This window comes from Caulobacter vibrioides OR37 (assembly GCF_000372645.1).
GTDB lineage: Bacteria > Pseudomonadota > Alphaproteobacteria > Caulobacterales > Caulobacteraceae > Caulobacter > Caulobacter vibrioides_E.
Genome location: NZ_APMP01000010.1, coordinates 57,672 through 115,342 on the forward strand (window position 1 = coordinate 57,672; position 57,671 = coordinate 115,342).

General features: G+C 66.7%; 37 protein-coding genes and 1 tRNA gene (2 of these 38 cut by a window edge). 14 read left to right on the forward strand and 24 right to left on the reverse strand.

The window, feature by feature from the left end; all coding sequences use genetic code 11:
• Nucleotides 1-201 carry the end of a LytTR family DNA-binding domain-containing protein gene (locus OR37_RS10185; RefSeq protein ID WP_004619238.1) on the forward strand. Its footprint begins 540 nt before the window's first position, so the window shows 201 of its 741 coding nt (coding positions 541-741); the start codon falls outside the window, past its left edge; it ends in the stop codon at nucleotides 199-201.
• A gap of 31 nt (nucleotides 202-232) precedes the next feature.
• Here the strand turns inward: OR37_RS10185 and OR37_RS10190 are convergent, their stop codons facing one another.
• The 4 genes from OR37_RS10190 to OR37_RS10205 all read right to left on the reverse strand — a co-directional run bounded on the left by OR37_RS10190 (nucleotide 233) and on the right by OR37_RS10205 (nucleotide 6,569).
• Nucleotides 233-1,630: an efflux transporter outer membrane subunit gene (locus OR37_RS10190; protein ID WP_004619240.1), complete on the reverse strand. Its 1,398-nt coding sequence runs from the start codon at nucleotides 1,628-1,630 to the stop codon at nucleotides 233-235.
• 166 nt (nucleotides 1,631-1,796) lie between these two features.
• Nucleotides 1,797-4,973, reverse strand: coding sequence for an efflux RND transporter permease subunit (locus tag OR37_RS10195; protein WP_004619242.1), 3,177 nt, complete (start codon nucleotides 4,971-4,973; stop codon nucleotides 1,797-1,799).
• Between the two features lie 172 nt (nucleotides 4,974-5,145).
• Entirely contained in the window at nucleotides 5,146-6,327 is a 1,182-nt protein-coding gene (locus tag OR37_RS10200) for an efflux RND transporter periplasmic adaptor subunit (protein ID WP_004619244.1), read from the reverse strand.
• Between the two features lie 56 nt (nucleotides 6,328-6,383).
• Nucleotides 6,384-6,569: a hypothetical protein gene (locus OR37_RS10205; RefSeq protein ID WP_004619246.1), complete on the reverse strand. Its 186-nt coding sequence runs from the start codon at nucleotides 6,567-6,569 to the stop codon at nucleotides 6,384-6,386.
• Nucleotides 6,570-6,738: 169 nt separating this feature from the next.
• Here OR37_RS10205 and OR37_RS10210 point away from each other — a divergent pair, with 169 nt between their 5' ends.
• Nucleotides 6,739-7,383 carry a TetR/AcrR family transcriptional regulator gene (locus OR37_RS10210; protein WP_004619247.1) on the forward strand — a complete coding sequence of 215 codons (645 nt, stop codon included), beginning with the start codon at nucleotides 6,739-6,741 and terminating at the stop codon, nucleotides 7,381-7,383.
• A gap of 70 nt (nucleotides 7,384-7,453) precedes the next feature.
• Here OR37_RS10210 and modB read toward each other — a convergent pair whose 3' ends face one another.
• Together modB and modA are read right to left on the reverse strand one after the other, a co-directional pair.
• Nucleotides 7,454-8,128 carry a molybdate ABC transporter permease subunit gene (modB, locus tag OR37_RS10215; protein WP_004619249.1) on the reverse strand — a complete coding sequence of 225 codons (675 nt, stop codon included), beginning with the start codon at nucleotides 8,126-8,128 and terminating at the stop codon, nucleotides 7,454-7,456.
• Nucleotide 8,129: 1 nt separating this feature from the next.
• A complete protein-coding gene (modA, locus tag OR37_RS10220; RefSeq protein WP_004619251.1) occupies nucleotides 8,130-8,888 on the reverse strand; it encodes a molybdate ABC transporter substrate-binding protein in 759 nt (252 codons plus the stop codon).
• A gap of 70 nt (nucleotides 8,889-8,958) precedes the next feature.
• Between modA and OR37_RS10225 the strand changes: the two genes are divergently transcribed.
• From OR37_RS10225 to OR37_RS10245, 5 genes are all read left to right on the forward strand, one after another.
• Nucleotides 8,959-9,723, forward strand: coding sequence for a TOBE domain-containing protein (locus OR37_RS10225; protein ID WP_004619253.1), 765 nt, complete (start codon nucleotides 8,959-8,961; stop codon nucleotides 9,721-9,723).
• 94 nt (nucleotides 9,724-9,817) lie between these two features.
• A complete protein-coding gene (locus OR37_RS10230; protein WP_004619255.1) occupies nucleotides 9,818-10,423 on the forward strand; it encodes an RNA polymerase sigma factor in 606 nt (201 codons plus the stop codon).
• Nucleotides 10,389-11,354, forward strand: a complete 966-nt coding sequence (locus OR37_RS10235; RefSeq protein ID WP_004619257.1) for a FecR family protein — start codon at nucleotides 10,389-10,391, stop codon at nucleotides 11,352-11,354. Before OR37_RS10230 ends, OR37_RS10235 begins: the two co-directional genes overlap by 35 nt.
• Nucleotides 11,355-11,449: 95 nt before the next feature.
• Nucleotides 11,450-13,825, forward strand: a complete 2,376-nt coding sequence (locus OR37_RS10240; protein WP_106404366.1) for a TonB-dependent receptor domain-containing protein — start codon at nucleotides 11,450-11,452, stop codon at nucleotides 13,823-13,825.
• 3 nt (nucleotides 13,826-13,828) lie between these two features.
• Complete coding sequence (locus OR37_RS10245; protein ID WP_004619261.1) at nucleotides 13,829-15,070, forward strand: ComEC/Rec2 family competence protein; 1,242 nt, start codon at nucleotides 13,829-13,831, stop codon at nucleotides 15,068-15,070.
• 250 nt (nucleotides 15,071-15,320) lie between these two features.
• On the opposite strand, the gene OR37_RS10250 is transcribed toward OR37_RS10245, so the two are convergent.
• Nucleotides 15,321-18,383: a TonB-dependent receptor domain-containing protein gene (locus tag OR37_RS10250; protein ID WP_004619263.1), complete on the reverse strand. Its 3,063-nt coding sequence runs from the start codon at nucleotides 18,381-18,383 to the stop codon at nucleotides 15,321-15,323.
• A 143-nt stretch (nucleotides 18,384-18,526) separates the two neighbouring features.
• On the opposite strand from OR37_RS10250, the gene OR37_RS10255 reads away from it, so the two are divergent.
• Nucleotides 18,527-19,921 carry a glycoside hydrolase family 28 protein gene (locus OR37_RS10255; RefSeq protein WP_035017203.1) on the forward strand — a complete coding sequence of 465 codons (1,395 nt, stop codon included), beginning with the start codon at nucleotides 18,527-18,529 and terminating at the stop codon, nucleotides 19,919-19,921.
• A gap of 27 nt (nucleotides 19,922-19,948) precedes the next feature.
• On the opposite strand, the gene OR37_RS10260 is transcribed toward OR37_RS10255, so the two are convergent.
• The gene (locus OR37_RS10260; RefSeq protein WP_004619267.1) at nucleotides 19,949-21,601 is read right to left on the reverse strand and encodes a glycoside hydrolase family 43 protein; all 1,653 of its coding nucleotides are present in this window, start codon (nucleotides 21,599-21,601) and stop codon (nucleotides 19,949-19,951) included.
• A gap of 49 nt (nucleotides 21,602-21,650) precedes the next feature.
• Complete coding sequence (locus tag OR37_RS10265; RefSeq protein ID WP_106404364.1) at nucleotides 21,651-23,234, reverse strand: rhamnogalacturonidase; 1,584 nt, start codon at nucleotides 23,232-23,234, stop codon at nucleotides 21,651-21,653.
• 191 nt (nucleotides 23,235-23,425) lie between these two features.
• On the opposite strand from OR37_RS10265, the gene OR37_RS10270 reads away from it, so the two are divergent.
• The 3 genes from OR37_RS10270 (at nucleotide 23,426) to OR37_RS10280 (ending at nucleotide 28,447) form a co-directional block, all read left to right on the forward strand.
• On the forward strand, nucleotides 23,426-24,478 hold the full coding sequence (locus tag OR37_RS10270; protein WP_004619270.1) for a LacI family DNA-binding transcriptional regulator: 1,053 nt from the start codon (nucleotides 23,426-23,428) through the stop codon (nucleotides 24,476-24,478).
• A gap of 257 nt (nucleotides 24,479-24,735) precedes the next feature.
• Nucleotides 24,736-27,012, forward strand: coding sequence for a glycoside hydrolase family 88 protein (locus OR37_RS10275; RefSeq protein WP_004619272.1), 2,277 nt, complete (start codon nucleotides 24,736-24,738; stop codon nucleotides 27,010-27,012).
• A 106-nt stretch (nucleotides 27,013-27,118) separates the two neighbouring features.
• Entirely contained in the window at nucleotides 27,119-28,447 is a 1,329-nt protein-coding gene (locus tag OR37_RS10280) for a glycoside hydrolase family 28 protein (RefSeq protein ID WP_235046566.1), read from the forward strand.
• Between the two features lie 52 nt (nucleotides 28,448-28,499).
• Here the strand turns inward: OR37_RS10280 and OR37_RS10285 are convergent, their stop codons facing one another.
• The 7 genes from OR37_RS10285 to pelA all read right to left on the reverse strand — a co-directional run bounded on the left by OR37_RS10285 (nucleotide 28,500) and on the right by pelA (nucleotide 46,259).
• On the reverse strand, nucleotides 28,500-31,844 hold the full coding sequence (locus OR37_RS10285; protein ID WP_004619275.1) for a DUF4450 domain-containing protein: 3,345 nt from the start codon (nucleotides 31,842-31,844) through the stop codon (nucleotides 28,500-28,502).
• Between the two features lie 73 nt (nucleotides 31,845-31,917).
• The gene (locus OR37_RS10290; RefSeq protein ID WP_004619277.1) at nucleotides 31,918-33,270 is read right to left on the reverse strand and encodes an oligogalacturonate lyase family protein; all 1,353 of its coding nucleotides are present in this window, start codon (nucleotides 33,268-33,270) and stop codon (nucleotides 31,918-31,920) included.
• A gap of 79 nt (nucleotides 33,271-33,349) precedes the next feature.
• Entirely contained in the window at nucleotides 33,350-36,046 is a 2,697-nt protein-coding gene (locus OR37_RS10295) for a TonB-dependent receptor (RefSeq protein ID WP_004619279.1), read from the reverse strand.
• A gap of 251 nt (nucleotides 36,047-36,297) precedes the next feature.
• Complete coding sequence (locus tag OR37_RS10300; RefSeq protein ID WP_004619281.1) at nucleotides 36,298-38,541, reverse strand: hypothetical protein; 2,244 nt, start codon at nucleotides 38,539-38,541, stop codon at nucleotides 36,298-36,300.
• 165 nt (nucleotides 38,542-38,706) lie between these two features.
• Nucleotides 38,707-41,391, reverse strand: a complete 2,685-nt coding sequence (locus tag OR37_RS10305; RefSeq protein WP_035017205.1) for a glycosyl hydrolase — start codon at nucleotides 41,389-41,391, stop codon at nucleotides 38,707-38,709.
• A gap of 54 nt (nucleotides 41,392-41,445) precedes the next feature.
• The gene (locus OR37_RS10310; protein WP_035017207.1) at nucleotides 41,446-44,778 is read right to left on the reverse strand and encodes a TonB-dependent receptor; all 3,333 of its coding nucleotides are present in this window, start codon (nucleotides 44,776-44,778) and stop codon (nucleotides 41,446-41,448) included.
• A gap of 173 nt (nucleotides 44,779-44,951) precedes the next feature.
• The gene (pelA, locus tag OR37_RS10315; RefSeq protein WP_035017209.1) at nucleotides 44,952-46,259 is read right to left on the reverse strand and encodes a pectate lyase; all 1,308 of its coding nucleotides are present in this window, start codon (nucleotides 46,257-46,259) and stop codon (nucleotides 44,952-44,954) included.
• A 676-nt stretch (nucleotides 46,260-46,935) separates the two neighbouring features.
• On the opposite strand from pelA, the gene rhaT reads away from it, so the two are divergent.
• On the forward strand, nucleotides 46,936-48,006 hold the full coding sequence (gene rhaT, locus OR37_RS10320; protein ID WP_004619291.1) for an L-rhamnose/proton symporter RhaT: 1,071 nt from the start codon (nucleotides 46,936-46,938) through the stop codon (nucleotides 48,004-48,006).
• 1,341 nt (nucleotides 48,007-49,347) lie between these two features.
• On the opposite strand, the gene OR37_RS10330 is transcribed toward rhaT, so the two are convergent.
• Entirely contained in the window at nucleotides 49,348-49,572 is a 225-nt protein-coding gene (locus OR37_RS10330; RefSeq protein WP_004619292.1) for a hypothetical protein, read from the reverse strand.
• A 183-nt stretch (nucleotides 49,573-49,755) separates the two neighbouring features.
• Here OR37_RS10330 and OR37_RS10335 point away from each other — a divergent pair, with 183 nt between their 5' ends.
• The gene (locus OR37_RS10335; RefSeq protein ID WP_004619294.1) at nucleotides 49,756-50,562 is read left to right on the forward strand and encodes a hypothetical protein; all 807 of its coding nucleotides are present in this window, start codon (nucleotides 49,756-49,758) and stop codon (nucleotides 50,560-50,562) included.
• Nucleotides 50,563-51,681: 1,119 nt separating this feature from the next.
• On the opposite strand, the gene OR37_RS10340 is transcribed toward OR37_RS10335, so the two are convergent.
• Nucleotides 51,682-51,758 (reverse strand) — tRNA-Arg (locus OR37_RS10340).
• A gap of 252 nt (nucleotides 51,759-52,010) precedes the next feature.
• Between OR37_RS10340 and ggt the strand changes: the two genes are divergently transcribed.
• Nucleotides 52,011-53,762: a gamma-glutamyltransferase gene (gene ggt / locus OR37_RS10345; protein WP_004619296.1), complete on the forward strand. Its 1,752-nt coding sequence runs from the start codon at nucleotides 52,011-52,013 to the stop codon at nucleotides 53,760-53,762.
• Nucleotides 53,763-53,768: 6 nt separating this feature from the next.
• Here ggt and OR37_RS22325 read toward each other — a convergent pair whose 3' ends face one another.
• From OR37_RS22325 to OR37_RS10365, 6 genes are all read right to left on the reverse strand, one after another.
• A complete protein-coding gene (locus OR37_RS22325; RefSeq protein ID WP_268743950.1) occupies nucleotides 53,769-53,891 on the reverse strand; it encodes a hypothetical protein in 123 nt (40 codons plus the stop codon).
• 89 nt (nucleotides 53,892-53,980) lie between these two features.
• Complete coding sequence (locus tag OR37_RS22330; protein ID WP_004619298.1) at nucleotides 53,981-54,115, reverse strand: hypothetical protein; 135 nt, start codon at nucleotides 54,113-54,115, stop codon at nucleotides 53,981-53,983.
• A 13-nt stretch (nucleotides 54,116-54,128) separates the two neighbouring features.
• The gene (locus OR37_RS10350; protein WP_004619300.1) at nucleotides 54,129-55,619 is read right to left on the reverse strand and encodes a sensor histidine kinase; all 1,491 of its coding nucleotides are present in this window, start codon (nucleotides 55,617-55,619) and stop codon (nucleotides 54,129-54,131) included.
• Nucleotides 55,620-55,628: 9 nt separating this feature from the next.
• The gene (locus tag OR37_RS10355) at nucleotides 55,629-56,366 is read right to left on the reverse strand and encodes a TVP38/TMEM64 family protein (protein ID WP_004619303.1); all 738 of its coding nucleotides are present in this window, start codon (nucleotides 56,364-56,366) and stop codon (nucleotides 55,629-55,631) included.
• Entirely contained in the window at nucleotides 56,363-57,421 is a 1,059-nt protein-coding gene (locus OR37_RS10360) for a quinone-dependent dihydroorotate dehydrogenase (RefSeq protein WP_004619305.1), read from the reverse strand. The genes OR37_RS10355 and OR37_RS10360 overlap by 4 nt, the downstream gene beginning before the upstream one ends.
• Nucleotides 57,418-57,671 carry the 3' portion of a DUF952 domain-containing protein gene (locus OR37_RS10365; RefSeq protein WP_004619307.1) on the reverse strand. Its footprint extends 91 nt past the window's final position, so the window shows 254 of its 345 coding nt (coding positions 92-345); its start codon lies beyond the right edge, outside the window; it ends in the stop codon at nucleotides 57,418-57,420. Before OR37_RS10365 ends, OR37_RS10360 begins: the two co-directional genes overlap by 4 nt.

Consider the following 57,671-nt stretch of genomic DNA (forward strand, 5'->3'; position numbering starts at 1 on the left):
CTGATGCGCCTGGCGGACGCGGTGGCCGAGCTGGAGGGCATCGAGGGCGCCCAGGTCCACCGCTCCTGGTGGGTGGCCCGGGCCGCCGTCGAAGGCGCCCGGCGCGGCGACGGCCGGGCGACCCTCAAGCTCAAGGGCGAGATCGAAGCGCCGGTCAGCAGGGCTTACGCCAAGGCCCTGCGCGAGGCGGGTTGGTTCTGAACCCGGTCCTCGCCGGCGCGGACGTTCCGGCTCACGCCTTCCATCCGCCGCCCAGGGCCTTGTAGATCGCCACCACGTCTGTGTTGACGCCGGTCTCGGCGACGCTGAGGGCGTCTTCGGCGGCCAGCAGGGTGCGCTCGGCGTCGAGCAGCACCAGGAAGTCGATGCCGCCTTCCCTGTACTGGATGCGCGCCAGCTCGGCCGCGCGCCGGGAGGCGGCGGCCTGGTCGGTCAGGCTCTTCAGCTGGGCCTGCTGCTGGCGATAGGCGACCAGGGCGTTCTCCAGATCCTCCAGCGCCCGCAGGACGGTCTGGTCGTAGTTGGCCAGGGCCGCGTCATCGCGGGCACGCGCCGCGCGCAGGCGGGCGTGGGCGCTGCCGAGGTCCAGGGCCGGCCAGCTGACGGTGGGCGCCACCGACCAGGCCTTGCTGGCGCTGTCGCCGAAGCCCGCCGACGTCCCCGACAGGAAGCCGACGAAGCCGCTCACCGAGACGCGCGGGAAGAGGTCGGCCGTGGCCACGCCGACCTGGGCGGTCTGGGCCGCCAGCCGGCGTTCGGCCGCCTGCACGTCCGGACGACGGCGCAGGAGGTCGCTGGCCTCGCCGATCGGCAGGGCCGTGATCAACGGCCGCGTATCGGTCGCGCGGGCGACCAGCAGGGCGTCCAGCGCGCCGGGCCTCTGGCCAGTCAGCACGGCCAGACGATAGTTCGCGCGCTTCTCGGCCGTGATCAGGCCTGGGATCGCCGCCTCCGTGGCGTTGAGGCGCGCCTGGGCCGAGGCCACGTCGATCGGGCCGCCGGCCCCGGCGTCGAACCGCACCTTGGTCAGCCGCAGGGTCTCGCGCTGGGTCTCGAGATTGCGGTAGGCGACCTTCAGACGGGCCTGGGCGCCGCGCAGTTCGAGATAGTTTCGAGCGACCTCCGCCGCGACCGTGACCTGGGCGTCGCGCAGGTCGGCCTGGGCCGCGCCCGCCTCGGCGCCGGCCGCCTCCACGCCGCGCCGGACGCGGCCGAAGAGATCGATCTCCCAGCCGGCGTCGAAGCCGGCCTGATAGGTCTGGCTCTCGACGCGCCGGCCGTTCGAGCCGGGCTGTTGCTCGTTGCTCTTGGCGTAAGTCCCGTCGGCCACGACGTGCGGCAGGAGGTCCAGCTTCTGCTCGGTGAACAACGCCCGGGCCTCGGCGACCCGAGCGACGGCGATCTTGAGATCCAGATTGGCCGAAAGGGCCTGGCCGATCAGTTGATCCAGCACCGGATCGCCGAACGCCTTCCACCACTCCGCTTCCGGATTGGCGGCGGTGAAGACGGCCGGGTCGGCGTTCTGGAAGGCCGCCGGCGGGGTCGCCGGCGCCTTGTAGTCCGGGCCCACCGCGCAGGCGGCGGCGGTCAGGGAGACGCCGGCGATAAGGAAGAGTCTGAGAGCGTTCATGACAGACCTCGAAGGTCTCCCTTCCCCCTTGGATGGGGAAGGGTGGGGATGGGGGTGAAAGCGGGTCCGGAGGTGGCGCTGCCGAGCTGAAGCCCGCCGATGCTGTCACCCCCACCCCTGCCCCTCCCCCATCGAAGGGGGAGGGAAACGCGTGTCCCGGCGGTCATCAGTGGGCCTCGACCGCCGCCGGATTGGCCGCCTTCAGCGCGGCCCGGCGGGCCGTGTTGCGGCGGATCACGTAGTAGAAGATCGGGGTCAGGATCAGGCCGAAGACGGTCACGCCCAGCATCCCCGCGAACACCGCCACGCCCATGGCGCGGCGCATCTCGGCCCCGGCCCCGTGCGACACCACCAGGGGATAGACCCCCATGATGAAGGCGATCGAGGTCATCAGGATCGGCCGCAGGCGCAGGCGGCAGGCCTCCAGCACCGCCTGGAGCGGGCTGTCGCCATGCTCCTCGCGCTCCTTGGCGAACTCCACGATCAGGATGGCGTTCTTGCACGCCAGGCCGACCAGCACGATCAGGCCGATCTGGGTGAAGATGTTGTTGTCGCCCTTGCTGATCCACACGCCGGCCAGGGCCGACAGCAGGGTCATCGGCACGATCAGGATCACGACCAGCGGCAGGCTCCAGCTCTCGTACTGGGCGACCAGAACCAGGAAGGCCAGCAGCACGCAGAGCGGGAAGATGAAGACCGCCGTGTTGCCCGCCAGGATCTGCTGGTAGGTCAGCTCGGTCCATTCGTAGCCCATGCCGTTGGGCAGCTCCTTCTTGGCGAGGTCTTCCAGGGCCTTCTGGGCCTGGCCGGTCGAGTAGCCGGGCGCCGGGCCGCCGTTGATCTCGGCGGTCAACATGCCGTTGTAGTGGCTCTCGCGGTCGGGACCGGTGGTCTCGTGGAAATTCACGAAGGCGCCCAGCGGGATCATCTGGCCCGACCCGTTGCGGGTCTGCAGGCGCAGCATCTGCTCGGGCTGCAGGCGGAATTTCTGGTCAGCCTGCACGTTGACCTCGTAGGTCCGCCCGAAGCGGTTGAAGTCGTTGACGTACAGCGAGCCCAGATAGACCTGCATCGTCTCGAAGAGGTCGGTCAGGGACACGCCCTGGGCCCTCGCCTTCTCGCGGTCGATATCGGCCTGAATCTTCGGCACGCTGACCTGATAGCTGGAGAAGATCCCCGCCAGGGCCGGGTCCTTCCGCGCCTTGTCCATCAGGTTCTGGGTGGCTTTGTTCAGCTCTTCCGGACCCAGGCCCGCCTTGTCGACGATCTGCATCCGGAAGCCGCCGATCGTGCCCAGGCCCTGGACGGACGGCGGCGGGAAGACGGCGATCTGGGCGTCTGGGATGGCGCTGAACTTCTGGTTCAGGGCGGCCACGATGGCGCCGGCCTGCTTGTCCTTGTCGCGACGGTTCTTGAAGTCGTCGAGCGGATAGAACACCGCGCCCGAGTTGGGGCTGTTGATCAGCCCGTTCACCGACAGACCCGGAAAGGCCACCGAGTGCTTGAGACCCGGCACGGTCTTGGCGATCTCGCCCATCTGGCGGATCACCGCCTCGGTGCGGTCCAGCGACGCGGCGTCGGGCAGCTGCACGACGGCGACCACATAGGCCTTGTCCTGCTGCGGCACGAAGCCGGTCGGGGTCTTGGCGAAGGCGAAGACCGTCAGAGCCAGCAGGACCGCATAGATCACTAGGCCCGCCGTGGAGCGGCCCAGGGTCTTGGCGATACCGCCGACATAGCCGTTAGAGGCCTTGGCGAAGAAGCGGTTGAACGGATTGAACAGCCAGCCCAGGCCTGCGTCGATCAGCTTCTGGAAGCGGTCCTTGGGCGCGTCATGCGACTTCAGCAGCACCGCGGCCAGGGCCGGCGACAGGGTCAGGGAGTTGAAGGCCGAGATCACCGTCGAGATGGCGATGGTCAGGGCGAACTGGCGGTAAAACTGGCCCGACAGGCCGCTGATAAAGGCGGTGGGGATGAACACCGCGCACAGGACGAGGGCCGTGGAGACGATGGGTCCCGTCACCTCGGTCATCGCCTTGCGGGTGGCGTCGGGCGGCGCGAGGCCGAGGCTGATGTTCCGCTCGACGTTCTCGACCACCACGATGGCGTCGTCCACCACGATGCCGATGGCCAGCACCAGGCCGAACAGGGTCAGGGCGTTGAGGCCAAAGCCCAGCATCAGCATCACGGCGAACGTGCCGATCAAGGACACGGGCACGGCGATCAGCGGGATCACCGAGGCGCGCCAGCCTTGCAGGAAGATCACCACCACGATGACCACCAGGATGATGGCCTCGATCAGGGTGTGGACCACCGAGTCGATCGACTGCTGCACGAAGGCGGTCGTGTCGTAGATGATCTCGTAGTCGACGCCCTCGGGGAACTCCTTCTTGAGTTCCTTCATGGTCTTCTTGACCTCGGCCGCCATTTGCAGGGCGTTGGAGCCGGGGCGCTGGAAGATCGGCATGGCGACCGCCGACTTGTTGTCGAGCAAGGAGCGCAGGGCGTAGTTGTTGGCGCCCAGCTCGACCCGGGCCACGTCGCCCAGGCGGGTGATCTGGCCGTCGGGGCCCGAGCGGACGATGACCTGGCGGAACTGCTCCTCGTCGGTCAGGCGGCCCGGCGCGTTGACCGACAGCTGGAAGTCCGCGCCCGAGCCCGCGTTGGGCGGCGCGCCCAGCTGGCCGGCGGCGACCTGGACGTTCTGCTCGCGCAGCGCCTGGACCACGTCGCCGGTGGTCATGGAGAGCGCCGCCAGCTTCTCGGGATCCAGCCAGATCCGCATCGAATAGGCGCCCGCGCCGAAGATCTGCACGTCGCCGACGCCATTGATGCGCTTCAGCCGATCGCGAACGTTCAGCTGCGCGTAATTGCTGAGGTACAGCATGTCGTAGCGGTTGTTCGGCGAGATCATGTGCACGACCAGGGTCAGGTCGGGCGAGGCCTTGTCCGTCGTGACGCCGATCCGCTGCACTTCTTGAGGAAGCTTCGGCAGGGCCTGGGCGACGCGGTTCTGGACCTGCACCTGGGCCTTGTCGAGGTCGGTGCCCAGGGCGAAGGTCACGGTCAGCACCATGGCCCCGTCGGCGGCCGACTGGGACGACTGGTAGATCATGCCCTCGACGCCGTTGATCGCCTGCTCCAGCGGCGCGGCGACGGTCTGGCCGATGACGGACGGGTTGGCGCCGGGATAGGCCGCGCGCACGACCACGGTCGGCGGCACGACTTCCGGATACTCGCTGATCGGCAGCTGTGGCAGCGACACCAGGCCGGCGATGAAGATGATGATCGAAAGCACGGCCGCGAAACGCGGTCGGCTCACGAAGAACTTGGAAAAGGACATCGTTGTCGTCCTGGGGAGAGGAGCGCGTTTGGCGAACCCCTCACCCTTGATGGGGGAGGGGGAGGGGCAGGGGTGGGGGTGATCACCGAGGGGAAGGCGAGCGCGGCGCTAAGCTTCAGGCGCCGTGGTCACCCCCATCCCCGCCCTTCCCCCATCGAGGGGGAAGGGAGAGTTAGTTCTGGCCCGTGGACCGGCCCTCGACGATCTGGCGGCCGCCGACTTCCAGCTGTCCAAGGTCCGCCAGCTCGGTCTTGACCTTGACCGGCGCGACGGTGTCGCCCGGCTTGACCTTCTGCAGGCCGCCGACGATCACCCGGTCGCCGGGCTTCAGGCCCGAGCGGATAATGCGCAGATTGCCGGCCAGCGGACCGATCTCGACGGGGCGATACTCGGCCTTGTTGGAGCCGTTGACGACGACGACGTAGCGCTTGCCAAGGTCGGTCGCGACGGCGCGGTCGGGGGCCAGGGCCACCTCCCGCGACTCGGCGCTGACCAGGCGAATGCGCGCGAACAGGCCCGGCGTGAACTTGCCGTCGGCGTTGGCGAAGATCGCCCGGCCGTTGATCGTGCCGCTCTTGGCGTCCAGAGCGTTGTCGATGAAGGTCAGCTTGCCGACATGCGGATAACCGTCCTCGGTCATCAGGCCCATATAGACCGGGCTTTCCTTGCCGCGCTCGGCGGCGGCGTATTTCAGGAAGGTCTGCTCGTCAGCGTTGAAGGCCGCGTAGATCGGGGTGTCGGACACCACGGTCGTCAGCAGCGACGCCTGGGTGACCAGGTTGCCTCGGGTGATGATGGCCTTGGAAACCCGGCCGTCGATCGGCGAGGTCACCTTGGTCCATTGCAGATTGAGGCGCGCGGTCTGGAGCGCGGCCTGGGCGGCCGAGACATTGGCCTGGGCGGCGCGCTCTTCCGACGACAGTCGGTCGAATTCGCTCTGGGCCAGGGCGTTCTGCTCGATCAGGCGGCGACCGCGTTCGCGATTGACCACGGCCAGGTCCAGCTGGGCCTTGGCGCGGGCCACCTCGGCGGCGGCGCGGTCGGCCTCGGCCTGGTACGGACGCGGATCGATCTGGAACAGCACCTGGCCCTTGGACACCCGCGCGCCCTCGGCGAAGCGGGCGCCGTCGATATAGCCCGAGACGCGCGGACGGATCTCCACGGTGTCGATCGGCTCGAGGCGACCGGTGAAGTCATCCCATTGGCGCAGCGATTTGAACGCGACGTCGGTGACGGTGACCTGGACGGGCGGAGCGGCGGCGGTCTGTTCTTGCTTGGCCTGGGCGGAGCAGGCGGCAAGCACGGCCACCGCCGCCAGGCCGGCGAAGGAGGTGATGACGGGCTGGAGACGCATGGGGAGGAACCCTGTCGGACGGTGAAGCGGGGAGGAACGGCGGACGTGTCTGATTGTCATTCCCAAACGGGCCGGCGGGCGGCGCGTCGGGTGTTCGAAGTCCAGGTATCGCCCAGGGCCCGGACCGTGGCGCGGCCAAGCCAGCGATGGCTGGCGCGGACCTCGGGCTTGAGGAAAGCCAGAAACCCCTTGGAAGACTTGGCTTGGGGCGCGTCGGCGTGAACGTTTGTTTGCGGGGGCATTGGCGCGCGCTCCTTTTTTGGGGTTAAAGAGTGAAATGTCGCAGGGCCTGTTACTTGACCCGGGCGACCGGAAAGACGATTTAGGATGTGACGAGACCGTTCGGTATCATCGCGCCACGGCGGAGAGATACTGACCGGTAACTCTCACGTCAAGGAGAGGCCTGCCAAAATGGCGACAAGAAATTCTGGGGACGTTGTCGGGGGCGACACGGAAGCAGCGGTCGGGGCTCCCCCCGGTTCGCCCGCGTCCAAGCGTCCGGCGCGCGACCGGATCTTCGAAACCGCCCGCGAGCTGTTTTATCAGCACGGCATCCGGGCGGTCGGCGTCGAGACCATCGCCGCCGAGGCCGAAGCCACCAAGATGACGCTCTATCGGAACTTCCCGTCCAAGGACGAGCTGGTCGCCGAGGTCCTGCGCGAGCAGGAGCGAGAGTACTGGGCCTGGTGGGAAGAGGTGACGGCCTGCTGCTGCGCCGACCCGCGCGCCCAGTTAGAAGCCATCTTCGACGCCTTCGAGACCAAGGCCTGCAACAAGGACGTGCTGGGCTGCCCGCTGTCGAACGCGGCGATCGAGCTGCACGAGGAGGGCCACCCCGCCCAGGTGGTGTCGGTCAACTACAAGAAGGAGCTGTACCGCCGGCTGGTCGACCTGACCCGTCGCGCCGGCGCCAAGGACGACGACCTGGCCGACGCCTTGATGCTTCTGATGGAAGGCGCGTCCGGCGCCCGCGTGACGCTCGGCGCTGGCGGCCCGGTGCGCGCCGTGGCCCGGTCAGCCCGGGCGCTGATCAAGTACCACCTGGACGGTTGCTGAACGGTCGCGCTCCCGAGCCTCTCGAAGGGCGAGCGCCCTCGATCTTAGCAGCGGGAGCCGATCGGCCCCCTCACGATCGGGCGCGGCTGGGGCTCTTCGCGCGCCGCTCCAGCGCCAGCAACGCCAGAAGCGCCAGGAAAGCGAAGACCAGCAGCATCAGCGACAGGCGATGGGCCTCTCCCCACTCCAGCGCCTCGACCAGGCGATAGATCTCGGTCGACAGCACGGCGGTGTGGCCGGGGATATTCCCGCCCAGCATCATCACCACCCCGAACTCCCCGATCGTATGGGCGAAGACCAGGATCGCGGCGGCGACATAGCCGGGCAGCGACAGCGGCAGGGCCACGCGCCAGAACCGCGCCCAGGGCGAGGCGCCCAGGGTGGCGGCCGCCTCCAGCGCCTCGTCGCCGACGGTCAGGAAGGCGTTGCGCAACGGCTGCACCGCGAAGGGCAGCGCGTAGATCAGCGATCCGATCACGAGCCCCTCGAAGGTGAAGGCCAGGGTTCGGATCCCGAACGGATGTAGCAACGTCATCAGGGGGCTCTTCGGCCCCAGGGCGATCAGCAGATAGAACCCCAGCACCGTCGGCGGCAGCACGATCGGCAGGGCGACCAGCGCCGTCACCGGGGTTCGCAAGGCCGAACGTCCGCGCGCCAGCCACCAAGACAGCGGCGAGGCCAGGGCCAGCAGCAGCAGGGTGGTCAGCCCCGCCAGCTTGGCCGTCAGCCACAGGACATCCGTCACCTCAGCGCGCCTCGTAGCCGTAGCGTCGGATGATCGCCTTCGCCTCCGGCCCCTTCAGGAACGCGAGAAAGGCCCTGGCCGCCTCGCTTTTTTCGCCAGTCTTCAGCAGAACCGCCTGCTGATCGATCGGGGCGTGGTCGGCGGCCGGGACCAGCCAACGCGAACCGCCCGGCTCGTTGATCACCTGCGACAGGGCCACGAAGCCGAGCTCGGCCGCGCCGGTCTGGACGTACTGGAAGGCCTGGGTGATCGAGCTGCCCTGAACGATCTTGGGCTTCAGCGCATCATAGAGCTTCAGCTTGGTCAGGGTCTCGACCGCCGCCTCGCCATAGGGCGCGGTCTTGGGGTCGGCGATCGACAGCTTCTCGAACTTGCCGGTCTTGAGGACCGCCCCCTTGCCGTCCACCAGGCCCGGCGTCTTGCTGTAGAGCACCAGCCGACCCGTGGCGTAGGTGAAGCGCGATCCCGGAACCGCCAAGCCCTCCGCCTCGGCCTTCAGCGGCCTCTCGGCGTCGGCCGACAGGAACACCTCGAACGGCGCGCCATTGGCGATCTGGGCGTAGAATTGGCCCGACGAGCCGAAGCTCAGGTTCGCCTCATGGCCGGTCTTGGCCTTGAAGCGCGCGGCGATCTCCTTGGCGGCGTCGGTGAAGTTGGCGGCCACGGCCACCTTGGTCTCGCCGGCCAGGGCGGCGCCGCCCAGCGCCAGCGAAAGGACGCCGGCGATGGCGGCGATCAGCATCGGACGACGGGCGATCATCTGGTAATCCTGGTCTTGGCGCAGCGGTTATGCAGCGCAACTACATAACGATGGAAACGCGGGCCGACCAGTGACGGATGACTTCAGCGCCTCCCTGATCCTGAAACGCGGCGGATTGGCGCGCGTGGGGCTTGAGCGCATCGCGCTTCTGGAGGCGATCGCGCGGCTGGGATCGATCAGCGCGGCGGCCAAGGACACCGGCCTTTCCTATAAGGGCGCCTGGGACGGGGTTCAGGCGCTGAACAACCTGTTCGACGCGCCCCTGGTGAGCGCCGCGCCAGGCGGCAGGTCCGGCGGAACGGCCAAGGTCACGCCGCGCGGCCAGGCGGTGATCCGCGCCTTCCGCGCCGCCGAGCGCGAGATCGGCGCCGCCTTCGCTCGATTGGAAGCCGACCTCTCGGGCGACGCGGACCTTCTCTGGAGCCTGGGCCTGCGCACCAGCGCCCGCAACGCCCTGCGCGGCGTCGTGACCGCGATCGAGGGCGACGGCGTCACCGCGACCGTCTCCTTGTCCCTGGCCGAGGACCTGTCGTTGCGCGCCGCGATCACCCGGCGCAGCGTCGAGGACCTGGGTCTCGCGACCGGCCGGACGGCGATCGCCCTGATCAAGTCCAGCCTCGTGCGGGTGGAGGACGGCGACGGCGAGAACCGACTCGCCGGCCAGCTCGTCGACCGCGAGGCCAGCGAGACCTCCGCCGAGGCGACGATCGCCCTCCCGGCTGGCAAGACCTTGACCGCCACCCTGAAGCCCGGCGACCCGGCTTGGCCCCTGCCCGTCGGGGCGCGCGTGGAAGCCCGCGTCGCCGCGTCCGACGTGATCCTGGCGGTCGACTAAGGTCTCCGTCCGCTCCGCCCGCGCCCTGGAGCCCAGACCGCCCAAGCTTTGCATTGGGCTAGCTGTCACAATCGGCTGATAGCAGATTTGGCCCATGACCCTGGCGACCCAAGAGCGGGCGATCTGGCTGGCGCGTAACGCGCTGCCGCACGAGCCGGCGCTGCGCGCCTGGCTCTCGCGTCGTCCGCTCGCCGGGCTGGAAGTCGACGACATCGTCCAAGAGACCTACGCGATCCTCGCGGCGCTGGAGGCGGTCGACCACATCCAAACCCCGCGCACCTATATGTTCGAGGTGGCCAAGTCGGTGATCCTGCGAAGTCTTCGCCGCAGCCGCATCGTGGCCTTCGAAGCGCTCGCGGAGGCCGAGGCCCTGGTCCCGCCCAGCGCCGAACCTTCGCCCGAGACCGTGGCGGCCGACCGCCAGGAATTGTCGCGCATCGCCGCCCTGATCGCGGGCCTGCCGACCAAGTGTCGAGAGGCCTTCACCCTGCGCAAGGTCCATGGCCTGTCGCAGCGCGAGGTCGCCCAACGTATGGGCGTCTCCGAAAACACGGTCGAGAAGCACGTTGGAAAAGGCATCGGCGTGCTGATGAAGGCGATGGGGCGTGGCGGAAACGGACGCTTCCAGGCATCTAAGGACCGTAGCAGCGAGGACCCGATCGAAGTTGACCACGATCCGAGAGAGCAGCGCCGACATTGACGCCGCCGCGGCCCGATGGGCCGCGCGCGTCGATCGAGGGCCGCTGTCGGACAAGGAGCAGGCCGATCTCGAAGCCTGGGCGGCGCGGGATCCCCGCCGGGCCGGCGCCTACGCCAAGGCCTTGGCGATCAGCGCCCACCTGGATCGCGCCCAAGGTCTCAGCGCCGCGTTTTCGCCCTCGACCCATCCCGTGGCCCGCGCCGCCGACCGGCGCCGCCTGTTGGCGACGGGAGGCATCCTGGCCGCCGCCTCGGTGGTGGGCGCGGTTGGCTATGGCGCGATGAGCCTGCGCGGCCGCATGACCACCAGCAAGGGCGATATCCGCCGCGCGCCGCTCAGCGACGGCTCGGCCGTCACCCTGAACACCGCCACGACGATCCGCGCGGCCTTCGACGGCAAGATGCGGCGCGTCGACCTGCTGCGCGGCGAAGCTCTGTTCGATGTCGCCAAGGACCCCGCCCGCCCCTTCGTGGTCGTGGCCGGCGATGTGCGCGTGCGCGCGGTCGGCACCAGCTTCACGGTGCGCGCCCACGCCGACGGCGAAGTCGGGGTGATCGTCCGGGAAGGCGTCGTCGAGGTCTGGCGTGGATCCCAGGGCAAGCCGGTGCGCCTGGCCGCCGAGCACGCCATACAGGTGGCCAGCCTGGGCGCCTTGACGCCCACCGTGGTCGGGGCGGCCGCTGTCGACCGGGCCCTGGCCTGGCGACAAGGCCAGATCGACTTGGACGGCCTGACACTGGGCCAGGCGGCCGAGGAGTTCGCGCGCTATTCCGATCGCCGGATCGTCATCGACGACCCGACGGTGGCCCGATTGAAGATGACCGGCCTGTTCTCGGCCAGCGACCCCGACGGCTTCGCCAAGGCCGCCGCCATGAGCCTGGGGCTGACCGCCACGCCGCGCGCCGACGGCGTCCGCCTGAGCCGCGGCTGAACTTTTTTCGGAGACGACATGGCGGGAGCGTCTTCGTCGAGGCTCCACCCCGATGAGGCCGGCGCGGGACCGGCGGAATTCGGGGCGACACCATGATGCGAAAGACACTCCTGGCCGGCGGCGTCGCCGCTCTGGCTCTCCTGGCCCACGCCGCGCCGGCGGCGGCCCAGCAGCGCGTCTTCGACGTGCCAGCTCAACCGGCGGCCTCGGCCATTTCGGCCTTCGCTCGTCAGGCCGGCCTTCAGGTCGTCGCGCCCGCCGACGGGCTGGAAGGCGTTCGCACCCAGGCCCTGAAGGGCGCGATGGACGCCCGCGCGGCCCTGCACAAGCTGATCGACGGAACCGGCCTGGAAATCGTCTCCGACAGCGCCGGCGTCATCGTCCTGCGCCGCGTCCCGGCGCCGGCCAAGGACACGGTCGCCGCCGAGCCCGCCGCGCTCGACACCATCATCGTCACCGCCCAGAAGCGCGAGGAAGCCGCCCAGGGCGTGCCGATCTCGCTGTCGGCCTTTTCCGGCCGCGCGGTCGAGACCTATCGGCTGGAAAGCCTGCGTGACATCTCGCGCTTGACGCCGGGCCTGCTGGTCTCGTCGTTCAGTCAGAGCAGCCCGACCATCGCCATCCGCGGCGCGACCAACACCTTCACCCAGATCGGCGCCAACAAGCCTGTCGCCGTGGTGATCGACGACCTGTTCATCCCCCGCAACAGCGCCGCCAGCTTCGAGCTCTACGGGCTGAATTCGGTGCAGGTCCTCAAGGGTCCGCAAGGCACGCTGTTCGGCCGCAACGTCACCGGCGGCGCGATCGTACTGGACACGGGCAAGCCGGCTTACGAAGACGCCGCGCGCTCGGTGCGGATTGGCGGCGGCGACTACGGCCTGAAGCAGGTCGACGGTCGCGTCGACATCCCGGTCGGCCAGGACGTGGCCCTTCGCCTGTCCGGCTCGTTCAAACAGCACGACGGTTACGGCCGCGACCGCCTGACCGGCCGCGAGGAGGACGATCTCGACAGCCGCGGCGTCCGCGCCCAGGCCCGTCTGCGCGCCGCCGACAACGTCGAGGTGCTGCTGGGCGCCGACTATGGCGAGGATCACAACGGCGGTCGCACCCTGTCGTCCAAAGGCGCCGGCTCGGACGGCGATCGCCGCACCTCGGAACTGGGCTATGTCCAGGACTTCGGTCGCAACCAGTGGGGCGCCTCGGCGCGGATCTATTGGACCGCGCCGGTCGGCCAGGTCACCTCGATCACCGGCTACCGCTGGTCGCAGTCGGGCGAGGACTATTCGGGCACCGGCGCCAGCTATGTGTTTCTGACCGGGACCAACACCCAGAGCGTCAATCGCGACGTCGACGACGTGGGGCTGTTCTCGCAGGAGGTTCGCTGGGCCAGCCCGAAATGGTCGCGTGGCGACGTCGTGGCCGGTGTCTACCTCGCCGACGAGAACGCCAAGCGCCAGCTGCGCACGCGCGGCCTAGCCGCCGTCACGGGCGTGGCTTCATCCGACGTGCTGACCGACCAGGCGGTGAGGACCCGCAGCTATGCCGGCTTTATCGACGGCACGCTCCACCTGCCCGCCGCCTTGGACCTGACCCTGGGCGCGCGCTACACCCACGACGAGAAGACCGCTTCGCTGGCGCGAACGGATTTCGTCAGGCCGGCCACCGGCAGCTTCACCGCCCGCGACCTGAAAGCCGACTGGAGCGAGGTCACGCCCCGCGCCGTGCTGAGCTGGACGCCACGCCAGGATCTCAAAGTCTATGGCAGCGTCACGCGCGGCTACACGGCCGGCGGCTTCAACACCGACGCGGCGACGCTGTCGGCCCTGGCGACGCCCTTCAATGCCGAGACCGTCACAAACTATGAGCTGGGGGTGAAGTCGCAATGGCTGGCCGACACCCTGCGGATCAACGCCTCGATTTTCCACATGGACTACAAGGATAAGCAGGAGCTGTTCTTCAACAACCTGACCCGCGTGCTGACCATCACCAACGCCGGCCAGGCCACGGTCAAGGGCGCGGAGCTGGAAGTGACCTGGCGTCCCCTCCCCTGGCTGAACCTGATGGGCAACTACGGCCTGCTCGACACTGTCTACGACAACTTCGTCATCCCGGGCGGGGCGGTGAACACCGGCAATCCGCTGGGCTCGTCGCCGCGGAACAAGGGCGCCGTGGCCGCCGACGTCCGCATCCCGTTGAACGGCGAAGGCTATCTCACCGGCGCGCTGAGCTGGGCCTATACCGACGGCTACTACACCGGCGCGACAAAGGACCCGAACCTGCACATCGACAGCTACGCCCTGACCAATCTGTCGGTGGGCTACGAAAGCCAGAACGGCCGCTGGCGACTGACGGCCTGGGTCAAGAACCTGGGCGATGTCGACTATCTGCTGACCCCTTCCACCCAGGGCGTGCTGGCCGAATATCTGGGCGAACCGCGGACCATGGGCGTCATGCTGTCAGCGAAGTTCTAGGCCATGGCGACAGTGTTCACCCGGCGCGCACTTCTGTCGGCCGCCGCGGCGCTGAGCGCGGCGCCCTTGACCGCCGCGGCGCCGTCGCGGGATGAGGACGTCGTCGGCCAACCGCTGCGCCCCTGGCGGCGCGGCGGCCTCGACATCCACCACATCGCCACCGGTCGCGGCGACTGCGCCCTGATCATAGGGCCGGACGGGTCCAGCCTGATGATCGACGCCGGCGCCTCGGCCACGCCGCCGCCGGCCAGCCTGGACATACGCCCCGGCCCCCAACGCCGCGCCGGCGAATGGATCGGCCGCTACGCCCGCCGCCATCTGGCCGCGACGGGCGAGCCCAAGCTGGACGCCTTCCTGGTCACCCACCTGCATCCCGATCACGTCGGCGATGTGGGTCCCGACACGCCGCTGGCGCCCGGCGGGGCCTATCGCCTGACCGGCGTCAGCGACGTCGCCGCCTTGCTGCCGATCGGCCTGCTGGTCGATCGCGACTATCCCGACTATGCCTTCCCCAAGCCCTGGGACGCGCCGTTCGCCAAGAACTACCAGGCGTTTCTGCGCGCGCGCGCGCGGTCGGGCGGCAGGGTCGAACGTTTCGAGGTCGGGGCGGCCGATCAGCTCAAGCTCCCCGGCGTCGAGATCCGCAACCTAGCGGCCAACGGCGAGGTCTGGACCGGTCGCGGGACCGAAACCCGTCGCCTCTTCCCGCCGATCGAGACCCTGGCCAAGGACGATATCCCCGACGAGAACGCCTGCTCGACGGCCATCCGCCTGCGCTATGGGGCGTTCGGCTATTTCGCGGCTGGAGACCTGACCAGCAGCAGCTTCGACGGAACTCAGCCCTGGCGCGACGTCGAAACGCCGGCGGCCCAGGTCGCCGGCCCGGTCGACGTCGCCGTCGCCGCGCACCACGGCATGTTCGACGCCACCGGCGCGGATGTCGTGCGAGCGCTTCGCCCCCGCGCCTGGATCATCCAGGGTTGGCACGCGGCCCATCCCAGTCCCGACGCTCTGGAACGGATGCTGAGCCAGCGGCTCTATGCCGGCGCGCGCGATGTCTTCTCCACCGGTCTGTCGCCAGCCAACGTGCTAGCCCACAAGTGGCTGACCGATCGCCTGGTCGCTCAGAACGGGCACGTCGTGGTTAGGGTGGCGCCAGGCGGAGGACGCTACAGAATCGTGGTCACGGACAATTCGGATGAAACGGACAAGGTTCTATCCAGCTGGGGACCCTGGTCCGCTTGAGGCGCGTCCGCGCCATGGCCCGACATCGGCCTTCCTTCGGACCCTGGACATTCGTCCACGCGATCGCGTGAGACGACGACCTTTCAACGGGTTCGCGCGTCCGCCCCGCACAGGGCGGTGAGCGAGGGTTCCCTATAAATCACGGCCCTGAGAGCGCCCACAAGGAAAGGCCGGCGCATGAGCGCCGACCCAAAAGGACGGAGGGCGGCCGGCGGGTCGCCCTCCGCCTTAACGCTTTCGGCGTCACGCTCTAGAACCGCGCGGTCACGCTGGCGTAGACGACGCGTCCCTCGACGTCGTAAGTCGCGGCGAACGTATTGTCCGACGGGGCCGACGATCCAACAATCGGGGGATTCTTGTCGAAGAGATTACGGACCCCGGCGGTCAAGCTCACGGCCTTGTTCACTTCGTATCCGGCGGTCAGGTCGAAATAGTTTTGCGCCTTGATCACCGGGGTGGTCAGCGTCGCCTTGTCCGGGAACGCCGCGCCCAGGCGCTTGGGCAGCAGATAGGTGTCGACCGTCACCTCGCCGATATGGCGGTGACGCAGGCTCAACGTCGCCGGACCGGAACGCCAGGTGACGCGCGACACGCCCTTCCAGCGGGGAATCGGCTGACCACAGGTCGGGCCGAAGGCGCCGATGCAATAGTTCTTGGTGGCCGGCAGCGCTTGGACCGGCGTGGCCGTGAACTCGTCGGTGTAGGTGAAGTTGGAGCCGATATCGAAGCGGCTGCCGCCGAAAGGCCCCCAGGCCAGGTTGAAGCGATAGTTGGCGTCGAAGTCGACGCCCGAGGTCTTCAGCCCGCCGGTATTGCCATTGGTCGTGGTGACATAGCCTGGGGCGGCGATCTGGCCGGTGAGCGGGTCACGCGTGATCGCCTTGCAGAAGACGCTGCTGGCGTCCTGGATGGTGTTGTAGCAGAGGCTCAGCGTGTTCGAGATGCCGCCCCCCAGCGGCGCGATGGCGCCGTCGAGGTTGATCTTGAAGTAGTCGACGCTCATCGCCAGGCCGGGGACGAACCGCGGCTGCAGCACGACGCCGAAGGTCGTGGTGTTCGACTTTTCCGGACCCACATTGGGATTGCCGCCCGAAACCTGGCTGATGAAGGTGTTGGGCTGCACCGACAGCGTGAAGACCGAGGCCGCCGGGACGCCGGTGGCGACACAGACCGCCCGCACGGCCGCCGTCTGCTGGGCCGTCGGTTGGCGGCTCGAGCAGGGATCGACCGCCGAGGGGCCGCTGATGGTGTTGCCGCCGAACAGCTCGCCCACGTTCGGCGCGCGGATGGCGTGCTGGAACTGGCCGCGCAGGGTGATGTCGGAGATCGGCGCATACTCGCCGCCCACCGAGTAGGTCCAGACCCCGCCGACGCCCGACAGGTCGTAGTCCGAGTAACGGAACGCGCCGTTGACGCTCGCGCGTTCGCCCAGGGGCGAGTCCTTCAGCACCGGAACGCGGACTTCGCCATAGACTTCCTTGACCGACTCCGAGCCCTGGGTCGACTTCGCGGCGTTGAAGCCTGAAACGTCGCCGGAGGCCAGGAAGCTGTCGGGCACGAACCGCGCCGAGGCCTTGCGGTACTCGGCGCCGGCGCTGAAGTCGATTGGACCGGCCCAGGTGTCGAACAGCTCGCCAGCCAGGCTGGCGGCCAGGACCTGTTGCGAGGATTCGGTGTAGTTGGTCGACGCCACCGCGATCGAGGCCGCGGCCTGAGGCGACAGATTCGCGCCGAAGATGTTGAGCACCGGCGGCGCGCCGTTCACCGACAGCAGACCGGCCTGGACCTTGCTCAGCGAGATGGCGCCGCCCGAGGTGCTGGTGTCGGTGGTTCGGGTGTAGGTGTAGTAGGCATCGTATTTGAGGTTCCGAAGATAGCTTTCGGAGACGCTGCCAAGATCGCCGCGCACGCCGAGGGCCGTGCGGAAGGCCGAGCGGTCGGTGGTATTGGTGCGGGCGCCGATTTCCGGCACGCGCCGGTTGACGTTCAGGATCGCCAGGCCGTCGCCCGCCGTCGTGGTGAGCGAAGACGTGCCGTTGGTCGCCCGCACCGTGCCGACTTCTAGCTGGTCGAGCTGGCGTAGGACGTCCTGAAGCTGCGGCGTCAGGTACGGGTTGTTGACGTTGACCAGGAAGTTGCCGCTAAAGCCGCTGGGCGCCAGCTGCATCGATACTCGGTTGTTGCTGTAGTTGGCCTCGGCGTAGCCCGTCACGTGGGCGTTGAAGTCGTAGTGGGCGGCCATGTTGGCCAGCCAGCGACGCTGCGGGATCACGATGTAATTGGCCGGGGCCAGATCGTAGTCGTCGCCAGGCGTCGTCGCCGGGCGGGCCGCCTTGCCGGCGTCGTCGAACGTGAAGCCGCGCGAGCCAAGGCCGCTCAAGCCGGCGGCCGCGAGGGCGGCGGTCAGGCCGGGGCTGGAGGGCGAACCGACCGGAACGAAGCGGCCGTTGGGAATGGTCCCGCTGCCGCCGAAGATCAGCCCCGGCCGCCCGCCGGCCGACAGGCAGGTCTGGCCGGCCGGGATGGCCAGGGGCGTGCCGGCGCGCGTGGCGCTATAGCTTGCGGCGGTGACGCAGCCGTCCGCCAGGGTCGGCATGGCCCAGCCGCCACGGTCCGCCCGCGAATATCCGCCGCGATCCAGGTAGTTGAGGGCCACCACGACATTGCCGCGATGATCGGCGAAATTGGTCCCGAAGGTGAGGTCGGCCGTATAGGTCTTGGTCTTGGTATGCGTGTCCTGACGGGCCTCGCCGGTCAGTTCGACGCCCTCGAAGTCGTCCTTCATGATGAAGTTGACCACGCCGGTGATCGCATCGGAGCCATAGACCGCCGAAGAGCCGCCCGTGACGGTCTCGACGCGCTTGATCAGCGCGGCAGGCACGGTGTTGATGTCGGTGGTCTGGTCCGGCCCGGTGATCGTGAACCGGCGGCCGTTGACCAGCACGAGGTTCCGTTGCGCGCCGAACCCACGAAGGTTTAGAGTGGCGGTGCCGCCGGGCACCGTATTGGCGGTCGGCCCGTTGTTTTGCGAACCGAGAAACTGCGGCGTGTCATTCAGCAGGGTTTCGACGTTCTGAGTCCCCGAGAGGCCGATCTCCTCGGAGCCGATCACCGTGACCGGCGTGGGCGCCCTGAACCCGCGCGCGGCGAGGCGCGACCCGGTGACGACCACTTCGGCCACGGCCGTATCGGCGGCGGCTGGCGTCGAGCCAGTGGTCTGCGCTTGTGCCAGCGCTGGCACAATAAAGGCCGTGGCCAGAGCGATGGCGGTTTCACAGCCCATGAACACGCGGCGTTTGTGATTGGTCCTCATGCGTCCCTCCCAAGGTACCGCTATCATTCGCGGTAATTAGCGCGGAACGTAGAATGCAATTCCAATATATGCAATAGTATTTCATAAAATGGATCGCTTCCAGCCTTCGCGCCGCGAAGTCGGCGACACGGGGAGGACGCCTAGTGAAACCGCTTGCCCTATCGCGCAGGACCGCGCTCGCCGCCTTGGCGACCGCCGGTTGGGCGCCGCGAAGCGCGCTCGCGGCGCCGGAGCTTTGGACAGGGGCCGACGCGATCGAACGCTCAGCCCGGCCGCCACGGTTCAAGGACGCGCTGTGGAGCATCGCGGCCATGGGCGCGGTGGCGGATGACGTCGCGGCGACGACCACCGCCATTTCGCGAGCGATCGAGGCCTGCGCCGCGGCCGGCGGCGGGCGGGTGCTGATCCCCCCTGGCCGATGGCTAAGCGGCGCGATCCGCCTGCGAAGCGGTGTCGAGCTGCATGTCGCCGAGGGCGCGACCCTCGTCTTCAGCACCGATCCCGCGCACTATCCGCTGGTGGCCACGCGATGGGAGGGGGTCGAACTGATCAACTACTCCCCCCTGATCTTCGCCGATGGCGAGCGAGACGTCGCCATTACCGGCCGTGGCGTCCTGGACGGTCAGGGACAGGCCTGGTGGTCCTGGAGCGGCGGTCATAGGTTTGGTTGGCGCCCAGGCCTGCCCGATCAGCGCAAGGCCCGGCAAGCCCTGTTCGAGATGGCTGAGCGCGGCGTTCCTGTCGCTGAAAGAATTTTCGGAGAAGGTCATTATCTGAGACCAATGATGGTCCAGTTCCAGAACTGCGCCAATGTTCTCATCGAGGGCGTCACGCTGCGCGACGCGCCCTGCTGGACCCTTCACCCCGTCCTCTGCCGCGATGTAATCGTCAGGGACGTGCGCGTCTTCGGCCACGGCCCCAACACCGATGGCTGCGATCCCGAATCCGTCGAAAGCATGCTGATCGAGCGCTGCGCCTTCGACTGCGGCGACGACTGCATCGCCATCAAGTCGGGGCGCAACGCGGATGGCCGGCGCCTGGCCAGGCCCACGCGCGATATCCTGATCCAGGACTGCGTCATGAAGGACGGCCATGGCGGCGTGGTGATCGGCAGCGAGGTGTCCGGCGGCGTGGACAATGTCTTCGTGCGACGATGTACGATGGACAGCGACCAACTCTGGTACGCCATCCGCTTCAAGAACAACGCCATGCGAGGCGGGCGCGTCGAGAACATCTATGTTCGCGACGTCTCGGTGGGGCGAGTCTCCCGCGCGGCGATCACCTGTGACTTCAACTATGAGGAGGGCGCCAAGGGCGGCTTCACCCCAATGCTGCGCAAGGTTAGGATAGAGCGAATGCGCGTGCGGGCCGGTGCTCAGGCCGTGGACCTGCAAGGCCTGCCGCTCGCTCCGATCGAGGACTTTCAGATCAAGGACTGCCAGTTCGAGGGCGTGACGCGGCCTAGCGTCGTCAGCCACGTGACGGGCCTGACGCTGGACCGCGTCGAGGTCAACGGTCGCGCCGTCGCCGCGTTGTGAGCGCGGCTTCGTCGCGACCGGCGAGACTCATTTCTCGCCTCGCGCAACCCGCACCCAGTCGAAGTCGGCCACGCCTTCTATGGTCCGCGCTGGATCGCCGTAGCTGAACAGCGCGGGACGCGAGCCCTTCCACCAGCTGAAGCGCGGAAGAGTCGCTTCGCCGGCATGGATGAAGGTCTTGCCGCCGTCGAGGCTGTAGCTGTAACGGGCGATCTGGTCGGCGACGGCCACGCGCAGAGTAACGGTCCGCCCCGGAAGCGACGGCCCAAGTGTGTCGTGGCCCATTGACGAAAAGACGATCCGCGGCGCGCCGTCGGTCTTGAGGACGCCGATGGCGCTGACGCCGGCCCCGAACATCGCGAGGCCCGCCCGCTGCCCATCGACGAGGCCGCCCGCATCGAGACGCGTGGTGATGACGGAGGTCAGGCTTTGCAGCGACTGGGTCAGCGTATTGCGGGCGCTCACCAAATTGGGCGCGGCGCGGCCGGTCAGACGCAGGAAGCCGGGGCGCGCGGTGAGACTCCATCGCCGATCATCGGGATTGTGGTTCCATTCCCACTGCGGCCCCAGGGTGGCGCGGTTGAACATGTCGGACGTCTGGGGCGAAACCGACGGGAAGCGCCCGCCCACGTCCGGCATGACGTGCTCGGCGACCGGCTGGCCCGCGGTCTCTTCAGGCCCGGCGCCGGGGATCGGCTCTCCGATGAACGGCCAATCGTCTTTCCAAACGACGGGCTGCAGATGAACGATGCGCCCATAGGCTCCCGCGCTGTTGAAGTGCACGAACCAGCCCTGCCCGGACGGGGTCTCGACCCAGCCGCCTTGGTGCGGGCCCTTTAGCGCGGACTTGCCAGGGGCCAGGATGACCCGGCGCTCGTAAGGCCCCCACGGGCTCTTGGCGCGCAGCGCGACCTGGGGGCCGGTCTCCACCCCGCCGATCGGCGCGAAAATGTAATAGTAGCCGCCGCGCTTGTAGAGCTTGGGCCCTTCCAGGACGGGCAGCACCTTGGCGTCCTCGACGATCACCGTCCCTGGATCGAGGACCGACTTCCCGTCCGGCGCCATGCGATGCAGCACGAGCGGCCCCGCCCCCACCTTGCCATGGACGAGATAGGCTTGGCCGTCGTCGTCCCAGAACGGACAGGGATCCTCCAGACCGGGACCGGAGATCACCGCGACGGGCGGGCTCCAGGGCCCTTCGGGACGGGCCGCGGTCGACATGAAGATCCCCTCGTAGGGGGTCGCGAAATAGACGTAGAACAGTCCGCCGTGATGCCGGATCGACGGCGCCCAGACCCCGCCGGCGTAGCGCTGGCCGGAAGCGCGCATCTCCCGGGGCATTCGCGCTCCGGCGTCGTCGGTGGGAACGGGCCCGGGCAGATCGTACTCGGGCGCGAACGGCAACCTTGGCAGGACGTGACCGACGATCGTCCAGTGCACGAGATCCTTGGACGACAGGATGGGTACGCCGGGCGAGAAGTGAAAGCTGGACGCCACGAGATAATAGGTGTCGCCCACGCGGATGACGTCGGGATCGGAATAGTCCGCCGGCAAGATCGGATTGCGGTAGACCGCCGGCGCCGGCCCTGAGGAGGACGCGGCTTCAATCGCCGCCGCGTGAGCCTGGCCGGCCAGCGCCGCGCCAGCCATCCCGAGGGCCGCGAACCATTTTACGCGCATCACATCGACCTTGGACGGAGATGAGGACCGCCGACCCAACGGAACGGGCCTAGAAGGTTTGGCTGACGGTCTCGTCAAAGCGACGGTCCTCGATCCAGCGACTGCCAAACGATCTGAAGGCGCTCACCTGATCCAGATGAAAGCTCGGCCCCTTGGGCAACCGCAGACGGAAGAAATCGGCCTCGACCACGTCGTTCAGCCAAAACGCCGGTCGGGCGTCGGCTGTCTCGGTGACGATCTCGACATTGCTCATCTCGATGTTGCGGGCATGGCGGATGAAGAACCCCGTCGCCGGCAGGTCGCCGAACATGTCCGGATCCGGATAGGCCTTGTCGGCCTCGGGCGGATTCCGCTTGGCAAGTTCGCTCGAGCCGCCCCCCAACTGATGGAAATAGACGTCGCTGATCTTGACGTCCTCGACGGGATGGCCGGCGACGCCGGCGATGATCGAGGGCTGCGGCGTCGCGCCATAGCTGACGATGTTCTGGATCGTGATGCGACGCAGCTTGCCGACGGGAACGCCCGCCGGACCGCGCATGCGGCTGCCCAGGCGCAGGAACAACGGCGGGAACCCCAGACCGCGCATGGTGATGTTGCTGATGGCGATATCCTCGGTGAGCGCGCCGTCCATGGTCTCAAGCGCGATGCCGTAGCAGTGGTCGAAGACGCAGTTGGTGATCGTCACGTTCTTGAAGCCGCCGTTCGACTCCGTTCCGAGCTTGATCCGGCCATAGCCGTGGAAACTGGCGGGCATTGTCTTCCAAGAGCCGTCGACGACCGAGCCCATCTCGTAATTGCCGGTCAGATAGCAGTCGGAGATCGTCAGGTTCTCGGTCGGCCGAGCATAGCCGAGCGCGAACGAGCTCTTGGGGCAGATGCCGTCGTCCCACGGCGAATTGATCGTGCAGTTGGTGACCCGGACGTTGCGGCAGCAGTCGATGTCGAGGCCGTCGCGATTGGTGTCGACGATCAGGTTGTCGATCGTCATGTTGTCGACGCCCGTCGCCAGCAGCGCGAACCACCCGCCCCGCAGGATCTTGAAGTCGCGCAAGAGCACATTGCGGCAGTTCTTCAGGGCGATCGCCTTGTCACCGACGCCCGGGCCGGAAACATCCGGAGGATCGTCGGCGAAGCGGTGGCCGCGGGTCAGTCCCCTGCCCCAGATCAGCCCTGGCCCGGTTATGGCGATGTCATTCAGGCCTTCGCCGAAAATCAGGCTGTTGGCCCAATGGCTGTGGCCATAGTCCTGATAGGCGTTGCCCGCGCCGGGGCCGGGGTCATCGTAGCCGTTCGGGGCGACGCCGGTCGGCTCGGCCGCCAGGATCACGGCTCCCTGATCAAGATGCAGCGTGACCTTGCTCTTCAGGCGGATCGTATAACAGGCGTAGGTTCCCGCCGGGAAATAGACGGTCCCGCCGCCCAGCGCCGCGGCGTGATCGATCGCCTTGTTGATGGCTGGAGAGTCGATTGTCGCGCCGTCGGCTCGCGCGCCGAAGTCGCGGACATTGACCCCTCGGGGCGGTGCGCCAACGGCCGGTCCCGCCTTGCCCGCGGCGCGGGCGGGATGATCCGACGCCATGGCGCCGACGCCGACGAGGCCGCCCAGCACCAGCCCTCTACGATCCATGCGCATCGTTCCTCCCGCTGCCCGTTCCTCGGGTCTCGGCTTCATGCAAACAAGGCGGACGGAAAGCTGTCAACGTCGAAATGTTACCGGTAGCAAGGATAATGCTAGCGTTGGCACGACATGGCGCCAGCGCTAGCTCCATCTCTTGCGCTTTGGATACAGAAGCTTAATCGTTCTCCCGAGGGGAGCCCAAAAGCATGATCGGGAAAGATCCCGCCGCCAGCCTGTCGGTCACGATCGATGACGTCGCCAGAGCGGCTGGCGTCTCCATCAGAACCGTCTCGAGGGTGCTCAACGACTCGCCCAAGGTCGGGGGAGCAACCCGCGAAGCGGTGCAGGCGATCATTCGGGAGCTTGGTTACAGCCCCAGCGCCAGGGCCCGGGCCTTGGCCACGGGTCGCTCCAATCTCATCGCCGTGGTCCAGGATGACCCCAACGCCCACGTGATTGGCGTGATGCAGCGGGGCATCGCCAATGTCTGCGCGCGGCATGGCTTTGAACTCGTCGTCCATCCGGTCCGATTCAGCGATCCCGACGTCGCCCAGAACGTCGAGAGGTTCGCTCGGCGTTCGCGGGTCGACGGCCTGATTGTCTTGCCCCCGGCTTCGGAAATCGATGCGATCCCCCAGCGCCTGACGGCCATGGGTGTGCCGTCGATTGGCATCGCCTCGATCGATGTGACGGCTTACCCTTGTATGCTGATCAGCGATGAGCGATCCGCCGCCGCCGAGCTCGGCCGCCACCTGCTGCAGCTCGGACACAGACGGATCGCCATAATCGAGGGTCCCCCTCGCTTCCAATCGGCTCAACAGCGCAAGGCGGGTTTCTTGGAGGCGCTGGCGACGTCCGGCGCGCCCGTTGAACTTGAACGGCGCGAGGGCGACTACGGCTTTGAAAGCGGCATGACCGCGGCGGCTTCGTTGCTTGGCATGAAGGCGCGCCCAACCGCGATTTTCGCCTGTAACGACATCATGGCCGCCGCGGTGGTCAAGGCCGCGCGCGAAGCCGGCCTCGATATGCCAAGCCAACTCTCCGTCGCCGGCTTCGACGATTCCGATCTGGCCTCGATGATCTCTCCGGCTCTGACGACGATAAGACGGCCGCTCAGCGATATGGCGGAAACAGCCACTGAGCGGCTGCTGGCGATGATCAATGATCGACCGCCCGAGCTTCGCCGACAGGCGGTGCCCTTGAGCGTTGTGCGCAGGCAATCGACCACCGCTATTGGAGTTGGCGACGCCCGCACGTGAGGGGAGGCGCAAGCGGACATGTTCGCCAAGGATACGCCCCGCGCCATGCGCCCAAGGCTCTTGAAGCGGCGCGGACCATCGGCTTCGAACTTGGGCTTTCCGCCTGAGGGCCGACAACGTCCACGCCGTCGCCGATGAGGCCTCGGCGCGGCAAAAGCCTCTCTGACCAACTTTCCAACCCTTCCATTTTGTGGCACAGAATTCCACATAATGACAATGACACCGGTTGCAGTGGCATTGCGCGGAGGAAATCAGGGATGTTTGGAGTCTTCTTCACCCCCCGCGGCTTGATCGCTGTCGCTCTGGCCGGAACGGCGTTGGCGAGCGGTGCGACCGCGGCCGCCACGCCAGCGCGCGCGCCACATTCGGTCACTGGAAAGACCGTCTCGACGAAGCAGGAGGCGCTGCCTTCGCGCGAGGCGGTGCTGACCGTATTGAACCGCGCGAATTCCGCGCAGATGAAGGCCATGCGCGCCGAGCCTATTCCGCTGACCACGGGCGGCGCGGTGCGTGAGATCTCGTCCAACTGGGTCTCGGCGACCTATTACGTCGGCGCCGCGCGCCTGGCCCGCGTGACGCAGGACAAGGAAACCCTGAAGTTCCTGACCGACGCCGCCGAGCACTACAACTACGCCCTGCGCGGGGCGAAGTCGGGCAAGGCCATGCTGAACGCCGACGAGATGGCGATCGGCGATCTCTATGAAGAGCTCTACGCCCGTCGCCGCCAGGAAGGCGTGATCATGCCCCTGCGCCAGCGCCTGGACTGGGCGCTGCCGCACCTGACGCGCCAGCCGATCCCCGAGCATCTGGTCTGGTGGTGGAGCGACGCCCTGTTCATGGCGCCTCCGGTCCTGGCCAGGATGAGCGCCCTGACCGGCGACGCCAAGTACCTCAAGGCGATGGACACCCAGTGGTGGCGCACCTTCGCCCGGCTCTACGATCCGGACGAGAGCCTGTATTATCGCGACGAGCGCTTCATCGAGCGCCGCGACGAACAAGGGCGAAAGCTCTTCTGGTCGCGCGGCAACGGCTGGGTGATGGGCGGCATGGCCAGGGTGCTCGAGGCGATGCCGGCCGACTACATCCAGCGGCCGCGCTACATCGCCATCTTCCAAGCCATGGCCAAGCGGATCGCCGGCCTGCAACGCGCCGACGGCCTGTGGCCCTCCAGCCTGTTGCAGCCGGACAGGTTCCCGGAGGCCGAAACCTCGGGGTCGGCCTTCTTCGTCTATGCCCTGGCCTGGGGGATCAACCACGGCGTCCTGGATCGCGCGACCTACCTGCCGACGGTCGTCAAGGGCTGGAAGGGCCTGGAAGCCCAGGTTCTGCCCAACGGCATGCTCGGCGCGGTGCAGAAGACCGGCGACCAGCCCGTCGCCACGGCTCCCGACGACATTGGTCCCTACGGCGCCGGGGCCTTCCTGCTGGCCGGCCTTGAGGTCATGAATCTTGGCGAGCCGGCGACCGCCCTGCCCCTGGCCGAGCCCTCGCCAGACGCCGCCGCCTTCGTCGCCGCCACCAGCCCGACGCCGGCCGCGCCGCGCACCGTGCGCGGCCCGGAAGAAGAAGCCCGACACGCCACGGAGATGAAGGCGGTCGCCGCCCTCGCCTATGATCCGGCGATCGAGGGGCCGGGCCTTGCGCCCGCGCGGGTTCCGCCCGCCGCGCCGGGCCAACCGACGCCTCCGAAGATGATTTACCGCATGGCCCCGCCGCCCGTGGGCCAGGACAAGCCGCGCGCCACGGTTCGCTACGCGCCCGAGCGCTATGACGACATCCTGTGGGAGAACGACCGGACGGCCCACCGCATCTACGGTCCGGCCCTGGAGCAGTACGAACCGCCCTCCAGCTCGGGCATCGACGCCTGGGGCAAGAGCGTCCGCTATCCGTTCATGACCCGCCAGCTGAGGACCGGCGATCAGCACGCCTACCACGGCGAAGGCGTCGACTATTACAACGTCAAGACCTGGCGCGGCGCGGGCGGCCTGGGCGTCTGGGACGGCGGCAGGCTTTGGGTGTCGCGAAACTGGAAGGACTACAAGATCCTGAAGGATGGCCCGGACGTCGCGTCGTTCAGGGTCAGCTATGCGCCCTGGAAGGTCGGACAAAAGCGCCAGGTCTGGGAGACGCGGACCTTCGCCCTGCCCTTGGGTACGAACTTCACGCGAATGGTCTCGACCTTCGGCTCGAACGCCAAGGCGCCGATCACCGTGGCCATCGGGATAACCAAGGCCCCGACCGCCAAGACGGCCGGCGACCTGCGCGCCGACAAGGCCAGGGGCGTGTTCTCATTCTGGGACGTCACCGATCCCGACAAGGGCGCGATGGGCGTCGCCCTGCTGGTCGACCCGCGCCAGATCGTCGACCTGGTCGAGACCGAGAGCGACTGGCTGGTTCTAGTCAAGGTCACGCCCGGCAAGCCGTTCGTCTACTACATGGGCGCGGCCTGGGACAAAGGCCTGGACTTCCACTCGCGCGCGGACTGGGAGACCTACGTCTTCGCCCAGAAGCCCGACTTCAACCCGGCGCGCTAAGCCGAACTGCCGGCCCGCGCGGTCGAGGTCGGTTCCCGCTTCCACCCCTTCACTTTCAGCGCCTGAGGCTCCCATGCAACGACGCGCTCTTCTCCAGCTCGGTCTCGTGGCCGCTTCCGCCCCCACCCTGGCGCTCGCCGCCGGCAAGGCGATCTTGGCCAACGCCCACGGCGCGATCGGCGACGGCGAGACCCTGAACACCAAGGCAATCCAGGCCGCCATCGACGCGGCCGCCAAGACCGGCGCGACGGTCGCGCTGAAACCCGGCGTCTATCGCACCGGCGCGATCTTCCTGAAGTCGGGCGTCACCCTGCGGCTGGACAAGGGCGTGACCCTGCTGGGCTCGCGGAACATCGCCGATTATCCCGAGATGCCGACCCGCGTCGCCGGCATCGAGCTCACCTGGCCGGCGGCGCTGGTGAACATCTACCGGCAAAAGAACGTTCGCATCGTCGGCGACGGGACGATCGACGGCGACGGCAAGGTGTTCTGGGACAGCTATTGGGCGCTTCGCCGCGAGTATGATCCCAAGGGGCTCCGCTGGGCCGCCGACTACGACTGCAAGCGCCCTCGCCTGATCCAGGTGTTCGACAGCGAGAAGATCGAGCTGGCCGGTCCGCGCCTGCGCCGCGCCGGCTTCTGGACCGTGCATGTCTGCTACTCGCGCGACATCCACGTCGCCGACCTGAACATCCGCAACAACGAAGGCGGCCGTGGTCCTTCGACCGATGGCGTCGATATCGACTCCTCGCACGACGTACTGGTCGAGCGGATCGACGTGGCCTGCAACGACGACGCCCTTTGCCTGAAGGCCGGCCGCGACGCCGACGGTCTGCGCGTGAACCGTCCGACCTACAACGTCACGATCCGCGATTGCGTGATCCGCGACGCCTCGGCGGGCGTCACCTTCGGCAGCGAAACCTCGGGCGGCTTCTACGACATCAAGGTTTCGGGCCTGACCGTGCACCACCCGACGCCGGTCGGCATCCTGTTCAAGTCGGCCCATACGCGCGGCGGAACGGTGAAGGATATCGATATCGCCGACATGCGGCTGCACGACGTCGCCACCGTGCTGCGGGTGAACCTGAACTGGAACCCCAGCTACAGCTACGCGGAGATCCCGCGGGGCATGGCCGATGTGCCGCCCTACTGGAAAGTGATGACCCAGCACGTCCCGCCAGAGCAGGGTCGCTGCCGCCTGAGCGACGTGCGGATCAGCGACATCAAGGCTATCGGCGCCAAGACCGCGTTCGAGGTCGCCGCCTTCCCGGACCTGCCGCTGGAGCGCTTCGCGTTCGACGGTCTGGACCTGGACGCCCAGGCCGGCGGCCGCATCGCCAACGCCAAGGACTGGACCTTCACCCGCAGCAGGATCGACACCCTGGACGGCAGGCCGCCCGAGATCGCCGCCTCGACGGGCGTGAAGGGTCTCTAGCTCGAGGTCCGGGAGCGAGCGCCGAAGCCGCTCACGCTTTCGGTCGCCCGGCTTAGTTCGGACGCTCCAGGGTGACGGCCATCAGCCCGATCACCACCTCGTTGGCCGTCGCGCGCACCGTCAGGTCGCGCAGCGGCTTGCGCGGGTCGAGCGCCAGGGAAAGCACCGTGGCCGCGCCCCCTGGGATCTCACGGCCCTGCCCCTTGAAGGTCACGGGGTCCAGCACGCGCACCTGTCCGGTCGCGAGGTCAACCCGCGTCGGCGGCGGGGTATCGACCCGGAACTGATAGTCGTCGAGGAAATAGTCCTCCTCGATCGGCCACCAGGTGTCGGGATTGCGCAGGGCGAGGCGATCGATCGTCCCGTCCTGATAGGTCACCACCACCTCTCCGTTGTCGAAGCGGCTCTGCATCGGATTGGTCGAGCCAGCCATCAGGAGGTGGACACGGGACGCCTTGCCCGACAGCGGGATGACGTCTTGCCTCGGGTAGTTGTCCCAAAGCGAGGTGAAGACGATGTTGGGCGCATCGGCCGCGCCCGGCGTCCGGAACACGACACCCGAGGGCGTCGTGAATTGGCCGCCCTGCCTGGCCGCGACGCGGCGCAGGCCGGTGTCGTCGATCACGGCCATCTGATTCACGTGGCCGGCCCAGCCGCCGAGACCCTGGGCCGGCACGCCCAGCGAGGGACCACGCGGTCGCGGCGAGCGATACTTGTTCTTCGCATAGATCGCCGTGACGCGGTCGTTGAAGGTCACGGCTACCGGATCCATTCGCCCCGTCACGGTAGTCGGCGCCGACATCGGCGGCGCCTTGACCGGAGCGGGTCCGGCGATCGGCGCCAGCCAGGTCAGCCCGTTGCGCGAGACGCGCTGGAAGCGCCTTGCCGGCCCGATCGCGGAACTGTCGACAGCGTCGCCGCTCCAGCGCACGACGGCCTCGACCGGCTTGTCGCCGGGCGCCGTGATCTCGATGGCCGGACCGCCCACGGCGTCCGCCGCCGATTTCCAGGCCGCCTTCACGCCATTGACAACGACACTCGCCACGGCCTCGCGCGGGGCTCGCAGACGCAGCACCACGGTCTTGAAGCGCCCGTCGCGCGGCGTCAGCATCCAGTGATCCTCGTCGCCCTGGCGCTTGAACTCATAGGCGAAGACCGGATGCGTGAACGACGCATGCCGCCAGCTCGCGGGGAAACCAGGCCGGATCGTCAGCCTCCCGGCCAGCGCGTCGGGGCGAAGACCGAATAGGCCCTCGACAAGGGTCCGCGCGGTGACCCCGGCGCTGTCGGCGAAATCGCGCTGAGATTCCCGGCGATAGACATCAGGCCAAGCCAGCGTGCCCGTGTTGCCAGGCGAGACCCCCATGAACATGCTGGCCAGCAGGCCGCTCTTGGTCAGACGGAAGGCCTCGTCGCTCCGCCCCGCTTCCCACAGGGCCAGCGCCGCGTGCAGGTTCTCCTGGGTGGCGACGTTGTTGATCGACCACGCGTAGGGCATCCAGTCGGTCGTGGCGTAGAGACCATAGGCGGCGTCGTCCGGCACGCCGGGTCCCTTGATCGGTATGCGCGGCAAGCGCTCTAGGGCGTCAGACATCCGCCAGGCGTCGGCCGGCGAAACGACCTCGGAATCGATGGCGTGGTAATAGGTCCATAGGGCGAACGCCGGGTGCAGCCGCTGCTCGCCCATCAGGTCCTTGTACTCGGCGAAGGCGCCGATGTCGGGCATCCACAGGAGGCCGCGCATGGCCTCCTGGATGGCGTCGGCCTCCCGATCGTAGGGCGCGGGATCCTCGCCGATCAGCCGCGCGACGCGAGCGGCCATGCGGTTATGATAGGCCAGATAGGCCGACGAATGGGTCGCCCCGCCGCCGTTGTACGACAGGTGGTCACTGGCCCAAATCTGGGCGTAGGCCTCGTAGAGCGGCAGCTTGCGGGGGCCGAATTCGCGGCGGAACAGCCGGCGCTCCCAGGCCAGGTGCCGGGTGATCGTCGGCCACAGATCGCGGGCCAGCTTCAGATCGCCGGACCACATCAGGTGTCGGAACAGCGCGTCGATATAGACCGTGTTCATGTCGTAGTGCGAGTTCGAGAGATCCCCGTTCGAATGCAGCGCCTTTTCGGCGCGCGCCAGGTTCGCGTCCTCGTCGGCCGGCGGGATCGCGTCCGGGATCGGCGAGACGTTCTGGCCCTTGGCCCAGTCGCGGAAATGCCGGTCGGCGCGATCCGCGCGACCCAGGGCGTCCAGCCAGTAAGGGCCGCGCCACCCCAGCAGCTTGGTCCGCCAGGCGACCGCGCCGTGCATGACCGCTTGCTGTGGCCCGTCCCAGGTGGCCTCCGCCCCGACATTCAGGGCGGCCATGGCGGCGTTGATATAGGGGTCGGGCGTCTCGATCCGCACCTGATCCCGCAGGGCCTGGAAGTGGCGCCGCGCCTCTTCGAACCGCGCGGCCAGTTCGGGCCGGACGAAGGCCGGCGGACGGCTGGCCGGCGCGGCCTTGTCCTCGGGACGGGCGGCGCGCACGGCTTTGTAATCCGCCAGATCGTCGGCGACGCCGGCGTCCACGCGCTGCAAGGAGAGGATGAGCGGCGTGTCCGAAGTCAGGTCCGAGCGCCCAATGGCGACAGCGCCCTGTTCCGCCGCGCCGCCAGCCAGCAGGCGGGGCAGGTCGTTCCAGGCGCTCGCCTCGCCACGCTGATAGCGCGCATGGCCGCTAGCGGCGCCGATGATGGTCGCCTGGGGCGCGCTGAGCCTGAAGCCGTCATCGCTCACGGCGACGCGGTTGGTCTCGGCGAAGGACGGCTTGAACTGGAACCACTCGGAGATCGGAACCTTCTCGGTGCCGATGTCGCCATCGCGAACGCCGCGCTGGCCGGTGATCCCGCCGAACGCCCAGATCAGCTCCAGGCCGGGCGGCAGGTCGACGCCCTCGATCCGCAAAGCCAGGCCTTCGGTGGCGGCGTAGGCCACGGCCTCGATACGCAGCACGCCGTGACCCAGCAGCGGATCGCGGACCTCATAGAGCAACTCGCCAGGACGATAGCGGGTGGTGATCCGCGCTGCTTCCTGCAACCAACGCGCCCCGGAAGGGCCAGCCAAGCCCAGGCGCAGATTGCCGCCGCGCCCCGGCAGGTAGAAAACGAACTCTGGCTTATCGCCGCCGTCCACGCGGAACGCGGTGTCGCCGCCATAGAGCGGGCGATTGAAGGTCTCGACGCCATTCTCGATGACGAAGTCGCCGCCGTCCGGGCGGTAGCGGATCGGCCGCTCGATGTTGTCCACGAGATTGGGACGAGGTCCGCCGACCGCCGTCGGCGCGGTCTGGGCGTAGGCTCCGCCGCAGCCGAGTCCGGCGACCAGAACCAGCGCCAGACCGGCGCCGCGACGGATGAAGCTCATGCCCACTCCCTAGAGCCCGCCCGCTTCGAATGGAATCATTTGAAGCGGATAAACAGTCTATAAATTCAGATATTTAGAGCGCGTTCGAGCGGCTTTGCGCGCCGGCCTTGGCGACCTCGACGGCGTACACATGATTGGCCCCATGCATGTTCGAGGTGAAGACGATCCACTTCTGGTCGGGGGTGAAGGTCAGGTTCGGCTCAAGACGGTAGTCGTGAGCCGACATGTCCACCAGCCGCTCGCTAGCCATCTTGTCCACGGTGATCAGGTCATCGGTGTAGAACTGGGTCGCCGCGTCGCGGATGGTCTCGGGCCGGAAGGCGTAGATCCATTTGCCGTCGGGCGCGTGGGCGACCATGTCGGCGTCGCCGCCGTCGCCGGCGAACAGCTTGCCGTCGGGCGCCACGTTGTAGTGAACCGACCACTCGTTCTGCTCGACCCGGCGATAGAGCTTCCTGCCCGTCACCAGTTCGTGGCCGGCGATCCAGAACACCTGGCCGCGCGGGGTCTGCAGATCGTACCAGATCCATTTGCCGTCGGCCGAGAAGAACTCGTGTCCGGCGATCTCGAAGTTCATGGTGCGGGTATGGATCTTGGCGAGGGCCGACCCGTCGGCGCGGATCGTCCAGATGCGGTCGACGCGGTGCCAGGGCCCCTCGTGGCAGAACATCACCAGGGTCGGGTCGGTCGGCGAGAACTGAGCGTGACCCAGCCACTTTTCGGAGGCGTGGACGACCTTGCGCTCGCCGGTCTTGAGATCGACCGTGAAGATCTCCATGGGCGTCGGCGTCTCGAAGCGCTCGGTCATCCGCACGCCCTTGGCCTTGGCGAACGACAGCGGCTTTCCGTCGGGCCCCAGCGCGGCGTACTCCGCCTGGCCGAAGCGCTTGAGATCGTCGGCGGTCTTGGGCTGCAACGGCTTGCCGCCATAGGTCACGACGCCCAGCAACAGCGTCTCGTCGGCGTTGATCGACGTGATCCCGCCCTGGGCCAGCTTCGCCACGACCTTGGCTTCGCCGCTGTCGATATCGAGGGCGTGGATGGTCTTGGGGCGATCGGCCGGCTGACCTTCGCCAGGCGCCGTGACCGAGTAGTACAGTCGCCGCGACGCGCGTGGAAAAAAGAGCAGGTCCGCGCCCTTTGTGTTGGGCAGCGGCGTCAACTTGAAGGTCCTGAGATCCACGAGCGCGATGCCCGACGGCGTCGTGATCGCCAGCTTGTCTCCCCGCGGCGTGTAGCCGTGCTGGTGGAAATAGAGGTTCTTGCTGCCCCCCTCTTCCGACAGCCGCACGATGCGGTGACCCGTCTTGGGATCGATCCAGTCCTTGGGCGCGGGCGCGAGCGGACTCGGCGACGTTTCCCGCGCCAGGGCCGGCGCCGCCAGGCCCGCGGCGGCCAGGCCCAGAACGGTTCTGCGAGCGATCACGACTTTAACTCTCCAAAAAAATGGGGCCTGGCGGGAGGGAAGGCCGACGCCAGGCCCCAGGGAGGAGGCTCTTGAAACGTCAGTAGGTCCAGCGCACGCCCAGCAGAATCTCCCGCCCGGTGTGGCGGTAGTCGCTGACGCGGTCGGCGGTGTCGACATAGGCGTCGGTGAACTTGTCGCCGAGGTTGATGCCTTCAAGCGTCACGACGAGGTTCGGCCGCAGCTTATAGCTCGACGAGAAGTCGTAGTAGGTGCTGCCGTGCGTGCCGTGCTCGCTATTTCCGTTCGAGCCGGGGAACTGGGTGAGGAAACCGGACCGACGCGCCAGCGAGGTGCGGGCGCTGAACTTGCCGCGCTCGAAGTACAGCGTGGCGTTCGCCGTGGTCTTCGACTGGCCGGTCAGCTTGTTGTAATTCGGCGCGGCCTTCGTGCCGTAGTTCACGCTTGAGTCGACGTAGGTGAAGTTGCCGATGAAGCCGAAGCCGCGCAGGTAGTCCGGCAGAAATTTGAATGGCTGCTGGTACTGGACCTCGACGCCCTTCAGCCAGCCGCCTTCACCGTTGTACGGGTTGGTGACGTCGAAGATGTCGTTGACCGAGACGCCCGCGCTGGTGCTGAGCAGGCTCGCCGGCAGGCCCAGCGAACTGTAGACGGCGCGGGTGGTCTGGTTGGCGATGAAGCTATCGATCTTCTTGTAGAAGACCGCCACGCCGAGCAGCGATTCCGGGGCGAAATACCATTCCGCCGACAGGTCGAAATTGGTCGCGCGGAACGGCTCCAGGTCCGGATTGCCGAAGTTCACCGTGCGCGTCGAGGCGCCGACCGAGCCTCCAGGCGTGAGGCTGCCCAGGGTCGGACGGGCCATGACCTTGGCGACGCCGCCGCGCAGGATGAAGTTGTCGCGCGGCTCCAGGGTGATGTTCATCGACGGAAGGACGTCGGTATAATCATTGTTGGCCGTCAGATAGACGCCGCTGCCGATGAAGCCCCGCGAAGTGACCTTGGTGTGGGCCACGCGGAAGCCGAAGTCCGAACGCAGCGGCATGCCGCCGAAGATCGTGGCGTCGACCACGGCCTGACCGAAGCCCGAAAGGTCCTTTTCCTCGACATCGCGCGTGTCGCCCTGCAGGACGACCAGCGGGTAGCTCAGCAGGTTGGTGTAGGCCAAGGCCTTGCCGATGTCGGCGACCACGTACTTGCGATCGCCGCCCGGGAACGGAAAGTCGCGGCCGAACTCGACGATCTTGGAGAAAGCGCCCACGCCGACCACTTGGTTCGCGCCGGTCAGGACCTGGTTGCGATTGGCGCCCCGATACTTGACCACATATTGCTGGGCGTCGAGCCCGCCGCGCAGCTTCAGGTGCTGGTCGACGTCGAACTCCAGATCGCCGCCGGCGGTGCGGGTGATGTTCAGCGAGGTCTGCACCGCCGAACGCATTTCGGTCAGGGTGAACAGCGCCGGATTGGTGACGTCGAAGCCGTAGGTGATGATCGGCGTGCGGTCGTTCTGGCGACCATCATAGATGTAGCCGTTGACGTCGTTGCGATCGAGCTGGAACGAGATCTGCTCGGGCATGCGGTAGTCGGAATTGGCCACGCCGATGCGGGCCTGGCCGCGCAGCCGGTCGCTGAACGCGTACTTTCCGGCCAGGGTGACCTGGCTGAAGGTGGTGTGATCGCGCTGCGTGCCGTTCTCCGAGCGGACGTCGACCTTGTCGAACACCCCATAGGTGAAGGTGTTGCGGTCGTTGATCGCGTAGTCGCGGACGATGGTCGCGCCGACGCCCGCCGCGTTCGAGCGACTGAACGAGATGGCCTCCAGGTTCGGGCTTTCGGTGAACTGGTTGAGGTCCGAATACAGGACGTCCAGCGACAGTTCCGCCTTTGAACTCGGCCGCCACTGGGTGGAGAAGGTGACGCCCAGGCGTTCGGAGTCGATCTTGGAGGCGGTGTAGCGCGGGATGCGCGGGTAGAAGGCGTTCTGAACCTTCGCAAGCTCAGCGGGCGTCGCGCACTTCGAGCAACCGGCGAAGTTGTCGCTGGCGTCGGCGCCTTGCCAGCGCGTCGTATTGAAGCCCTCGGCCACCGGCTGGCGCTTGGAATAGGCCACCGAGGCCAGCACGCCGAAGGTCTTGTCCGGGTTGGACCAGCTGAGCAGGCCGGCCGCCCGCGGCAGGACGCGGTCGGTGATGCTGTTCAGGCTGCCTTGGGCCGACGCGGCGGCCTTGAAGCCGGTGTAGTCGAAGGGGCGACCGCTCTGCAGGTCGACCGTCGCGCCCAGCGATCCCTCGGCGATGTCGGCTGACTGGGTCTTGCGCACCGTGATGCTGTTGAAGAGTTCCGAGGCGAAGACGTTGAAGTCGAAGCCGCGGCTGCGATTGCCGCCGCCCGTGGCGATGGCTTCCACGCCGTTGATGCGCACGCGGGTGAAGTCGGCGTTCAGGCCGCGCACCGAGATCTGGCGACCTTCGCCGCCGACGCGATCGATGGTCACGCCCGGCAGGCGCTGGATGGCTTCGGCCAGGTTCTGGTCGGGAAAGGCGGCGATGTCCTCGGCCAGGATCGCGTCGATCGCGCCGATGCTGGCGCGCTTGGCGCCCAGAGCCTTGCCGAGGCTAGAACGGTAGCCGGTGACGATGACTTCCTCGACCTGGGTCTGGCCCGAGGCTGGGGGAGCGGCGGTCTGGGCGGAAGCTTTGCCAGCGCTGGCAAAGCCAGCAATGGTCATGGCCGCGCAAGAGACCAGCAGACGCGCCTTGAAGGTGCTCGACATCATCCTGTGTTTCTTCCCAAACGGCGCTTTGACACCGGTGTCTTCATTGCCCACAATTTTTCATATTGTGGGATATTTATCCATATATTGCTCACTATCGCGAAGAAACGCAACCCCCCGTTTTGCCATTTGGCCAGGATGTCCGGGAAATTGACATGCCGAGAGGGAGCGGTGGCTCGGGCGACGGACGCGCCGCGGCCGCGCCAAGAGCGCGTTAGGTTTAAGTGTGAGCGACCGCACCGCTCAACCGCGCTCTAGGGAAGCCGCTTAAAGCCTTCAGCGCGAACGGTCCACTTGCCGTTCTTCGGGAAGCCCGGCGCGGGCCCCTTCGAGCCGTCCCATCCCCCCGCCATCATCGCGACGGCCGCCAGCAGCGAGCCGTTCGACGGGAAATAGGTCTCGGCGGCTCGCGTGTAGCCAGGGCCGTCAGGACCGACCTCGCCCCCCTCCCCGGCCTTGGGCACGAAGGCCTGGGCGTGTTCGTCCAGATGCACGCGGGGCGTCATGCCCGACACGCCGAACTTGTTGTTCTTGGCGTCATAGAACAGCCAGTCGACGGCCTTCTCGGGCTCGTTCAACCGGGCGGCGGTCATCGCCGCCATCGGATAGTCCCAGCCCCAGGTCTGGCGCAGGTCCCAGTCGCTCTCCACCGCCCGCAACGTGCGCCGCATGGTCTCCGGATCCGCCTTGCCGGGGATCAGGCCATAAGCCATCAGGAACGAGGGGTGGTCGCGGTTCATGCACTGGGCGCCAACGGCGCGCCTGGAACACGGCTGGCTCTTGGCGACGGTCCAGAAGTCGGGCGCGGACTCCGCGGGCAGGTATAGTCCATCCTTGGTCGCCAACGGGGCGAGACCCTTGATCACCGCGTCCCATTCGGGCTTGCGCGCCAGGCCGGCGCGCAGGCGCCATCGCTGCGCCGTCTCCAGGCCCCATCGGTAGTATTCCAACTCGAACGCGGGATTGAAGGTCGTCAGCGGATCGTGGTTTTCCTGCACCGGAATGATCGGCGGACCGATCACGAAGCGGCCCTTGTCGTCGCGATGCGGGAAGCTGGCCAGCAGGTCGGCGGTTTCGGAGACCAGTTGGCCGTACTTGGCCAAGGTCGCCTTGGTCGGCTTGTCACGCCAGATCAGCTCCGACATCCAGATCGGATGCGGTTGCTGCCACATGATGAAGGGCGAGACCTTGCTAGGACTGTCAACGCCGTCAGGTCCGACCATCTTGGGCCACCAGGCGCCTTTCAGGCCGTGACTAGCGGCGCGAGCCTTGGCGTCCTTCAGATGACCAATGTACCAGGGCAGGCTACGCTCGAGATATTCCGGCTTGTTCCAAAGCGCGAAATGGCCAGCGTGCCAGGCATGCATCTCGAGATGGAACTTGCCATTCCAGCTGTTTGAGAACAGCCCTTCCTCCTGCGGCGGGACCTCGCCGGCGCCGTTCAGGGCCATCAGATATTGCGACAGCACGACCCGCCGCTCCAGCTCGGCGGCGCGCGGATCCGCGCTCCCCGAGAAGTCGACGGCGGCGCCTTCGGTCCAATAGGATCTCCAATGCGATCGCGTCGCCTGATCGGCCGCCTTCACCGTCGGCAGCTTCGGCAAGGCCTGGCGCGAGAAGGCGACCTCGAGGCCCAACGTCCGGCTCCTGGCCTTGGGACCGACGACATAGGCGTGCGGCCCGGCCGCCGTGAAGTCCACGGCGCGATCGGCTTGCAGAGCGGCGAAATAGCGCGTGGCGTCCAACCGACGCGCCACGTCCAGGCGCGCGGCGCCCTCGGCCGTCACCTTGGTCGTGTGCAGCGCCGGATGGCTCCAGTCGGAGGGATCCGGGTTCAGCGTCCTTGAAACGCCCGGGAACTTCACCGACAGCTTCAGACGCCCCTGCTCGACCAGGGCGGACTCCACATCGACGACGATCATGTCCAGTGTCGGATGCACCTGCGTGCGAACCGTCACGGTCTGGCCATCATAGACGAAGCGGCTGGTCAGAACGCCGGTCCAGAGATCGAGCGTCTGCTCCGTCCCGGTGAGGTCCTCGAACCTAGCCAGATTGCCAGCCCGATCCCGCAGATCCAACCCCACGCGACCCAGCGAAAAGCGGTGGGGGTTTTCGCGTAGATAGGCCATGGCCGGGCGGCTCTCGGCCTCGCTCCAGTCCTTCATATAGGCGTAGGGCTGCTTGGTCCCGCGCACGTCGATCGGCGTCGTGACGTCGGCGTAGCTCCAGTTATTCGGGTTCGGAAAAGCGTGCCAGGCCCACTGCGCCTCCGTCAGGAGCGGCGCGAGCTTGGAATAGGCTTCCGGAAAGGTCTGCAGGCCCGTGATGTCGGCGGTGAACCCGATCTGGCCGTTGCCGACCATCAGAGGCGCGGAAGGGTCGACCTTGGCCAGCTTGACATTGTGGCGGGTGACGAGCGCGTGGCGGTCGATGGGCTGGGCCACAGCTGGCGCGACCAGAACAAGGGCGGCCAAGCCGGCCAGAAGCGCGCTTCGCATCATCTACTCCCAGAACGCTTTGTCCGCGGTTGGACCACGGTTGAACGCCACGTCTACCACTTCGGGCCGGCGCCCATTACGCATTTTATAGGATCGCATCTCATACTGTACGATTTCTAGCGATCGAGGCGTCGCCGAATGAAGACGCCTCGATCGGAGCGGTCTTTAGGGCAGGCCAAATCTCAGGGCGGGCTCGGAGATCAGGCCCGACGGCAAGGGTTTCAGCGCGCTCATGTTCTGCGGTTGGAAGCGGTCGCCGTAGACCCGCCGCAGGGCCGTATAGTCAGTCGGCGGACGGCCAGCCAAGCTGTTGATCGCGGTATTGTAGACGCGGATCTCCAGGCGATTTCGTCCAGCCCTCAGCCATGGCTTCACGTCCAGCCAGAATGGCGCGCACCAGATCGCGCCGGCCCGCTGGCCGTTGACAAAAACTTCGGCCGCGTCACGGACCGGCGCGTCGTATTGGGCGTAGTAGCCCGGCCCTTCGCGCTCGGTCGCGGCGCCGGGACCGCCCTGCCCCAGGTCGAGCATGATCACCGGCGCGGTCAGGTCCGTCGCCATCAGCTCGACCTCCCGAGTGTAAGTTCCGCGGCCGGAGAAGTGCTGAAGCGACGGCGCGTCGGTCCAGGACCCGAAGGCCCGCACCGGAAGCTCCCGCGCGTTGGCGCCGACCCGCAAACGCCATCCGCCCGACAGGGGAAAGCCACGCGCGCCGGCGGGAAAACTCTCGCTCGACGCGGGAAGGTCTCGACCAAAGACGAAGACCCGCGACTCGAACGGCGCCAGACGGATCTCGTCGCCCGGTCGGAAGTCGTCGATCGTTCCGGTGACCGGGCTCCAGGCCTGACCAAGCTTGGACGCCGCGCCGAAGGCCAGCGGCGCGGCGATCGGGGCGTTGGTGGTGTTGGCGACGAAATAAAGATCGCCGTCCGCGAGGCGACGGTGGACATAGCCCACGCCCTTGGGCGCCTGGCCAAGATCGGGCGGCAGGAAGCGGTTGAGCACGCCGATCAGTCCCGCCTCGTCGGTGATGGCGGCCCGCTTGGCGCCGAACACCGCCTTGGACAGGGCGTTGACGCGTCGGCTCCGGGCCTCGGCGTCCTTCAGGCCCGGCGCCGTGGACGGCGGCGCGCCAACGGCGATGACGACACCGCCGGCCTCGGCGAAGGCTCGGATCCGCTCGTAAACTTCGGGCGCGATCCGCTGGATGCGCGGCAGCAGCAGGACGTTGTATTGGATCCCCCGCCGCAGGACGGCGTCACCGTCGATCAGGTCGAAGTTGTAGCCGCCGTCGATCAGCCCTTCGACAATGCCGACCGGAAGCGTTTCGCGCAGGGCGTCGTTGATCGAGACGCCCTTGCCCGGCTTGAAGCCGGACATGATGTCCTCGGTGGGCGCGTAGATCGCGACATCGGCGACATTCTCGCCCTGGCGCAGCAGGTGGCTGAGGCGCTGGAGGTAGAGATTCACATCCGCCATCACCGGCCACCACGGATTATGGTCGTTGAACACCGCGGCGGCATAGAGCGCCCAGCCAGGCTCGGCGACCTTTGGCGGCGAATAGGGCCAGCCATGAACAACGAACTGGTTGACGCCTTGCAACATCAGCACGTCGGCCTCGGCCTTGATGTCCAGCGGCGTCGCTCGAAAGGCGCCCTTGTGCAACCAGGTGAAGCTCTCGGCCGAGGTCACCGGCTGGCCGTAAAGGTGGTTGGCCGAGCTGGCCCAACGGGTCGAGCTCGCCTTGCGCCACTCCGCGCCCTCCCCCTCCGCCAGATCGACCAGGCGGTTGGCGGACAGGGTCACGGCCGGCGTCCCGTAGGTCTGCGACCGGAAGAGGGTTTGGCGCGACTTGGCCCACGCGCTCACCTGGGTCAGGTAGCGCTCGCTGATCAGCTCCGAAAGGGTCAGCCCCCAGTCATGGCGGACGCCGGCCGAGCGGCCGGTGTCGTGGAACAGATCCAGCAGATAGGGCGTCAGGTCGTAGCCCCGGCGAGCCTCGAACTCGGGCAGCAGATCGTCCGTCCAGTTGGCCCCATAGACCTCCAGGCTGTCGCTGAAGACGGCGTAAGGACGGTCATCGCCAAACGCCGCCAGCAGCGGTTCGCCCACGGCCTCGAGATGCTTGCGGACGGCGCGGGCGTTCAGGTGGTCAAGCACGAAGCCCTCGGCGCCGACCGACGCTCGCTTGACTTGCTGGCGGGTCCGCGTTTGCAGAACGAGATAGAGGGTCCGCGTCGTCTCGGCCTTGACGAACAGGGCCCGCGAGCCGTCGATCGTGGCGGCCCGGGCGTCGTCCGGCGAGGTTCCCACGAAAGCGGCCACATAGCGCTGGCCCGTTTCAAGCGCCGGCAGATCCACGGCCTCGACGCCGCTGGGCGCGGGCAGGTCCAGCTTGACGATGCGGGCGGCGGCCAGTTCGGCATCGATGTGGGGCCCGCCAAAGGGCCAGCCGGACCCGAGCGTGATGTCCGCGCGCAAGCCCTCCGCCCTGCCCGTCCGCGCCGCGACAGTGACCATGTCGAGAAAGTCTTTCGACAGATAGGGCTTGTTCCGCACGCCCAGCTTGGGATCGTCCAGCGACAGCGGATAGACTGGCTGGATTTCGAAGCCGCTGAAGCCGCCAGCCTTCATCGCCTTGATCTCACGGACGATCTCTTCGGCCTCGACGGCGCCGCCAAACCACCACCAGCGGGCCATGGGTCGGCTTTCGGGTGGCGGCCGGACGAAGCTATCCGCCAATCGCGATAGACCAGCCCGGTCAGCCGCGTGCGCGGACACGGCGGCGACCAGGCCCAGCGCGCTGGCGCCGAGCAGAAATCCCCGACGTGAGGCTCCGTTTGCCGGCATGGTGTCTTAAACTCCAAGGCCCAGCCTCCTTCGAGGCCAGGCCTGTCTTCGAACTTAGAACTGGGCGATCAAGCCGAAGTAATAGCGGCGACCGAGGTAATAGGTGTCGTAGATGTAGGGCGTACCCCCGCCGATGTTGCGGTACTTCTCCGGCGTGTAGCGAGACACGCTGTCGTCGAGCAGGTTCTTGCCCTCGGCGAACAGCTGGAGCCGCGAGGTCAGCTTGTAGGACGCTCGCGCATCCAGCGACTTGTTCCCCGTCTTGAAGATCGGCGAGACCATCTTGTAGTACGACGTCGCCGCGCCGCCGAGGGCCGTCGGCACGCGGTTGATGCTGGCCGAAGCGTCGGTGCGATCATAGTAGAAGTCGCGGCGTTGATAGGCCACGCGCGCGTTCAGACGCCCATCGTCGTACCAGAAGTTCAGGTTATAGGTGTAGTTGGACTGCTTGGTCGGCGGCAAGGCCTTGCCCGTGAACAGGTCGACGACCGTATTGGTCTCGTTCGACCTATTGCGCGCGTAGTTGAAACCCGCGCCGGTGTATTTCAAGCGCCACGGCAGGAAGGTGAACGCCGTGCGGCCCGCCACTTCGAAACCCTTCTGCTTCAACCCGCTCGGGCCGTCCATGTAGGTGTCGACCGTGTAGGTCTCGCCTTGGATCTCGTAGCCGTTGATCGTGGTGGTGTCGGGATAGCCCGACTTCACGTCGATCGCGAAGAAGCCGACGCTCAGCTGGGTGTCGCGGTTCGGATACCACTCCGCCGACAGGTTCTGGGTCGTCGCGGCGTAGCCCTTCAACTGCGGATTGCCGATGCGGCCAGAGCAGTTGTTGGCCGCGTCGCCGCGGATCGTCGCGCCGGCGTCCTCATCGTCGACGTTCGGGTCGTTGAACTGATTGGGATATTGCGCGATCAGCTTCTCGATGGCCGCCCGGGTCGTGGCGTCGATCTTGCTGCAGGTCGCCGCCGAGTTGCCCGTCAGCTGCAACATGCTGGGCCGCGCGCGCTGCTTGGCGATCGAGTAGCGGACCACGAACTGATCCTCGATCGGCCACAGCGCCAGATTGAAGCTGGGCAGGAAGTCGTTCGACTTGCGGCTGATGCTGGTCTGCTGGCGCGAAACGAAGGTGCTGTTGATCACCTTGTTCGGATCGACGGTCTGGCCGGCGTTAAGGGCCGCCAGGATCGCCGGATCGATGGTGAGGTTGTTGATGACGATCGAGGGCTGTCCATTGACCTCGACCTGCTGATAACGCACGCCGAAGTTGCCCGTGACGGGCATCCAGCCCAGGCGCGTCTCGAAGTCGACCATGGCATAGGCCGAGGTCGTCTTCTCGTTGGTCGAATAGGACGGTCGCTTGTACGTCTTACCGTCGGAGGCGAGGCAGCTGTAAAGGCAGCTGGGATTGTGGCGGCTAAGATCGGCGTACTGACCCAGCTCGTTGAAGAAGGTCTGGAAGTTGAAGGCCGACCAGCTGTCGAGCAGGTTGCCCCGGCCCGGCATCCCGCCGAAGAACTGGCCGCCAGGAATGTCTTGCAGGCTGTTGTTGATCAGCGACTGATACTGAGCCTGTGTCAGGGTGTAGGTGCGGTACTGCTGGTCCTTGACGGTCGTGCTAGGCCGGTTGGCCGTTCCGAACACGCAAGGCGCGCTGGCGGGGGCCGCCGAAGGGACGCAGTACTGCAGCAGGTCCAGGCTGCGCGCGCGATAAAGGGTCACGCCAGGCGCGATGTCGAAGCTGTCTTCCCGCCAGGTGTTGTTGTCGTGGTCGCGGCGCTGCAGACCGAACTTGAAGGTCTTCAGCGGACCGAAATGGTCGAAATCGCGCGTGACGTCGATCTGGTAGTTCAGTTCAGAACTCTTGTCGGCCTGCGGCGTATATTCGAGTTGCGAAGTGGCGCTCAGTCCATTGGCGCCCAGGACCGGATAGTAGGCAGCGGCGCTGGTCAGATCGACCGATGACGGCGCGAACATCGTCCAAAGGCCGTTTTCGGGAACCATCTGGAAGGTCGCCTGCGGGATCGAGGCGACGAAACTGAACGCCTCATCCTCGCGCTTGCTCTTGGCCAAGGCGTACTGGGCGCGGGCCTTGACGGTCCAGGCCCCCTTGTTGAAGTCCGCGCCGGCCTGCAGGTAATGCTGCTGGTCTCGCCGTTCGATATAGCGATCCTGCGAGGTCCAGTTCAGGGTCGTCGAGCCGTTTCCCCGGATCAGATCGTACTGCGTGACATAGTGGTTCGCATTGACCGTCACGTTCCGCATGCTGGTCGTCAGGACGCCCGCGGCGCTGGTCGAGCCGGTCGGGCTGGCGACGCTTAGGTTGAAAGCGTCGGAATTCTGACGATTGATGTTGGGGTTGTACGACGCGAAGACCGTCAGGTCGTTATTGACGCGAAAGTCGGCGCGAAACTGAGCCGAGTAGCGTTTGTCCTCGCGGACCCCGCGGCTGAAACGCACCAGCGAGGGGACGAAATCCTCCCACTGCGCGAAGCAGTTCAGACGGGAATCCGGCTGTCCGGCCGCCGGCGCCCCAAGGGCGGCGCAGCCGGCCTTGGTGGTCACCGCCGCCGCGCGAGGGTCGTAAGGCGTCGAGAAACTCTTGTTCGGCGAGTTGTCCTGGTCGCCGAGCGGCAGATAGCCGGCCTGCTTGTCCGAGACGCGCGCGGTGTCGGTCACCGTGCGCGCATCGTCGTAGGTGAAGTTGATCAGGATTCCGAGGCGATCGTCGAAGAATTTGCGGGTGGCGAACCCGTTGATGCGCGGCGTCCACTTACTCTCCAGGGAATTGTTCTGGTACTGGACGTTCAGCTTGGCCGTGGGCTTGGAGAAATCCAGGCCGCCGCGCTGCTCGATGCGCACGGTCCCACCGACGCCGCCCGGCGTCATGTCGGCGGTCTGGCCCTTGATCACGTCGACGCTCTTGATCAGGTCCGAAGACATGTCGCCCAGGCTCGTCACCGAGCGGCCGTCCTGGCTGCTGGTCGACAGCATCGACATGCCATCGACCTCGACCCGCACCAGGTCCGCGCCCTGGCCCCGGATGGTGAAGCCGCCCTGCTGGCCGTCGTCGGCGACGTCCAGCGCGACGCCGGCGATGCGGGCGACGGCTTCGCCGACGTTCTTGTCCGGGAAGTTGCCGACGTCATCGGCGACGATCGAGTCCTGGTTGGTGGCCGCGCGCTTCTTGCGCTGGATCGCCGACTGCTCGGCCTTGCGCGCCCCCACGACGACGACCTCCTCGACTTGCTCGCCGGCGGGCGGCGAGGCGGTCGTGGGCGCGACGCTCTGGGCGCGGCCCACGCTCGCGGCCCCGGCGGCCAGCGCTAGGATCGAGGCGCCAACCGTCAGCTTCACGGCGACGGCGTCCGCGGTAATTGCGAGTTTCATCTGTTCCCTGCCCCCGGCCTCGCGGCCTTTTGTTTTCGTGTCTCGACAGGCGCGCCGCGTTTTCACGGTCACGCCCATGGATCTTCCCGGCCGCCCCACCCCCGTGGGAAAGACCCCCCCTTTCGCGTCCAGTCGATGTCGTCCTGGTCCTCGCCGCTCAGGCGCCAGCCGCCCTACGGGTTGGCGGGCGCCCAGCGCTCATAGGCGTCCAGCGCCTTCTGAGGGCCGGCCGAGTACCAGGAATAGCCGTTGCGGCGCCCCTTGGAGATCTCGTTGACGTCGTCATGGATCGTCTTGCCCCAGTCGCCGAAGATCGGCTGGCCGGTGCGAATGTCGTAATTGCGCGACCAGATCGGACCCGCGCCGGGCTTATCGATCAGCTTGCGCCCCTCTTCGTCGCTCACCTTGGTGAAGGCCTTGTCGTAGATCGCATGGGCCTTGAGCCACGCCACGCCGGCATGGATCGCGCCTTTTACTTCTGGCGTTGGCTTGGGCTGGCGCATAAGGAACAGCAGGATGTCGGTGCTTTCGCCGCTGGCCAAAGACCGCATCTCGTAGTCGCGGGCCGAGCTGGGCTTCAGCGTCAGCGGGTCGACCTGCTGCGGCCACAAGGTCTTCTTGCCGTCGACCACGACCTGGGAATCCAGGATCGGCCGAATGGCGCGAGCGGACGCCTCGCCGGCGGCCCTGCGCAAGCTCGGCGACGCGAAGGCGAATTCGGGCCGAGCCTCTGCGACGTCCTCCAGGATCATCGCGGCCTCGGCCACGGCGTTATCGTTGAACGTCACGGCGTCGTGGAACCCGCCTTCGATCGGATAGATCTGCGGCCAGCCGCCGTTCGGGTACTGGGCCGCCAGCAGGTATTTGACACCCCTGATGATGCTGGCGCGATAAGCGTCGCCGTCCTTGCCGGGAAGCTGCTGCTGGACCTTCGCCAGGAAGCGCATCTCGGTCGTGGTGGCGTCGTTGTCGAGCGTGCCGACAAAGGTCCAAAAGCGGTCCTTGGGAGCATCGAAACTGTCGTCCAACGCCATGTGCTCGGCGTTGTTGGCGTAGCGCTGGCCCTTCAGGCGCGGCGGCTTGGTGCGGTCCTGGTTCTTGCTCCAGCCGCCGGCTGGCGTCTGAAAACTGAGGATCGTGTCGGCGATCGCGCGGGCGTCCGGGCCGGCGTACCACGCGGGGTCCCTGTCGAGCGGCATGTGGCCGCTGCCCGCCTCCGGCGGCGGAGGCGGCTGTTGGCCGGGCGCGAGCTCGGCGGCCAATGTCGCCTTGTCCGTCGCCATCTGGGCTTGCGAACGCTTGATGTAGGCGGCCCAGGCGGCGCGCTGCGCGGGCGGCAGCTCCGAGAGACGCTCCAGGGTGAGCGATTGCGCGGGCTGGTTCTTGCCGATCACGGCGGCGTGGACGACGGTCGACTGGGCGAACGCCGTCAGGGCGGCGACGCAAACGCCGCCGACCAGTCCCGAGCGACCAAGGATCATCCTTACGGTCGTACCGATCCGTCCGTCTTTCCGCATCACTTCCTCACCTGACCGTTTTTCTTGGGACACCGCCGATGCGCTGACCGGGCTCACCGCGATCGCCGCGACGCCGGGCGCGCTTCACAGCACGTAAATCCCATATTTTGGTATAGTTAGTCACATCATGGAAATACCTTGCTCGGCGGAAGTCAACCACCGATGGAACAAATTTCATCCATGCGGATCGGCTGCCCCTTTTCACCCAGCGTTTCCATGAATTCAGCGCTGAGCGGGCGAGCCCCCCGACGGGCGCGCGCGGTGTTTTTCCAAGTCGAAGGCGACCCCGCGAGGCTTATTCGCGCATCGACGTCCAGCGAATCCAGACCCCGGAAGAGGGTCTGGCTGCCGCTGGGGGCCTTGGGCGCCGCGTTTCGTCATCCGTAACCGGCTGCGCTCCCCTTGACGCTGGTTTCATTTTATAGCACAACTTCTCATATTGTGGAACCCAAGACGAATGGCCGACGGACCCTGATTGATCGCGCCGCCTGACCGATGGCGTGTCACAGATTGTGTTGGGGGAGGTAGGCGCGGGCCAAATCGCGTGGAGTCTTGCCGACAAAGCGCCGCCCCGCACCGCCGACCATCGTTTTTCCGCCTCGCCGAACCGGCGCAACAAAGACAAACAAGGGAAGAGACCATGACGCCCAATCCGCTGCTTGGCGTGCTGTTCCACTGGTTGGGCGGGCTAGCCTCGGCGAGCTTTTACGTGCCCTATCGCGGCGTGCGCCGCTGGTCTTGGGAGGTCTTCTGGCTGACGGGGGGGATCTTCTCGTGGCTGCTGGCCCCATGGTTCTTCGCCGCCGTCCAGACCCGAGACCTGCTCGGCGTGATGAGCCAGACCCCAGGAACCATCGCCGGCCTTTGCATCCTTTTTGGCGTCCTCTGGGGTTTCGGCGGCCTGACCTACGGCCTGACCATGCGTTATCTGGGCCTGTCGCTGGGCATGGCGGTGGTGCTCGGCCTCTGCACGGTGTTCGGCACCCTGATCCCGCCGATCGTCCAGGGCGACTTCGCCGAGAAGCTGCTGAACAACGCCTCGGGCAGGATCATTCTGTTGGGCCTGGCCATCACCCTGGCGGGCATAGTCGTTGTGGCGCTGGCGGGGGCGCGCAAGGACGCCGCGCTCTCCGAAGACGCCAAGAAGGCCGTCATCGCCGAGTTCGATTTCAAGAAGGGGGTCGCCGTGGCCATTTTCTCGGGGATCATGTCCGCCTGCTTCGCCTTCGGCCTGGCCGCGGGCGAGCCGATCAAGGCGATCTCCGCCGCCGCCGGCACCGGCCCCCTGTGGACCGGTCTGCCCGTGTTATGCTTGGTGATGTTTGGCGGCCTTCTGACCAATGGGCTATGGTGCGGCTACCTGATCGCGCGCAACAAGAGCGCCGGCCAATGGCTGGGCAAGAGCGTGGAGGCCGACGCGCCGAAGCCGCCGCTCCTGGTCAACTATCTGCTCTGCGCCCTCGCTGGCGTCGCCTGGTACTTCCAATTCTTCTTCTACACCATGGGCGAAAGCCAGATGGGCAAGTTCGGCTTTTCCAGCTGGACCCTGCACATGGCCAGCATCATCATCTTCGGCACCGTTTGGGGCTTCGCCCTACGCGAATGGAAGGACGCTCGCCCAGCCGTGAAGGCCACGGTCTGGAGCGGCGTCGCCCTCCTCATCGTCGCCACCATCGTCATCGGCTACGGCAACAAGATCGGCGCCGCCTAGGCCGTGCATCGCGTCGGCTCTACCAAGCATACCTTTCGGGAAATGAGCCTCAGACTACAATCATATCGCTATGACGTTGATTAAATGGCGAAACCATGTCCCCGCCGACTGCACGCAGAAAGGCCAAGCTGGTTACAGCCGCCAGAGACGCGGCAAGCTCAACCGAGCGCCCGCGAACCATTTGAAATCATTAGGAGAAAATGGCGCGCCCGGAACGATTCGAACGTCCGACCCTCAGATTCGTAGTCTGCGGAAACCATTAACCATTTCAGGCTGTTAGAATTTACAGCCGAAAATCGATTTCGCGCGCTGCCGGCTGGGTGCAGCTGGCTGTTCGGTTGAGGTGAAAACCTGAAGACAGCTCGTGGAAGATAGCACTTTGGCGGCCCGGCGGTAAACCGGCGCCCGCCTAGACCCTGAACGCCCTCTCGATCTCCGAACACCGATCGGCGATTTCCTGGGTCGACGCTTTAAGGACGCCGACACTACCGGCAAATCTTGGCCAGTCCGCAATCGCACCCCGCACTTGGTCAACGATCTCAGCTACCAGCGCTTTTGGGATGCCATGACGGCTAGCCAGCTTCTCGAAGTGGCTGCGCGTGGGGCTTCTGAGGGGTCCATTCGAGCTGGGCGAGACCGCCTGCCATGGCCAGCCTGGCTGTCGGCAAGCTTTCAGCTTCCTCGGCAAACTGGAGGCCGACTAGGAGGGGCGCCCCCCTAGCCAATCTCATTGTCCACTCCCCTTACGAACACGCTGCGGCAGAGATGGCTTGGCTTGCTCCATCAGCAATTGGTCGAGACTGGATGCGGCCGGCGGGGGGAACAGTTGCTCCACTCCCTCCTCACAACGAAGCATCATGGCCGCCTTGACCATATCCTCTATCGACGCGCCCCCCTGCCCTTCCAACCTTCGCCAGGTGCGGTAGGCAACCCCGGCCCTGGTGGCGGCTTCCTGCTGAGTGAGGCGCATCGCGACCCGCCGAGCCTTAATGCGAGCGCCAAGCTCAGCCTGAATTTCGGAAGCAGTTCTGATCATGGTCCATATATGGACAATTATGCCAGGATTTCAAATTTAATTGTCCACATAGGGACACTATGAGGGCCAGAGGCAATTCACAACATTTTGCGGCCAATATGGATGCCTTTTACCACAATACACCAATCCAGCCCTCAACCCCGCTGTGTATTCGACGGCATTCGAAATGCCAATTCGCTGAATAAAGTTCAAAACAATTCGGATTTCTTGACGAATATCGATCTTCGTTCAGAATGCACATGGCGCGAAATGATCGCCATTATATCCCTTCAAAAATGGAATGCGTATTGCCTATCACTATCGGCCTATCTCACGGCGGCAAAATCATTGAGGCCAAGTCGCCGCCAGGAGTCGCTGATCAGTTCCGGCGTGATCTCGGATTTGACAGCGATCTCCAGCTGTTCGCCCTGTGCGTCGTCCTCCAGGCAAGACAGCTTGAGGATGGGGCCGACGGTCGAATTGTCGCGAACCTCCTCAATAAGCCATCGCCGGCCACGAAGTTGGATGAATTCGCCCGCTTGATACGCCATGTCGCCTCCAGGTTGGTCTGGATACTGTCTGCCCGTCTTGAGCGCTAGCGGGGCGATGCGTGTTGGCTGTTGCATAAATCTTGGTGGCGGGACGATGATTGCGGCTCCCACAGAGCGACAATCGCTGAAGGCAGAGCGTGGCGCTCAGCGGTTCTTGTCCCCGCCCCGCGCTTGGTAATTTGAATGTCCGAGACCAACGACGAAGCTCTCCCGCCGCTTGAGGCCAGCATTGCTCAAGCTCTCGCGGGTAAAATTTGCGACATCATTACGGCCGCTGGGAAAGCTAATCCAGGTATGGAGGCCTCCGCAGATAGTAAAAAGCTTGTGGCCCGTCGTGTGCCGCCGTCGTGGCTGTCGAAATTCGAGCTCATGGATGGATATGGATTCGTGATTTGGGACGAGGCCATGACGGTTCTTGACCGAATTTTGGTCTACCCAGTCACAGCCAGATACCGGAAATACTTAGTGGGTGCGCCCAAAGAGGTAATTGGCGCTTGGCAATTCCATAGTCACAGCCTCCGAGTTGGAGAGCTCTATATTGTTCTTGATCGGACGGTGGCGCTGTTGGAGTTCCTGTATGTCGTTGGTCGCGACTGCGGCCTAGACGTCACTGATTGCAGGAAGTCATTCGAGAAGAAATTCAAGAAAGCGCTCGACCGTCGTCTTCGCGAGCGGCACCGCTTAGTCCACGCGCACGAGCGCCCGTCAATGACCTCGCGTATCATCGACTTTTCTGGTGGCAAGTGGGACGGCGATAAGGATGCGGCTAGAGAGGTCCTCATGAAGTTTTTCATCGACACGCTACCGAAGCTCGCGAAAGCTAGCGAGGCGGCGGGCCGCATCGCACCAAAGACGCCTGAGGATGTAGAGGCTCTGCATGAATGGGGTGCCCAGCAAGAGGCCCGTATTATGTTGAAGCTAGTTGGCGATGCGTTGCTAGGGACCCTCAATGAATCATCATTGGCACCTGCTAGCGCACCGAAAAGCTAGGCATTTTTGCTAGATCGCTCCGCTTCTGACGTCGAAGCGCTATGGTCAAGGTGTTTCCGGACTAAGTTCGAGGTGCCCGCTGCCTATGCCGTGTTTTCCCATGCGTCCGCTTGTGACGTCGAGGCTGCAGACACTCTCGCCGAGGAGGCGAGCGTGTCGGAGTTCCTCATAGCCGTATCCCTCGGGGGATGGGGGCTTCGTCAACAGTCCAAGCTGAAGCGGGGCGTCCAGGCTGGTCCGCTGCGGAGTGAGGATCGTTGGACCAAGGTCTGCGATGAAGTTGGCGGAGAGCTGGGTGGCTGACCGGCCAGACGGGCTTGGTGTTCGCGCCGAGGGTCATGAGCGATCAACGATACAGGCGGCACTGGGCAAATCCGGCTGAGCGTTCCAGTGGACACTCCCACATACGCAGCCAGTTGCCCACGATCTAGAAGTATCGGCCAGAATGGAACGGCCTCTTCCGAGACTTTATCACTGCGCTGGGTTGATATTTCAGAGTATTTTTTCAGACCTACCTCCATTCACAAATGATTTCTCCACGACCTAGATCAATGGATGCGTCAATCATGATCACGATCGATCGCGCTTTGTGGGGAGATACTGATTGCTCTGGCGAGACAACGCCAGCAATACCAGAGTCACGTTATAGGGGTTTCGTGACTCCGATGGCATCTAAATTGACTTAATTTGCTTTAACTACAAAATGTAGACAGAATTAACTTTGAACCGGAGCAGTTATAGTAGGTGTTGTCAGAATACAGCAGTCACTTTAATCCGAAATTGGACTCTTTATTCCCGCTTTGTTCTCGGCTTCGGGCATCGCAGCGCGGCTTCTGGCAAGCGGCCCCACGGACCAACGGCGCACCATCGAACGAGCCAAGCGGGCCCGAGCGGCTACACGCATGCCCTGTTAGGGACTGCTGGACACTTAGGTCGCGAATATGATTGGCCGCTGCCTTCATGAGGAAAGCGATCGAGCGACACGATCGACCACACTTGCGCCGACGGACACAATCCGCCCCGAACGCCACGCGAACGCGCGCTGTAAATGGGACTGTAAAAAGCTGTAAATCCCGCCCTCAATCACATGCCGCGTTGGTCCTAAGTGATTGAAGAAAATGGCGCGCCCGGAACGATTCGAACGTCCGACCCTCAGATTCGTAGTCTGATGCTCTATCCAGCTGAGCTACGGGCGCGCACTGCCTTGCGGCGAGGCGGGGGAGATAGCCGGTTCATTCCGGGGACGCAAGCCCGGTTTTCCGGAAAATTCGAAAAGTTTCGCGCATCGGCGTTCGGCGGACGGCGGGACCTTGCCGCGCCGGGGATCATCGGGGCGATTGGCGGCGCTCAAAGAGGATCTGGGCGTGACAGGGCCGCGGGTTTGGTGTCCATGAACCCCTTCCGGGTCGGCGGGCAGGCCGTCCCTCGCGCTGGTCAAGAGGATCCGAATGCGTCGTATCTTGTCGCCCTCCCTGCTCGCCCTGGCCGCCTGCGTCCAGTTGGCGGTCGCGCCGGTCGCGGCCCAGGCGGAATCGATTCCGCTGGCCATGCCCAAGCCCAGGCCGGCGGCCCACTCGCCGATCGCCAAGGGCATGGTGGCCGCCGCCAATCCGCTGGCCGTGCAAGCGGGCCTGCGGGTGCTGCGCGAGGGCGGAAGCGCGGTCGACGCGGCCGTGGCGATCCAGGCCGTGCTGGGCCTGGTGGAGCCGCAAAGCTCGGGCCTGGGCGGCGGCGCGTTCATGGTCTTCTACGACGCCAAGACCGGCAAGGTGACGGCCTATGACGGCCGCGAGACCGCGCCGGCCGCCGCGGGCCCGGACATGTTCCTGGGCCCTGACGGCAAGCCCCTGCCCTTCATCACCGGCCTGATGTCCGGCCGCTCGACCGGCGTGCCCGGCGCGGTGGCGATGCTGGCCCAGGCCCAGAAGGAACACGGCAAGCTCGCCTGGAAGAGCCTGTTCAAGGACGCCGAGACGCTGGCCGCCGACGGCTTCGTGGTCAGTCCGCGCCTGGCCGGCATGATCAACAGCGCTCGCGCGCCGCAGGCCAGCGCGCCCGACGCGGTGAAATACTTCACCAAGCCGGACGGCCAGCGCTACCAGGCCGGCGACGTGCTGAAGAACCCGGCCTATGCCGAGACGGTGCGGCGCCTGGCCGCCGAGGGTCCCTCGGCGCTCTACGAAGGTCCGATCGCCCAGGCGATCGTCGATCGGGTGCATCAGGGCGACCTGCCCGGCGGCATGACCCTGGCGGACCTCAAGGCCTACAAGCCGCGCTCGGCCGACGCCCTGTGCCGGCCCTGGAAGGTCTATGCCGTCTGCGTGCCCAATCCGCAGTCGAGCGGCGTCGCCCTCCTGCAGGCCCTGGCCATGCTGGAACACACCGACATCGCCAAGCGCGGCCCGACCGATCCGGTGGCGTGGACCCTGCTGGCCCAGGCCGAGCGGGTCATGTACGCCGACCGCGACCGCTATGTGGGCGATCCGTCGTTCGTCACCGTGCCGGTGCAAGGCCTGCTGGATCCGAAATACGTCGCCGAACGGGCCAAGCTGATCACGACGACGGCCGGCGATCCGCCGCCATTCGGCCACCCGGCCGGCGCGCCCAAGGTCGGCGTCGACGCCACCAAGGAGCCCGGCGGCACCACCCACTTCGTCGTCGTGGACACGAAGGGCAATGTGGTCTCCATGACCACCACGGTCGAGAGCATCTTTGGCAACGGCCGGATGGTGAACGGCTTCTTCCTGAACAACCAGATGACCGACTTCTCGTTCTCGCCGACCGAGAAGGACGGCGCGCCGGCGGCCAACGCCGTGGCGGGCGGCAAGCGGCCGCGCTCGTCGATGTCCCCGGTCATCATGTTGGACAAGAAGACGGGCAAGTTCGTCGCCGCCCTGGGCTCGCCCGGCGGCAACGCCATCCTCTCCTACAATCTGAAGGCCGTGGTCGGCGTGTTCGACTGGGGCCTGAACATGCAGCAGGCGGTGTCGTTGCCGAACCTGGTGGCGCGCGGCGACGCCTATTCGGGCGACGCGGACCTGTTCGGCCCGGCGATGCTGTCGGCGCTGAACGCGCGCGGCGTGGGGGTGAAGACCGGCCAGATCGAGGGCTCGGGCCTGCAAGGCGTCATCGTGCGCAAGGGCGGCGTTCTGGAAGGCGGCGCCGATCCGCGCCGCGAGGGCGTCGCCAAGGGCCTTTAAAGCCGGTCAGACGCGGGCCTGGTGCTCTTCCAGGCCCGTCTCGACCTCGGCGCGGGAGAACACCTCCTCCTGGCCGTCCAGCAGCAGGTCGGACGCCGCGGCGTCCTCGACCGCGATCAAAGCCGCCACGCGCCGCAGGGCGGTTGGCGCGTCCGGCGCCTAGAGCCTTTTTGACGCCTGAAATCGGAATCGATTTCAGGCGTCAAAAAGGCTCTAAATCAAACGTTTAGAGCGTGAGATAAGCTGAAACCGGTTCCCACTTTCAGCCTCACGCTCTCGACGGTCACCTGATGCACCGGCGCGCCGTCGGGCGAGGCGCCGATCATCACCGCGATGGTCCAGGTGGTCGCCATGCGGGACATCCTCCTAATGCGCCGATGCGTCGGCGCGATCATCGCTCTCCGGCGAGGGCTCGGGGACGCCGGCCAGAGTCAGGTCGAACACCGAGCCGCCCGGACCGGTTTCCACGAGCGTCAAATCCCCGCCGTGGCCCTGGGCCAGCTCGCGGGCGATGGCCAGGCCAAGGCCCGTCCCGCCGCGTCGCGCCGAGCCGACGAAGGGCTGGAACAGGTTGGTCCGCGCCCGCTCGGGCACGCCCGGACCGTCATCGGAGAGGCGCAGGACGCTCAGGCCCTCGACGCGGCGCAGCTCGACGAACACCTTGCCCTTGCCGCCGCGATCCGGCGCGCCCTCGATCGCCTCGCGGGCGTTGCGCAGCAAGTTCGTCAGAATGCGGTGCAGTTGGTCCGGATCGGCCAGGATCTGTTCGCGCGGGCCGATCACCGTCTGCAGCACCACCCCCTGGGCGGTCAGGCCGGCGTCCTCGGCGGCCATGTCCAGGGCGGGACGCAGCGGGATGACGCGGGTCACCGGCTCGGGCTCCTTGGACTTGCCATAGGCCATGACGTCCGAGGCCAGGGTGATGGCGCGGTCGAGGGCCCGCTCGAGACGCGGCAGGGCCTGGGCGACCTTGGGATCGCCCAGGGCCGCCAGGCGGTCCGACGCCATCTGGGCGCTGGTCAGCATGTTGCGCAGGTCGTGATTGATCTTCGCCACCGCCTCGCCCAGGGCCGCCAGCCGCGCCTTGGACGACAGGGCGGCCAGCAGGTCGGCCTGCATCCGGTCGAGCTCGGCCTCGGCCCGGCCGATCTCGTCGCGGCGCTTGGAGACGGCGATGCGGGCGGCGGGGTCGTCGGGGTCGCCCCGGAAGGCTTCCATGGCCCGGGTGATCCGCTGCATCGGCCGCACCAGGAAGATGTTCAGGAACGCGTAGACGAACAGCCCCGCCAGGCTGGCGACGAACACCGTCACGCCGGTCAGCTTCCAGAAATAGCTGATCAGTTGCGCCTTCAGCGGCGCGTCGGGCAACACGACCTCGACGAACTCGGCCTTGCGGAAGCGCGGCTCGGCCATCACGCGGACCATGCTGCCGGGCGGGCTGGTCAGGGTGAAGAACGGAGCGGCCAGCCACGAGCCGGGGTTCTGGCGGCGCAGATCGACCAGATAGGGGGTCTTGAACGGCTGCTTGGGCGGCAGGACCAGACGCCGTGCGCCCTCGGCCTGGACAGCCACGGTGACGGCCCCGGCCTGATCGAACATCTGGTTGGCGACCGCGTCGCTGACCCGCAGGTTGGGATCGGATTCGGCGATGGTCGAGGCCAGTTCGCCCGAGCGCACGCGGTCCAGCAGCCAGCTTTCCTCGTAGGCCGCCAGGGTCGGCGGCAGGACCAGCAGACCGCCGAAGGTGACGACGATGGCGGTGAACAGCAGAAGGCGCGCCGACAGGCCGCCCGGCCACGGAAACCGCTTCCGCGTCAGGGCGATCTCATTCTCCGACGGCGAAACCGGATCGGCCATCAGTCGCGGCTACTTCTCGTCCAAGGGCGTCGGTCCGCGCCCTTTGCGCCAATGGCGCCACAAAGGCGGCAGAAAGGCTAGAACGCCCATGCCGATGATCGGAAGATAGATCCGCGGCGACAAGAGGGTTCCCAACGTCACCGGGCCGCCCTGGGCGAAGATGTGGCCCAGCCCCGCGCCGATGCCGGCATAGACGAACGAGCTGGGGATCATGCCCAGCACCGAGGCCAGCAGAAAGGTGCGGGCCGGAACGCTGGCGATCGCGGCCGCGATATTGACGATCAGCAGGGGAAAGGCCGGGATCAGGCGCAGGGTCAGAAGGTAGTGGAACGCGTCCTTGCGCAGCCCCTCGGCCACGCGCGCGATGAAGGCGTCGGGCGCCTTGCGCAGCATGTCGCCAAAGGCGGTGCGAAACACCAGGAAGGTGACGGTCGAGCCCCCCGAGGCGCCGGCGACCGCCGCCAGGCCGCCGCCCAGCGGGCCGAACAGGAAGCCGCCGGTCAGGGACAGCACCAGGGCGCCCGGCAGGGAGATCGCCACCGAGCCGACATAGACGGCCAGATAGATTTCCGCGCACAGCACCGGGTGCTCGCGAGCATAGGCCTGCAGCTGGGCGCCCCGCGCCCGCAGCTCCTCCAGGGACAGGTGCTCGGGCAGACCGATGGCGAAGGCGATCACGAACAGAACGACGATGACCGCCAGCGGCCCGAAACGGCGAAGCAGCGTCAGGGCGCGCGCGGACGTCATGGCGCCCCGACCGCGTCCTCGACGGCGGCGAAGCCATCGGCTCGAAGACGGGCGGCCAGATCGCGCTTGATGCGCTTGACCAGGCCCGGACCGCCATAGACCAGGGCCGAATAGAGCTGCACCGCCCGCGCCCCGGCGCGGATCTTGGCGTAGGCGCCCGCGCCGTCGGCGATCCCGCCCGCGCCGATCAGCGCCACCCGTCCGGCGGCGGCGGCGTGGAAGCGCTCGAGCACCATCGTCGAAGGCGCCAAGAGCGGCGCGCCGGACAGGCCGCCGCCTTCGCTGGCCAGGGCGGACCTCAGGGAGTCCGGCCGGGCGATGGTGGTGTTGCTGACGATGATGGCGTCCAGGCCCGCGCCGACGACGGTCTCGACGATCGCCTCGACCTCGCCGTCCTCGAGATCGGGGGCGACCTTCAGGAAGATCGGATAGTCGCGCCCGGACGAGGCTTTCAGCGTCGCCCGCGCCTCCGCCAGGCGACCCAGAAGCTCCTCCAGCGCCGCCTTGGTCTGAAGAGCGCGCAGGCCGGGCGTATTGGGCGAGGAGATATTGGCGGTGAAATAGTCCGACAGGCCCCAGAGGCGGGTCAGGCCGGCGACATAGTCCTGGATGCGGTCGTCGGCGTCCTTGTTGGCCCCGATATTGGCGCCGACCACGCCGCCCCGACCCTGGCGGACCGACAGGCGCCGCGCGAACGGCTCGAGGCCGCCGTTGTTGAAGCCCATGCGGTTGATCACCGCCTGGTCCTCGGTCAGGCGGAACAGGCGCGGACGCGGATTGCCGGCCTGGGCCAGCGGCGTGACCGTGCCCGCCTCCACGAAGCCGAAGCCGGCGGCCAGCATGGCGTCGGGAACCTCGGCGTTCTTGTCGAAGCCGGCGGCCAGGCCCACGCAGTTGGGAAGGTCGAGGCCCGCCAGCTTCACGGCCAGGATCGGATCGTCCGGACCGCTGTCGCGCGGCCCCAGACCCCATTTCAGCCCCCGGATGGCCCAGCCGTGCGCCTCCTCGGGATCGAGCACATGCAGGGCGCGGGCGGCGAGGTCGTGCGCGCTCATGCGAGATGGTCGCCCAGCCGCGGGACGCCGTCGGCGTCGAGCGACAGCGCGGCCTCGCTCAGCACCTCGGAGATCAGCAAAGGCCGGTAGAGATGCGGGAACAGCGCCCCGCCGCGCGAGGCCTCCCACTTCAGCGCCTCGCCCAGGCCCTCCGCCTCGATCCCCAGCAGGACGAGATCGGCCTGGTCCTTGAAATATCGGGCCGCGGTCTCCTGCGCCTGGTCGGCCGCCGAGAGGTGGATGAAGCCGT

Coding starts and splice junctions, on each gene's coding strand:
- OR37_RS10190 (WP_004619240.1), bottom strand. CDS start 1,630: ATGAACGCTCTCAGACTCTTCCTTATCGCCGGCGTCTCCCTGACCGCC.
- OR37_RS10195 (WP_004619242.1), bottom strand. CDS start 4,973: ATGTCCTTTTCCAAGTTCTTCGTGAGCCGACCGCGTTTCGCGGCCGTG.
- OR37_RS10200 (WP_004619244.1), bottom strand. CDS start 6,327: ATGCGTCTCCAGCCCGTCATCACCTCCTTCGCCGGCCTGGCGGCGGTG.
- OR37_RS10205 (WP_004619246.1), bottom strand. CDS start 6,569: ATGCCCCCGCAAACAAACGTTCACGCCGACGCGCCCCAAGCCAAGTCT.
- OR37_RS10210 (WP_004619247.1), top strand. CDS start 6,739: ATGGCGACAAGAAATTCTGGGGACGTTGTCGGGGGCGACACGGAAGCA.
- modA (WP_004619251.1), bottom strand. CDS start 8,888: ATGATCGCCCGTCGTCCGATGCTGATCGCCGCCATCGCCGGCGTCCTT.
- OR37_RS10230 (WP_004619255.1), top strand. CDS start 9,818: ATGACCCTGGCGACCCAAGAGCGGGCGATCTGGCTGGCGCGTAACGCG.
- OR37_RS10240 (WP_106404366.1), top strand. CDS start 11,450: ATGCGAAAGACACTCCTGGCCGGCGGCGTCGCCGCTCTGGCTCTCCTG.
- OR37_RS10245 (WP_004619261.1), top strand. CDS start 13,829: ATGGCGACAGTGTTCACCCGGCGCGCACTTCTGTCGGCCGCCGCGGCG.
- OR37_RS10250 (WP_004619263.1), bottom strand. CDS start 18,383: ATGAGGACCAATCACAAACGCCGCGTGTTCATGGGCTGTGAAACCGCC.
- OR37_RS10260 (WP_004619267.1), bottom strand. CDS start 21,601: ATGCGCGTAAAATGGTTCGCGGCCCTCGGGATGGCTGGCGCGGCGCTG.
- OR37_RS10265 (WP_106404364.1), bottom strand. CDS start 23,234: ATGCGCATGGATCGTAGAGGGCTGGTGCTGGGCGGCCTCGTCGGCGTC.
- OR37_RS10270 (WP_004619270.1), top strand. CDS start 23,426: ATGATCGGGAAAGATCCCGCCGCCAGCCTGTCGGTCACGATCGATGAC.
- OR37_RS10275 (WP_004619272.1), top strand. CDS start 24,736: ATGTTTGGAGTCTTCTTCACCCCCCGCGGCTTGATCGCTGTCGCTCTG.
- OR37_RS10285 (WP_004619275.1), bottom strand. CDS start 31,844: ATGAGCTTCATCCGTCGCGGCGCCGGTCTGGCGCTGGTTCTGGTCGCC.
- OR37_RS10295 (WP_004619279.1), bottom strand. CDS start 36,046: ATGATGTCGAGCACCTTCAAGGCGCGTCTGCTGGTCTCTTGCGCGGCC.
- OR37_RS10300 (WP_004619281.1), bottom strand. CDS start 38,541: ATGCGAAGCGCGCTTCTGGCCGGCTTGGCCGCCCTTGTTCTGGTCGCG.
- OR37_RS10305 (WP_035017205.1), bottom strand. CDS start 41,391: ATGCCGGCAAACGGAGCCTCACGTCGGGGATTTCTGCTCGGCGCCAGC.
- OR37_RS10310 (WP_035017207.1), bottom strand. CDS start 44,778: ATGAAACTCGCAATTACCGCGGACGCCGTCGCCGTGAAGCTGACGGTT.
- pelA (WP_035017209.1), bottom strand. CDS start 46,259: ATGATCCTTGGTCGCTCGGGACTGGTCGGCGGCGTTTGCGTCGCCGCC.
- rhaT (WP_004619291.1), top strand. CDS start 46,936: ATGACGCCCAATCCGCTGCTTGGCGTGCTGTTCCACTGGTTGGGCGGG.
- OR37_RS10330 (WP_004619292.1), bottom strand. CDS start 49,572: ATGGCGTATCAAGCGGGCGAATTCATCCAACTTCGTGGCCGGCGATGG.
- OR37_RS10335 (WP_004619294.1), top strand. CDS start 49,756: ATGTCCGAGACCAACGACGAAGCTCTCCCGCCGCTTGAGGCCAGCATT.
- ggt (WP_004619296.1), top strand. CDS start 52,011: ATGCGTCGTATCTTGTCGCCCTCCCTGCTCGCCCTGGCCGCCTGCGTC.
- OR37_RS22330 (WP_004619298.1), bottom strand. CDS start 54,115: ATGGCGACCACCTGGACCATCGCGGTGATGATCGGCGCCTCGCCCGAC.
- OR37_RS10350 (WP_004619300.1), bottom strand. CDS start 55,619: ATGGCCGATCCGGTTTCGCCGTCGGAGAATGAGATCGCCCTGACGCGG.
- OR37_RS10355 (WP_004619303.1), bottom strand. CDS start 56,366: ATGACGTCCGCGCGCGCCCTGACGCTGCTTCGCCGTTTCGGGCCGCTG.
- OR37_RS10360 (WP_004619305.1), bottom strand. CDS start 57,421: ATGAGCGCGCACGACCTCGCCGCCCGCGCCCTGCATGTGCTCGATCCC.